General features: G+C 59.9%; 43 protein-coding genes. 20 read left to right on the top strand and 23 right to left on the bottom strand.

Annotated features, from left to right (window positions below):
• Positions 1-313: ArsR/SmtB family transcription factor (locus tag NKI39_RS27800; protein ID WP_352835845.1), on the bottom strand; the 313-nt coding region annotated here is incomplete at its 3' end.
• Positions 314-562: 249 nt separating this feature from the next.
• On the opposite strand from NKI39_RS27800, the gene NKI39_RS27805 reads away from it, so the two are divergent.
• From NKI39_RS27805 to NKI39_RS27820, 4 genes are read left to right on the top strand one after another with little or no spacing between them, the layout of a single operon-like run.
• Entirely contained in the window at positions 563-1,441 is an 879-nt protein-coding gene (locus tag NKI39_RS27805) for an ABC transporter permease (protein ID WP_352835848.1), read from the top strand.
• Positions 1,438-2,259 carry an ABC transporter permease gene (locus NKI39_RS27810; protein ID WP_352835850.1) on the top strand — a complete coding sequence of 274 codons (822 nt, stop codon included), beginning with the start codon at positions 1,438-1,440 and terminating at the stop codon, positions 2,257-2,259. Before NKI39_RS27805 ends, NKI39_RS27810 begins: the two co-directional genes overlap by 4 nt.
• Positions 2,260-2,281: 22 nt before the next feature.
• On the top strand, positions 2,282-3,424 hold the full coding sequence (locus NKI39_RS27815) for an extracellular solute-binding protein (RefSeq protein WP_352835853.1): 1,143 nt from the start codon (positions 2,282-2,284) through the stop codon (positions 3,422-3,424).
• Positions 3,417-4,592 (top strand): ABC transporter ATP-binding protein, encoded by a 1,176-nt coding sequence (locus NKI39_RS27820; protein ID WP_352835856.1) that lies wholly within the window; start codon positions 3,417-3,419, stop codon positions 4,590-4,592. The genes NKI39_RS27815 and NKI39_RS27820 overlap by 8 nt, the downstream gene beginning before the upstream one ends.
• Before the next feature lie 19 nt (positions 4,593-4,611).
• On the opposite strand, the gene NKI39_RS27825 is transcribed toward NKI39_RS27820, so the two are convergent.
• From NKI39_RS27825 to NKI39_RS27870, 10 genes are all read right to left on the bottom strand, one after another.
• Positions 4,612-5,589 carry a branched-chain amino acid ABC transporter permease gene (locus tag NKI39_RS27825; RefSeq protein ID WP_352835859.1) on the bottom strand — a complete coding sequence of 326 codons (978 nt, stop codon included), beginning with the start codon at positions 5,587-5,589 and terminating at the stop codon, positions 4,612-4,614.
• Between the two features lies 1 nt (position 5,590).
• Positions 5,591-6,478 (bottom strand): branched-chain amino acid ABC transporter permease, encoded by an 888-nt coding sequence (locus tag NKI39_RS27830; RefSeq protein ID WP_254819527.1) that lies wholly within the window; start codon positions 6,476-6,478, stop codon positions 5,591-5,593.
• 7 nt (positions 6,479-6,485) lie between these two features.
• A complete protein-coding gene (locus tag NKI39_RS27835; protein ID WP_352835861.1) occupies positions 6,486-7,196 on the bottom strand; it encodes an ABC transporter ATP-binding protein in 711 nt (236 codons plus the stop codon).
• Complete coding sequence (locus tag NKI39_RS27840; RefSeq protein ID WP_352472485.1) at positions 7,189-7,962, bottom strand: ABC transporter ATP-binding protein; 774 nt, start codon at positions 7,960-7,962, stop codon at positions 7,189-7,191. Before NKI39_RS27840 ends, NKI39_RS27835 begins: the two co-directional genes overlap by 8 nt.
• A gap of 11 nt (positions 7,963-7,973) precedes the next feature.
• Complete coding sequence (locus NKI39_RS27845; RefSeq protein ID WP_352835865.1) at positions 7,974-9,182, bottom strand: ABC transporter substrate-binding protein; 1,209 nt, start codon at positions 9,180-9,182, stop codon at positions 7,974-7,976.
• A gap of 311 nt (positions 9,183-9,493) precedes the next feature.
• Positions 9,494-10,486, bottom strand: a complete 993-nt coding sequence (locus NKI39_RS27850) for an ABC transporter ATP-binding protein (protein WP_352835867.1) — start codon at positions 10,484-10,486, stop codon at positions 9,494-9,496.
• Positions 10,483-11,508, bottom strand: coding sequence for an ABC transporter ATP-binding protein (locus NKI39_RS27855; RefSeq protein WP_352472482.1), 1,026 nt, complete (start codon positions 11,506-11,508; stop codon positions 10,483-10,485). Before NKI39_RS27855 ends, NKI39_RS27850 begins: the two co-directional genes overlap by 4 nt.
• Positions 11,498-12,472, bottom strand: coding sequence for an ABC transporter permease (locus tag NKI39_RS27860; protein WP_352541714.1), 975 nt, complete (start codon positions 12,470-12,472; stop codon positions 11,498-11,500). Before NKI39_RS27860 ends, NKI39_RS27855 begins: the two co-directional genes overlap by 11 nt.
• Positions 12,472-13,500 carry an ABC transporter permease gene (locus NKI39_RS27865; RefSeq protein ID WP_352449667.1) on the bottom strand — a complete coding sequence of 343 codons (1,029 nt, stop codon included), beginning with the start codon at positions 13,498-13,500 and terminating at the stop codon, positions 12,472-12,474. Before NKI39_RS27865 ends, NKI39_RS27860 begins: the two co-directional genes overlap by 1 nt.
• Positions 13,501-13,607: 107 nt before the next feature.
• Positions 13,608-15,281 carry an ABC transporter substrate-binding protein gene (locus NKI39_RS27870; protein ID WP_352541715.1) on the bottom strand — a complete coding sequence of 558 codons (1,674 nt, stop codon included), beginning with the start codon at positions 15,279-15,281 and terminating at the stop codon, positions 13,608-13,610.
• A gap of 299 nt (positions 15,282-15,580) precedes the next feature.
• Here NKI39_RS27870 and NKI39_RS27875 point away from each other — a divergent pair, with 299 nt between their 5' ends.
• From NKI39_RS27875 to NKI39_RS27910, 8 genes are all read left to right on the top strand, one after another.
• Positions 15,581-16,306 carry a LuxR family transcriptional regulator gene (locus NKI39_RS27875; RefSeq protein ID WP_245274646.1) on the top strand — a complete coding sequence of 242 codons (726 nt, stop codon included), beginning with the start codon at positions 15,581-15,583 and terminating at the stop codon, positions 16,304-16,306.
• A 173-nt stretch (positions 16,307-16,479) separates the two neighbouring features.
• Positions 16,480-17,379: a proline iminopeptidase-family hydrolase gene (locus NKI39_RS27880; RefSeq protein ID WP_352835870.1), complete on the top strand. Its 900-nt coding sequence runs from the start codon at positions 16,480-16,482 to the stop codon at positions 17,377-17,379.
• A gap of 486 nt (positions 17,380-17,865) precedes the next feature.
• Positions 17,866-18,114, top strand: coding sequence for a hypothetical protein (locus NKI39_RS27885; RefSeq protein ID WP_352835872.1), 249 nt, complete (start codon positions 17,866-17,868; stop codon positions 18,112-18,114).
• Positions 18,115-18,367: 253 nt separating this feature from the next.
• Entirely contained in the window at positions 18,368-21,106 is a 2,739-nt protein-coding gene (locus tag NKI39_RS27890; protein ID WP_502898619.1) for an AMP-binding protein, read from the top strand.
• Positions 21,103-22,086 carry an NAD(+) synthase gene (gene nadE / locus NKI39_RS27895; RefSeq protein WP_352472523.1) on the top strand — a complete coding sequence of 328 codons (984 nt, stop codon included), beginning with the start codon at positions 21,103-21,105 and terminating at the stop codon, positions 22,084-22,086. Before NKI39_RS27890 ends, nadE begins: the two co-directional genes overlap by 4 nt.
• A 3-nt stretch (positions 22,087-22,089) precedes the next feature.
• Positions 22,090-24,111, top strand: a complete 2,022-nt coding sequence (asnB, locus tag NKI39_RS27900) for an asparagine synthase (glutamine-hydrolyzing) (RefSeq protein ID WP_352835877.1) — start codon at positions 22,090-22,092, stop codon at positions 24,109-24,111.
• Positions 24,108-25,664 (top strand): class I adenylate-forming enzyme family protein, encoded by a 1,557-nt coding sequence (locus NKI39_RS27905; RefSeq protein WP_352835880.1) that lies wholly within the window; start codon positions 24,108-24,110, stop codon positions 25,662-25,664. Before asnB (NKI39_RS27900) ends, NKI39_RS27905 begins: the two co-directional genes overlap by 4 nt.
• 56 nt (positions 25,665-25,720) lie before the next feature.
• The gene (locus NKI39_RS27910) at positions 25,721-25,987 is read left to right on the top strand and encodes an acyl carrier protein (protein WP_023675628.1); all 267 of its coding nucleotides are present in this window, start codon (positions 25,721-25,723) and stop codon (positions 25,985-25,987) included.
• Between the two features lie 99 nt (positions 25,988-26,086).
• Here NKI39_RS27910 and NKI39_RS27915 read toward each other — a convergent pair whose 3' ends face one another.
• Positions 26,087-26,779, bottom strand: a complete 693-nt coding sequence (locus NKI39_RS27915; RefSeq protein ID WP_352472474.1) for a N5-glutamine methyltransferase family protein — start codon at positions 26,777-26,779, stop codon at positions 26,087-26,089.
• 399 nt (positions 26,780-27,178) lie between these two features.
• Here NKI39_RS27915 and NKI39_RS27920 point away from each other — a divergent pair, with 399 nt between their 5' ends.
• Both NKI39_RS27920 and NKI39_RS27925 read left to right on the top strand, forming a co-directional pair.
• Complete coding sequence (locus NKI39_RS27920; RefSeq protein ID WP_352472473.1) at positions 27,179-28,930, top strand: type I secretion system permease/ATPase; 1,752 nt, start codon at positions 27,179-27,181, stop codon at positions 28,928-28,930.
• Positions 28,931-29,169: 239 nt separating this feature from the next.
• Positions 29,170-30,468, top strand: a complete 1,299-nt coding sequence (locus NKI39_RS27925) for an HlyD family type I secretion periplasmic adaptor subunit (RefSeq protein WP_352472472.1) — start codon at positions 29,170-29,172, stop codon at positions 30,466-30,468.
• A 59-nt stretch (positions 30,469-30,527) separates the two neighbouring features.
• Here NKI39_RS27925 and NKI39_RS27930 read toward each other — a convergent pair whose 3' ends face one another.
• The 6 genes from NKI39_RS27930 to NKI39_RS27955 all read right to left on the bottom strand — a co-directional run bounded on the left by NKI39_RS27930 (position 30,528) and on the right by NKI39_RS27955 (position 36,707).
• Positions 30,528-31,790, bottom strand: coding sequence for a polysaccharide biosynthesis/export family protein (locus NKI39_RS27930; RefSeq protein ID WP_352835883.1), 1,263 nt, complete (start codon positions 31,788-31,790; stop codon positions 30,528-30,530).
• A complete protein-coding gene (locus NKI39_RS27935) occupies positions 31,777-33,048 on the bottom strand; it encodes a TolB-like translocation protein (RefSeq protein ID WP_352835885.1) in 1,272 nt (423 codons plus the stop codon). Before NKI39_RS27935 ends, NKI39_RS27930 begins: the two co-directional genes overlap by 14 nt.
• Entirely contained in the window at positions 33,045-34,049 is a 1,005-nt protein-coding gene (locus NKI39_RS27940; RefSeq protein ID WP_352472469.1) for an SDR family NAD(P)-dependent oxidoreductase, read from the bottom strand. Before NKI39_RS27940 ends, NKI39_RS27935 begins: the two co-directional genes overlap by 4 nt.
• 74 nt (positions 34,050-34,123) lie before the next feature.
• Entirely contained in the window at positions 34,124-34,798 is a 675-nt protein-coding gene (locus tag NKI39_RS27945; RefSeq protein WP_352541723.1) for a sugar transferase, read from the bottom strand.
• On the bottom strand, positions 34,795-35,931 hold the full coding sequence (locus NKI39_RS27950) for a DegT/DnrJ/EryC1/StrS family aminotransferase (RefSeq protein WP_352472522.1): 1,137 nt from the start codon (positions 35,929-35,931) through the stop codon (positions 34,795-34,797). Before NKI39_RS27950 ends, NKI39_RS27945 begins: the two co-directional genes overlap by 4 nt.
• A 53-nt stretch (positions 35,932-35,984) precedes the next feature.
• Positions 35,985-36,707 (bottom strand): nucleotidyltransferase family protein, encoded by a 723-nt coding sequence (locus NKI39_RS27955; protein WP_023675619.1) that lies wholly within the window; start codon positions 36,705-36,707, stop codon positions 35,985-35,987.
• A gap of 511 nt (positions 36,708-37,218) precedes the next feature.
• Between NKI39_RS27955 and NKI39_RS27960 the strand changes: the two genes are divergently transcribed.
• On the top strand, positions 37,219-37,896 hold the full coding sequence (locus NKI39_RS27960) for a LuxR C-terminal-related transcriptional regulator (protein ID WP_023675618.1): 678 nt from the start codon (positions 37,219-37,221) through the stop codon (positions 37,894-37,896).
• A gap of 183 nt (positions 37,897-38,079) precedes the next feature.
• Here the strand turns inward: NKI39_RS27960 and NKI39_RS27965 are convergent, their stop codons facing one another.
• On the bottom strand, positions 38,080-39,819 hold the full coding sequence (locus tag NKI39_RS27965; RefSeq protein ID WP_352821425.1) for a PAS domain S-box protein: 1,740 nt from the start codon (positions 39,817-39,819) through the stop codon (positions 38,080-38,082).
• Between the two features lie 286 nt (positions 39,820-40,105).
• Between NKI39_RS27965 and NKI39_RS27970 the strand changes: the two genes are divergently transcribed.
• The 5 genes from NKI39_RS27970 (at position 40,106) to NKI39_RS27990 (ending at position 46,105) form a co-directional block, all read left to right on the top strand.
• Positions 40,106-40,816: a helix-turn-helix transcriptional regulator gene (locus NKI39_RS27970; protein WP_352472466.1), complete on the top strand. Its 711-nt coding sequence runs from the start codon at positions 40,106-40,108 to the stop codon at positions 40,814-40,816.
• 279 nt (positions 40,817-41,095) lie between these two features.
• A complete protein-coding gene (locus NKI39_RS27975; protein ID WP_352472521.1) occupies positions 41,096-42,199 on the top strand; it encodes an NAD-dependent epimerase in 1,104 nt (367 codons plus the stop codon).
• Between the two features lie 460 nt (positions 42,200-42,659).
• Complete coding sequence (locus NKI39_RS27980) at positions 42,660-43,910, top strand: oligosaccharide flippase family protein (protein ID WP_352472465.1); 1,251 nt, start codon at positions 42,660-42,662, stop codon at positions 43,908-43,910.
• Positions 43,907-44,956 carry a glycosyltransferase family 2 protein gene (locus NKI39_RS27985; RefSeq protein WP_352472464.1) on the top strand — a complete coding sequence of 350 codons (1,050 nt, stop codon included), beginning with the start codon at positions 43,907-43,909 and terminating at the stop codon, positions 44,954-44,956. Before NKI39_RS27980 ends, NKI39_RS27985 begins: the two co-directional genes overlap by 4 nt.
• A gap of 99 nt (positions 44,957-45,055) precedes the next feature.
• Positions 45,056-46,105: a class I SAM-dependent methyltransferase gene (locus NKI39_RS27990; RefSeq protein WP_352472463.1), complete on the top strand. Its 1,050-nt coding sequence runs from the start codon at positions 45,056-45,058 to the stop codon at positions 46,103-46,105.
• 295 nt (positions 46,106-46,400) lie between these two features.
• On the opposite strand, the gene NKI39_RS27995 is transcribed toward NKI39_RS27990, so the two are convergent.
• The 4 genes from NKI39_RS27995 to NKI39_RS28010 are packed head-to-tail and all read right to left on the bottom strand — an operon-like array spanning position 46,401 to position 53,091.
• Positions 46,401-48,617, bottom strand: a complete 2,217-nt coding sequence (locus NKI39_RS27995; RefSeq protein ID WP_352472462.1) for a GumC family protein — start codon at positions 48,615-48,617, stop codon at positions 46,401-46,403.
• A 1-nt stretch (position 48,618) separates the two neighbouring features.
• Complete coding sequence (asnB, locus tag NKI39_RS28000) at positions 48,619-50,613, bottom strand: asparagine synthase (glutamine-hydrolyzing) (RefSeq protein ID WP_352501443.1); 1,995 nt, start codon at positions 50,611-50,613, stop codon at positions 48,619-48,621.
• 4 nt (positions 50,614-50,617) lie between these two features.
• Entirely contained in the window at positions 50,618-51,874 is a 1,257-nt protein-coding gene (locus NKI39_RS28005; RefSeq protein WP_352835890.1) for an O-antigen ligase family protein, read from the bottom strand.
• Positions 51,871-53,091, bottom strand: coding sequence for a glycosyltransferase (locus tag NKI39_RS28010; RefSeq protein WP_352835892.1), 1,221 nt, complete (start codon positions 53,089-53,091; stop codon positions 51,871-51,873). Before NKI39_RS28010 ends, NKI39_RS28005 begins: the two co-directional genes overlap by 4 nt.
• Between the last annotated feature and the right edge of the window lie 938 nt (positions 53,092-54,029).

The raw sequence follows: 54,029 nt of genomic DNA on the forward strand, positions 1-54,029 counted from the left end.
TCGCGTCGTTCTTGACCGCACGATATTCGCTCTTGAACACGACGAGCACTTCTTCCGCCGTCGGATAACAGATTTTCTGACTGCCTTTCTTCGCTTTCAGGTTCTCGGTGCGGATCAGCCCCGCATCCTCCAGCACCTGGATGTTGGTCGAGACGGTCGACTGCGGAAGCGACAGCACGGCGGCGATTTCGTTGACATTCATCGGCCCCTTCTCATGCAGCAGTTTCAGCATCGAGATCCGCGCCGAGGAGGCAAGCCCCTTGAGCACGGCAATGCCTTCCTCAGGTTCAATCACCAGAAAATTGCGACTCATAAAATTGCCCGGCCCATGTTAAATCCATATCCGAAATTACCCTGTATATCGGGATATCTGATTTAATCAATGTGCAGGCGGAACGCCGGGCAATTTGTTGAATCCGGCAGGGCGAGGGTCGCGCGGTGGCCCTGCACAGAATTTGTGCAGGAGCCATATGCAGAGTGGACACCTGAACGCCGATCGCCCAATCTAGTCCGGAGCCGAGCCCGGTGATGGCGGCTTGCACATAAAGCGGTTGGACGGGTCGTGACCAAAGGGTGGAAATTATACGATCAGCGACTGGCCTGGGTCCTCGTCGCGCCTGTGCTTTTACTGCTTACCCTGCTTCTGCTGCTGCCGATCGCGATGATGACGGTCTACACGTTTTTCACCTTCGTCACCGCGGGGGTGGAGTCGGCGGTGCTGACCTTCGACAACTGGAAGGAATTCCTCACCGACAGCTACTATCACGGTTTTCTTTGGAAGACCGTTCGCGTCGGCGCCATCACCGCTGTGATCTGCGCGATCCTTGGCTATTTCCCCGCCTATTTCATCTGGGCCACGACCTTCAGGCACAAATGGCTGTTGTTGCTGCTGCTCATCGTGCCGTTCTGGATCAGCTTCACCATCCGGACATTCTCGTGGATCCATATTCTCGGCGAACAGGGGCTGATCAACGTCGTGCTCATCAGGCTGGGGATTATCAACGAGCCGTTGCCGATGCTCTACACCGAGGGCGCCGTCATCATGGGGCTGCTGAATTTTCTGCTGCCCTATATGATCCTGAACGTCTATGTCAGCCTGGAAAGCATCGACCGCACGCTGATCGCCGCCGCCCGCTCGATGGGCTGTACCAGCGCGCAGGCGTTTCGCGAAGTGACCCTGCCGCTATCGATGCCGGGGCTGGGCGCCGGGCTGCTGCTCTGCTTCGTGCTGGCGGCCGGCTCCTATGTGACGCCGCAGCTGCTCGGTGGCAGCCGCGATGCGCTGTTCGGCAACTTGATCTACGACACCATCATGGGGCAGCTCAATTGGCCGATGGGCGCCACGCTTTCCATCGTCCTGTTCGTCCTGCTCGGCGCGGCCGCGGCCGCCTATAGCCGCTATATGGGCCTATCGCAGATCATGAAGGGCCTCAGTGCATGAGAGCGGATCATCCCGATCGCGAAGGCAGATGGGCGTGGCGGCTGACCGGCGCGATCACGGTGTGCGTCTACGTCTTCATGTTTGCGCCGATCCTCGCCACGGTCGTGCTTTCCTTCAATGCCTCGATGTTCGGCGGCTTTCCCCTCACCGGCTTCAGCCTGCGATGGTACGAAAAGCTGCTCACCAACGAGCCGGTTCTCGACGCCTTCCGGACATCGATGTGGATTGCCCTGGTGACGGCAACGGTGACGACGCTGCTCGGCATCATGGCGGCATTGGCGCTGGTGCGCTTCGAGTTCCGTGGCAAGCAGGCGATCAACACGCTTGTCATTCTTCCCGCGCTGGTCCCCGAAACGATACTCGGCGTCGGCCTGCTGGTCATGATCAAAGCCGTCGACCAGCCGCGCAGCATGACGCTGCTGGTGCTCGGCCACATTATGCTCACGCTCCCCTACGTGGTGCTGATCGTCCAGGCGCGCATGGTCGGCATAAAACGTTCCTATGAGGAGGCGGCGCTTTCGCTCGGGGCGCCGCGCGTGTCGACATTCCGCGAAATCACGCTGCCGCTGCTCATTCCCGCAGTGCTTGCCAGTGTTCTGCTCGCTTTCACCATTTCGTTCGACAACACCTCGGCCAGCCTGTTCTGGCGGCCGGCCGGCGTCGAGACCATGCCGACGCAAATCCTTTCGATGCTGAAGATCTCGATCAGCCCTGAGGTGAACGCGCTCGGAACCGTCATGATCCTTTTGACGGTCGGCATTCCCTTGGCAGGCGGGCTCATCCTGCAAAGCCTCACCTGGTTCAAGGCAGGCAAGTGAAAATGAAAATGGGAGAATGGAAATGAAACTGACAACCACCAAACGACTGGAACGGCTCAACGAACGCTATGCCAATGGTGACATCAGCCGGCGATCATTCCTGACGCTGACGGCGGCCGCTGCCGCCGCCACCGGGCTTTCCATGCCCTGGATGGGACGGGCGCTGGCCGCGGTTTCGGAAGTGCGCTTCGACGGATGGGGCGGCGTGGTGCAGGAGGCGATCGATAAGTACGCGTTCCAGCCTTATACCGCCAAGTCCAAGGTCAAGGTCGTCCAGGGCACCTTTGGCGACGAGAACGAGATCATCACCAAGATCAAGACGTCGAAACCAGGCGACTTCCAGATCGTCCATTCTTCCGGCGTCAACTACTACATCAAATACGTCAATGGCGGTTTCAATTCGGAGATCAACGAGGCAAACATTCCGAACATGGCGAATGTCCTGACCGCCATGATCGAGCCGTTCCGCAAGATCACGCCGAAGCTGTCGGCAGTGCCATATGATTACGGCACCACCGGCATCGCCTACAACAACAAGGTCATCTCGCCGGAGGAAGCCAAGGAAAAGGGCGCCAACCTGCTTACCGACACGAAATATGCCGGCAAGATCGGCGGCTATGCCGATATGACGACGCGCGTCTGGTATGCGGCACTGCAGACGAAACAGGACCCCAACAACATCCAGGACATGGATGCGGTCTGGGCCAAGGTTCGCGAGACCCGCGACCTGGCCAAGAAGTTCTGGAGTTCCGGCGCGGAACTCATGGACCTCCTGTCGCGAAACGAGATCGTTGTCACCGACGCCTGGTCAGGACGTGTCGCCGCCCTGCAGCAGCAGGGCCAGCCGATCGGCTATCTCGACCCTACCGGCTCATACGCGTGGATGGAGGACATGCTGGTCCTCAAGGGTTCGCCGATGGCCGAATGCGAGGAACTGATCAACTTCATGCTGGATCCTGCCACCTCGATCGCCGTCGCCGAGGGCCAGAACTATCCGCCATCGCTTGACCCCACCAAGGTGAAGCTGACCGACAAGATCGCGGCGCTTCCGGCCTTCGACCCGACTGGATCGATGAAATCGCTGACCTTCGCCGATCCGCTCTACTGGGCGAAGAACGAAGACGCCTGGACCAAGCAATGGGACAGGGTGTCGAAAGGTGCATGACGACAACAGCCACGACCAGCAGCCCCGGCCGGCTTCGGCCGGGGCTGATGGCGACCCGCTCGCCCAGAGCGAGCGGCAGCCGATAGGAAAGCCTGCGGTCGAGTTTCGCGACATCGATATTTTCTACGGCAAGTTCGCCGCTGTGCGCGATTTTTCACTGGCAATCCGCAAAGGTAGTTTCGTCACCTTGCTGGGGCCGTCCGGGTGCGGCAAAACGACGATCCTGCGCTCGATCGCGGGCCTGGTCGACATCTCCAGTGGCCAGATCTCGATCGGCGGAAAGCGGGTCGACGACATCCCGATCTATAAGCGCAACATTGGTCTGGTGTTCCAGAACTACGCGCTCTTTCCGCACAAGAACGTCTTCGACAACGTCGCATTCGGCCTGAAATACCGAAACGTGCCGAAACTGGAAATCGTGCGCCGGGTCAAGAAGGCGCTGGATATGGTGCGGCTGCCCGGCAGTGAGACAAAGCTGCCGTCACAGCTCTCGGGCGGCCAGCAGCAACGCATCGCACTGGCCCGCGCCATCGTCTTCGAGCCGGAAGTGCTGCTGCTGGACGAGCCCTTGTCGGCGCTCGACGCCAATATGCGCGAGGACATGCGCGTCGAGATCAAGAAAATCCAGAGGGAGACGGGCATCACTGCTATCTTCGTGACGCACGACCAGGAAGAAGCCTTGTCGATGTCCGACCACATCGTCGTGATGAACGCCGGCCTGATCGAGCAGATCGGCTCCCCCGCGCAGGTCTATGACCAGCCGGCCACCGCATTCGTCGCCAATTTCCTGGGCAAGGCCAACATGCTGCCCGGCAGCGTGACCGTGATGGACGGCAAGATGGCGACGATCGCGCTGGCCACCGGCCATATCGTAAAGGCGGCCGCGCCGAAGGCGCTCGAGACCGGCAGCGTGGTCACCGTCGTCGTTCGCCCGCAGAAGCTTACCGTCGGTACCGCCGGTGCTGCCAACAGGCTGGCGGGACGGATCGTCTCGACCTCCTATCTCGGCGGCAATGCGGTCTACGAGATCGACATCGGCGCCGGCACGCTGGTGCGCGCCAACACGTTGATCGACGGCCAGCCGCTGCGTGAAGGCGAAGCGGTCGATGTCTGCTTCGACCTGCTGGGCTGCGTGCTTCTCGACGCGCAAGGTGTACGCATCGCCTAGCGAGGCGGCGCTGACCCGTTCAGTCTTTCGCGTCACCCTTTGGCCCGAGAAATCGCGCATAGATCTCACCGACAATACCGCGCCGGAAAACCAGCACGCAGACCATGAAGGTCAGGCCCGTGGCGATGGTCACTGGAAAATTCGAGGTGGCGAGCGTGTTCTCCAGGCCGACGACCAGACTGGCGCCGATGATCGGCCCGACCATGGTGCCGATGCCGCCGAGGAGCGTCATCAGGATCACCTCGCCGGACATCTGCCAGGTGACGTCGGTGAGTGTGGCAAACTGGAAAACGATCGCCTTGAGCGCGCCGGCCAGCCCGGCCAATGTTGCCGACATGACGAAAGCCGCCAGCTTGTAGTTGGCGACGGAATAGCCAAGCGAAATGGCCCGGCTCTCGTTTTCCCGGATGGAACGCAGGATCATGCCGAAAGGCGAGTTGATGATGCGCCAGATGGCGAACACGCCGATCAGGAAGACCGCCAGCACGAAATAATAGATGTTCATCGAGACGTTCAGGTCGAGCATTCCAAGCAGCCTGCCGCGCGGCACGCCCTGGATGCCGTCCTCACCTCCGGTGAACGGCGCCTGCACGCAGAAGAAGAAGAACATCTGCGACAGCGCCAGCGTGATCATGGCGAAATAGATGCCTTGCCGGCGGATGGCAAAGAAGCCCATCACAACGCCGAGCAGCGCGGCACCTAGGACACCGAGCAGGATGCCCGCTTCCGGTGGCCAGCCCCAGACCTTGACCGCGTATGCGGTGAAATAGGCCGCCCCGCCGAAGAATGTCGCATGGCCGAAGGACAACAGCCCGGTGTAGCCGAGCAGAAGGTTGAACGCGCAGGCAAACAGCGCAAAGCACAGCATCTTCATCAGGAAGATCGGATAGACGAAGAAAGGCGCCACCAGCAGCGCCAGGATGCCGAGCCCGACCAGCGCCCATTCAAGCCGTGCCGAATTCTTGGCACGCGTCTCGCGAAGTGTCAGTTCGGCCATCTCAGGCATCCCTTCCGAACAGGCCGGCTGGCCGGACCAGAAGCACGATTGCCATGATGACGAAGACCACCAGATTGGAGGCTTCGGGATAGAAGACCTTAGTCAGGCCTTCGGCGAGGCCAAGCATGTAACCGGTGACGATCGCCCCGAGGATCGATCCCATGCCGCCGACCACGACGACGGCGAAGACGACGATGATGAGGTCAGATCCCATCAGCGGGCTCACCTGATAGATCGGCGCGGCGAGAACCCCTGCAAGTCCGGCAAGAGCGGCGCCGAGGCCGTAGGTGAGGGTCAGCAGCAACGGCACGTTGACGCCGAAAGCCTGCACCAGGCCGGGGTTCTCCGTCGCCGCGCGCAGATAGGAGCCCAGCCTGGTCTTCTCGATCAGCGCCCAGGTGCCGAAACAGACGATCATCGAGGCGACCACCACCCAGCCGCGATAATTGGGCAGGAACATGAAGCCGAGATTGGTTCCCCCGGAGAGCAGCGGCGGCACGGAATAAGGACTTCCCGATACGCCATAGTAGTAACGGAACACCCCTTCGAGCACGAGCGCGAGGCCAAAGGTGAAAAGCAGCCCGTAGAGCGGGTCGATGTCGTAAAGCCTCGACAGCGCCAGGCGCTCGACCACGACGCCGAAGCCGCCGACGATCAGCGGCGACAGGATCAGAGCCGGCCAGTAGCCGATGCCGAACCGGGTGAGAAGCAGGTAGCCGATGAAGGCGCCGAGCATATAGAGCGCGCCGTGAGCGAAATTGATGACGCGCAACAAGCCGAATATGACAGCCAGGCCCAGGCTCAACATTGCGTAGAACGAGCCGTTGATGAGGCCGACCAGCAATTGGCCGAGGAATGCCTGAACGGGTATTCCGAAGATCATCGTCATGGCGCCATCATACACCCAGCACTTCATGCAGCAGCGTCATGCGATCCGGCAGTTCGCCGACCGGAAAGCCCGCCACGACCTTGCCGAGCTCCATCAGGTAGAAACGGTCGGTGATGCGGCTGGCAAAGCGGAAATTCTGCTCGACCAGCAGGATCGTCATGCCGCGCTTTTTCATCGTCGCCAGCAGATCGCCGATGCGCTGCACAATGACCGGAGCCAGGCCCTCGGTCGGCTCATCGAGAAGCAGCATTTTCACGCCGGTTCTGAGCATGCGCGCGATCGCCAGCATCTGCTGCTCGCCGCCCGACAGCCTGGTGCCGGGGCTGTTGCGGCGCTCCTTCAGATTGGGGAAAAGATCGAATATTTCCTCCACGCTCATGCCGCCCTCGGCGACGATCGGCGGCAGAACCAGATTCTCGTCCACGGTCAGCGTCGCGAAGATGCCGCGTTCCTCCGGCACCAGGCCGATGCCTTGATGCGCGGTCCGGTGCAATGGCAGGCGCATGAGATCCTTGCCGTCGAAAAAAATCTGGCCGGTCCGCTGGCGGATCAGCCCGATAATGGCGCGCAATGTCGTGGTCTTGCCGACGCCGTTGCGGCCCAGCAACGTCACAGTTTCACCTGGAAAGACCTCAAGATCGACGCCGTGCAGCGCATGGCTCTCGCCATACCAGGCGTTGAGGCCGCGGACGGCGAGAAGCGGCGCGGCGTCACTCATCGGCGGTGCCCATATAGGCGATCCTCACCCGCTCGTCGCGGCTGACCGTGGAGTAGTCGCCGGCGGCAAGGATTTCACCGCGCTGCATGACGGTTATCCAGTCGCAAAGATCGGCTACAACAGTCAGATTGTGCTCGACCATCAGCACCGCACGCTCCCTGGCGACCGAGCGGATGATGTCGGAAACCGTGCGCACATCCTCGTGCCCCATGCCGGCCATCGGCTCGTCGAGCAGCAGCACTTTCGGGTCGAGCGCCAGCGTCGTGGCGATCTCGAGCACGCGTTTCCTGCCATAGGAGAGATCGGCGGCGGGCCTGTTCTTGGCATCGTCGAGGCCGACCGACCGCAAAAGCTCCTCGGCGCGCGGCGTCAATCGATCGAGCGCAGACAGCGAGCGCCAGAACTGAACGCTGAGCCCGCCCGGCCGCTGCAGCGCAACACGCACATTGTCGAGCACGCTGAGATGTGGAAACACCGCCGAGATCTGGAACGAGCGCACCAGGCCCATCCGCGCGACCTTGGCCGGCGAGGTGCGGGTGATGTCGTGGCCGAGCAGTTCGATCCTGCCGCTGGTCGGCGGCAGGAACTTGGTGAGCAGGTTGAAGACGGTGGTCTTGCCGGCGCCGTTGGGTCCGATCAGCGCGTGGATGTTGCCGTGGTAGAGGTCGAGATCGACATTCCTGACCGCAACAAAGCCGGCGAAGTCACGCCGCAGGCCGCGGGCGGAAAGCACCACCCGCGGCCGATCCGGTTCAGGCGGCGCCATCGGTCCGCCAATCACTCGCCTGCCATGGGACAGCCGCTCTCCTTGGGGCTCAGAAACGCCTCGTTACCGGGGATCGTGGCGAGCGGTTTGTAATAGTCCCACTCCTTGGTGCTCTCGCTCGGCGACTTGACCTGATAAAGATACATGTCGTGAACCATGTTGCCGTCTGCCTGCACTTTGCCGTTTGCCGTAAAGACATCGTTCACCGGCATCGCATGCAATTCCTTGGCGACCGCCTCGGTTCCATCGGTGCCGGCTTTGTCGATCGCCTTCAAATACTGGGTCACCGCAGAATAGGTGGCGGCCTGGATCATATTCGGCATGCGGTTGGTGCGCTTGAAGAAGCGCTGGGCGAACTCGCGACTCTTGTCGTCGCGATCCCAGTAGAAACCTTCGGTCAGCACCACGCCTTGCGCCGCCTCGAGACCGAGCCCATGCACCTCGGCCAGCGTGAACAGAAGTGCTGCAAGCCTCTGACCGCCCTGCACGATACCGAATTCGGCCGCTTGCTTGATCGAATTGGAGGTGTCGAGGCCGGCATTCGCCAGGCCGATAACCTTGGCGCCCGACGATTGCGCCTGCAGCAGGAAGGATGAATAGTCGGTCGAGCCGAGCGGGTAACGCACCTCGCCAGCCACCTTGCCGCCATGGCTCTCGACGAACTTTGCGGTCTGCTCCTTCAGCGAATAGCCGAATGCATAATCGACTGTGACGAAGAACCAGCTGTCGCCGCCTTGCTGGACGAGAGCGCCACCAGTCCCCACTGCCTGCGAATGCGTGTCGTAGGCCCAGTGGAAGCCATAGGGCGAGCACTGTTTACCGGTTAGCTCGGTGGTCGCGGCGCCGGTGACGATGTCAATTTTTTTCTTTTCCTTGGAAATTCCCTGGACGGCGAGCGCCACCGAGGAGGTGGTCAGTTCCATGATGGAATCGACCTGTTCGGTGTCATACCACTGCCGCGCAATGTTGGAGGCGATGTCCGGCTTGTTCTGGTGGTCGGCGCTGACGATCTCGATCGGCGAGCCTTGTACCTTGCCGCCGAAATCCTCGACCGCCATCTTGGCGGCCTCGACCGACCACTTGCCGCCGAAATCGGCATAGACGCCCGACTGGTCGTTGAGAATGCCGATCTTGATCTTGCCGTCGGAAATCTCGGCGGCTGCGGCAGGCATCGCGGTCGCTGCAAGAAGCGCGGCCGAGACCAGGTACGATATCTTCATTGGTGACTTCCTCCCTTATGGTCGACAACCGAGCAACATGTCGGCGGCAGCCTGCTGCAGCACGAAGAGTGGCCTCCCACATTCCGTCCTCGCCGGCGCAAAATCACGCAGCGCTGTACGGCCGCCGTCCTTCAAATCGTAGCATCGCTCGGCAACGCGAGAACAGTTACTTTAGTATTAGGCATCCGCGATGCCCGGCCGCCGAAGCGCAACATAGCGCCGGATCGTGCGGCGTCCAGATCGGCCTCTATTCTCGCCGAAGCAATGATTACGGCTGACGGTCCGGATATCGTTGAACGAGAATTCCCTCGTCAACCGCCGGCTGGATGATGGCAAGCAACCAGGCGGCCCTCGCCAATGCTTTGGAGAAGCGGGCGCTCGCTGCGGCAGATCGGGGTGGCAGCTGGGCAACGGGTGTGGAACCGGCACCCCGAGGGTGGGTTCATCGGGCTGGGCAGATCACCCTTGAGCACCAGCCGGCCGCGCCGCGCCCGGTCGATGCTGGGTATCGGCACGGCGGAACGCAGCGCCGCGGTGTAATGATGTCTGGGCGCCGCAAAGACCTCGTCGGTCGGCCCGCTCTCCACGATTGACCCCAGATACATCACCGCCACACGGCTCGAGATTTGACGCACCACGGAAAGATCGTGGGCGATGAACACATAGGTCAAGTTGAACTCCTCGCGCAGGTCGGCGAGCAGATTGACGATCTGCGCCTGGATCGACACGTCGAGCGCCGAGACCGGCTCGTCGGCCACGATCAGCCGTGGCCGCAGCGCCAGCGCGCGGGCGATGCCGATACGCTGGCGCTGGCCGCCGGAGAATTCGTGCGGGTAGCGCGATGCGTGCTGGGGCGACAAGTCGACCCGGCGCAGGAGCTCGGCCACGCGGTCCGCCATTTCCGATGCCGAGAGGCGTTCATGGATGCGGAACGGATCGGCCAGCAGATCGCCGACCCGCCGGCGCGGATTGAGCGAAGCGCTGGGATCCTGAAAGACCATCTGCATCTGCCGCCGCAACGGACGAAGCTGGCGCTGGGAGGCGTCGCTGATGTCGCGGCCCTCGAATTCCAGCGACCCCGAGCTGATTTCGGTCAGACGCACCAGACACCGGCCAAGCGTGGATTTGCCGCAACCGGACTCGCCGACGATGCCGAGGTTCTCCCCGGGCCAGATGTCGAGCGACACCCTATCAACCGCATGCACGGTCCGGCGCTGCGCCGGGAAGATCGAGCGGCCGACGCTATAGCGCTTCGACAGGTCGCCGGCACGAAGCAGCGGACGTTCGAGTGGCCTGGCATTCATCGTTGCATCTCCACCACGCCGCCAGGCCTCTGGGCAGCGAATTGTCTGCGCGTAGGCTCCGGCAACAGGCACGCGGCGCGATGGCTCTCGCCTTGCATGATCGGCAGTTGAACCAGACAGGCGTCGTGGCGAAAGGCGCAGCGGGGGCTGAAGGCGCAGCCTTTCGGCAGGTTGGAGAGCGACGGCGGAATTCCCGGAATGGCAGCGAGCCGGGCTGGACGTGGTCCCTCCATCGGCGGGATCGAGCCGAACAAGCCCCATGTGTAGGGATGCAGCGGCGCCCGGAACACGCTGCTCTTGCCGCCCTCCTCGACAAAGCGTCCACCATACATAACCAGTACCCGGTCCGCGACTTCGGCGACGACGCCAAGATCATGCGTGACCAGGATCACAGCGGAACCGAACTGGTCGCGCAATCGTCCGATCAGTTCGAGGATCTGCGCCTGCACGGTAACATCGAGGGCTGTAGTCGGTTCATCCGCGACGAGCAGCGCCGGGTTGCACGAGAGCGCCATGGCAATCACCGCGCGCTGGCGCATACCGCCGGAAAGCTGGTGCGGGTAGCTGTCGATGACCCGATCCGGATTTGCGATGCCGACCGCATCCAGCAATTGCACGGCCCTCGCCCGTGCCGCTTTCGCCGATACCTTTTCATGCGCGCGGACCTGCTCGCCGATCTGGTTGCCGATCGTATGCACCGGGGTGAGCGCGGACATCGGATCCTGGAAGATCATCGCGATTTGGCGGCCGCGGATGGCATCGAGCGCACGCCGCTTGAGCCCGATCAGCTCCTGTCCCATGAAACGGATGGAACCGGAGACGATAGCGTTGGGGCTGTCGATCAACCCCATAATGGCGAGCAAGGTCTGGCTTTTGCCCGAACCGGATTCGCCGACCACACCGACGATCTCGCGCTGCTCGACGGAGAACGAAACACCTCCCACCGCCCGCACCAGGCCTTCGTCGCTGCGGAAGGAGACAGTGAGGTCCTTGACCACCAGAAGGGGAGCATCAGCCGACATTGCGCGCCCTCGGGTCGATTATGACGAAGACGACGTCGACGACGAAGTTTGCCATCACCACGAAGAAGGCGGCGTAAATCACCGTGGCCAGGATCATCGGCAGATCGAGGGTCTGCAGCGCCTCATACGTCAGTTTTCCGACACCCTGCAATCCGAAGACCACTTCGGTCAACAGCGCGCCGCCGCCGACCAAGGCACCGAAATCGAGGCCGAACATGGTGACGAATGCGACCAAAGAGGTCCTGAGGCCATGATGCAGCAGCACCCGGCGTTCGCCGATCCCCTTGGCCCGGGCGGTGCGGATGAAATCCTCCTGCATCATTTCGATCAGGCTTGCCCGCAGCACCCGGCCGTAGAGGCCGACATAAAGGGTTGCCAGCGTGAACCACGGAATGACGAGCGCCTTGAACCAGCCCCAGGGATTCTCGGTCAGGGGGATGTAGCCGAGCGGAGGAACCCAGGAAAACAGCCAGTTGTCGTGCCAGCGGCTTTGCGTCAGCAGGTTGGCGACCTCGCCCAGCCAGAAGACCGGGATCGACACACCTACCAGGCTCAGGATCATCAGCGCGCGATCAATGAATGTACCGCGCGTTGCGCCTGCGATCACACCGACGATCAATCCGCCGAGCACCCACAGCACTGCCGCGCCGCCGACCAGCGACAGCGTCACGGGAATGGCGCTTATCACGGTCGGAATGACGCGCTGCCCGCGATTGACGAAGGAGGTGAGATCGCGGCTGACGAAAAGCCGGTTCATCATCAGCCCATATTGCACCGGCAATGGCCGGTCGAGACCGAAATCGTGGCGCACCTGGATCAGCGTCTCTTGCGAAGCATTGCGGCCAGCAATGCGCGCCGATGGATCAGCGCCAGGCGTCGCAAAGAAGATCAGGAAAGCGACGACGCTGATACCGAACATAACCAGCACCATCTGGCCAAGCCGGAAGCCGAGCGCGGCAACCACTAGACGCCCCTCGGCGAGGATTTCGGATCGAGCGCGTCGCGCACGCCGTCGCCCAGAATGTTTAGAGCCAGCACCGTGATCACAATGGCTAGCCCCGGCGCCAGTGCCACGACCGGCCGCGAATAGAGCAGGCCCTGGCCGTCCTGGATGATCGTGCCCCAGCTGGCATCCGGCGGCTGCACGCCGATCGACAGGAACGACAGCGAGGATTCCGTCATCATGTTGAGCGCCAGGATCAACGGCACGAAAACGATGATGCGGGTCACCACATTGGGCATGATGTCGCGCAAAAGGATGCGCCAGGGCGATGCGCCAAGGCCGATCGCAGCGGTGACGAATTCGGCATGCATTAAGGTCAGGACATGGCCGCGGATCGGCCGCGCCACATAGGGCACATAGACGATGCCGATGATGAAGACCGGTAGCCACAGGCTGCCGGAGCGGATTTCGAACGGACCGATCTGGATACTCTGCGCAATCAGCACGATCGACAATGAAATTGCCAACAGGAAAATCGGAAAAGCCCAGAGCACGTCGAGAATGCGCGACAGGCCGATGTCGACGATGCCGCCGAAGAAGCCGGAAACGACCCCAAGGAATGTCGCGAGGACAAGGCACAGCACGGCTGCAGCACCCGAGATCAACAGCGAATCCCGTCCGCCGTAAAGCAGCCGCGCCGCGACGTCACGGCCCTGGTTGTCGGCACCCAGCATATAGGGTCCGATGCGCCAGGTCGGCCCGACCGGCGTCATGCCGAGGCCAAGGCCTTCGGTGGAGGGCTGCAGCACCGGCTGGGTCACCCCATCGACGACGATCTCGCCATTGAGATTGGTCACAAATGGATCGGTGCCGGAGACGTACCGCGCATAAAGCGGCGCCGCGAGCGAGGCGATCACGATGACGACGAGCACGGCGAAGGCAGATATTGCCGAACGATCGCCTTTCAGCTTGCGCCATGCGGTGCGCCACGGGCCATCGGTGGCCCGGCGAACCGGGATGGCAGGCTGGTCCGCAATGACATTGACCATGAACAGGATTGCCTGGGAAAAATCGCGGCCTGGAAGATGCGCTGATCCGCCGGAAAAGGAAATGCGACGGAGAGCCAGCGGCACTCCGTCGCATTGGCTCCGGTCGGCTATTCCACCCAGGACTGGCTGACAATCCAGTAGAATTGCGGGCTGAAGGTGAAGTTCTTCAGCCTGGAAGAGATCACATCGACGCGCTTTGGCGTGAACAGGACAGCGACCGGAGCCTTGTCCGTCACAGCCTTGTCGATGGCGGTCCAGAGTGTCGCGCCCTTGGCCGGATCGGCGATGGTGGCTGCCTCTGCCTCGTCCATCGATGCGTCGATCGACTTGTCGCAGAACCCCGAAATATTGACCGAGGCGTCGGAGCCCGGCGTAAACGAGGCACAGCTGAACAAGACCTGCAGGAAATTCGATGGCGCCGGGTAATCCTGGAACCATTGCGAGATCGAAATCTGCACCTTGTTATTGGTGTTCTGGATGTAGGTGAACTGTATGTTCTGCGAGATCGGCTTGACCGACGTCTTGTAGCCAAGCTGGTTGAGCACATCCTGCAGGTAGACGCCGATCGCTTTGGAGACCGTGGTGTCCTCGGTGATGATCGTCACCTCCTGACCTGCGGTTCCCGATTCAGCGACCAATTGCTTGGCCTTGTCCATATCCGGTGCTGACCACTTCTCGCCCGGATTGGCGGTGAACGGGCAATAGGCCACAAATGACGGGAAGCCCGGTGGCAGGATCTGGCAGGCCGGTTGCGCCAGATTGCTGCCGCCGAACAGCTTGACCATCGCGGCGCGGTCGATCGCGAAGTTCACTGCCTGGCGAACGCGGATGTCGTTGAACGGCGCCAGATTGGTGTTCATCGGCGCGTACCACATCGCTGTCAGCGGATGAACCGTGACCTGCTTGGCATATTTGGTGCCGAGTTCGGCGAGACGGTCGGACGGCGGCGGGTCGAACATCCAGTCCGCCTGGCCGTTCTCGACAGCGGTCACCGCCGCCTCGTCGGTTAGGCCGAATTCGTAGTCGATCTCGTCCGGATATCCGGCCGGCTGCGCTTCCTTGCTCCATTCCTTGAAATGAGGGTTGCGCACAATCTTCATCAGCTTGTTGGGATCGTAACTGGCGATCATGTAGGGTCCGGTGCCCGGGATCGGATCGGTGCCGGCGTCCTTCAGCGGCGCGCTCGCCGGCAGGATCGACGCATGCGGAACAGCCAGCTTCTGCAGGAACTCGGCATCCGGCTGGACCAGGTTGAAGGTAATGTTTCCGGCGGCGTCGTCGACCGACAGGCCACCTTCGAGGGTACACGTCGCAGGCGTCTTCAAGCACGCATCCGCGCCGACGATGCCTTTGTAGAAGGTCCCGGCCGTCGGCCCGCTGATCTTGAAGATGCGTTGGAACGAAGCCACCACGTCCTTCGTGGTGACATCCGACCCATCCGCGAATTTGATGCCCTTGCGCAGCTTGAAGACGTAGGTCTTGCCGCCGTTCTCGACCTGCGGGAGGCTTTCCGCCAGGTCCGCGACGACTTCGAAGCCGGTCTTGTCCCCGGCCTTCTTGTAGGTCACCAGGCCATCGTAGAGGACATAATTGATCTGGAAATACTGCAGCGTGTAGTTGATGTGCGGATCGGCGGTGCCTGCCGCGGCATTGGCCAGCAGTCGGAGTGTGCCGCCTGGCTTGCCCTCGGTGGCCAGGGCACTGTTTGCCGGCGACATCATGGACACGCCGAGCAGAGCCAGGCAGGGCATCAACGCTGCAAATGCTTTTTGGGGTCGCATATTTGTTCCCTCATGGAGGCGTCTCGGCTTTTGCCGCGCTGAGCCCGGTCGATCGACCATTGCGCGGCTGAAACAGTCTGGGTTTGCGAACGGTGTCCGCTACTTGGCCCAATCGCAAAAGACTACGGCGAGCGAAGCCGGACGGGATAGCTATTAAGATAGATAGGGTCGGACAGGCTTATCCCCGCCTATTTGTTGAGCAGCCGGCCGACATGGCTATTTGACAAGCAATCATCAGCGGGTAAGCTTGCCCGATGCAAAGCCTTCCAGGCGATCTAGAGAGCCGGTTCCAAACCGGAATGAGCATCGACGCTGCCATGGCGGTGGCAACGGAGGTGCTGGAGCCTATCGGTTTCACCGCATTCATCTACGACTATACGCCCGTGCCGGTCAGTCACAAGGGCGAGCTTATCACGCCCTCGTTGATGGCTCTGCGCAACGTGCCGCGCGACATGCAGGATCTCTGGTGCAAGGGCGGATATTATCAGCTTGACCCGGTGCAGGAGGCCGCGCTCACCGTATCCAGACCGTTTCTCTGGTCGCACAGCGGCGTTCAGAGCACCGTCATGCAGCGCGTGCTCCAGTCCAAGCACGATCCTGTGGTCAGCTATTTGCTTGACACCAGGATGACCTGCGGCGTCACCGTACCCATTCGCCTTGCCGGCGGCGATCTCGCCACCTTCACTGCGATCCGTGCCGATCCGGAGGCCGGGTTCGAGCTCGAAGCCAGACCCTTGATCGCCGAGATCGGAGATCTGGGTCATCTGCTGCATGACTCCGCCTACGCCGGTTTCGACGCCGGAATCCGCACCTGCCAACATGTCCATCTGACGTCGCGCGAACGTCAGTGCCTGCGCCTGGCCGCTGCCGGACTGACGGCCAAGCAGGTTGCGCGTGAGATTGGCCGCGCGGTGCCTACCGCAACGCTGCACCTCAACGCGGCGACGCGAAAGCTTGGCGCGCGCAACCGCTTCCATGCCATCGCGCTCGCCGCCCATTACCGGCTGCTCGAACCGGAGCATTGAGGCTCGCGACCTGCGGGCGATCGGCCTTGCCTCGGGCGAACCCATAACCGGCGAACCTATAAATAGTGCTAGCTGTAAATGCGCTGGGCCGCTTAGTACCGTCGGCCGCAAACAAGGCTTGGGAGGGGTGCACCAAAGTGGCTCCTGCCGCGCCATGATGCGGAGCTTGGACTGTGACGGCACATGCGATCACCGAAGGATTTAGCGACTACAAGGGCTATCGCACCTGGTACCGTGTGACCGGGGACATCGGGTCGGGCAAGGTGCCCCTGGTCGTCGCTCATGGTGGACCGGGCTGCACCCACGACTATGTGGACTCATTCAAGGAGCTTGCCGGAACCGGGCGAGCCGTCATCCACTACGATCAGATCGGCAACGGCAAATCGACCCATCTGCCGGACAAGGGCGGCGACTTCTGGACCGTCGATTTCTTCCTGGGCGAACTCGATGCGTTGCTCGCCCATCTCAGCATTGCCGGCCATTATACCCTGCTCGGCCAGTCCTGGGGCGGCATACTCTCGGCCGAGCACGCCGTGCGCCGCCCTGAGGGGCTGAAGGCATTGATCCTGGCCAATTCGCTGGCCTCGATGGCGCTGTGGGTGGAAGGAGCCCGGCAATTGCGCGCCGAGTTGCCAGCCGATGTGCAAAGTGCGCTCGACCGGCACGAAGCGGCGGGAACCACCGATCAGCCCGAATATGTTGCGGCGACGAAGGCTTTCTACGACCGTCATGTCTGTCGCGTCGTTCCGATGCCGCCAGAGGTCGCCCGGACATTTGCGGCAATCGAGGAAGATCCGACCGTCTATCACACCATGAACGGTCCGAATGAGTTCCACGTCATCGGCACGATGCGGAACTGGACCATCGTTGACCGCCTGCATCGGATCGAGGCGCCGACCCTGGTTTTCCGCGGCTTCTACGACGAAGCGACCGAGGCCTGCGTCCAGCCCTTTCTGGATCTTATCCCGTGCGTTGAAGGCCTGGTCTTCCCGAATTCCAGCCACATGCCGCATGTGGAGGAAAAGCACGACTGCCTCAGCGCCGTCGGGCGCTTCCTGGCCAAATACGATTGACGTTCCAGCACCAGGCCATCTGTTCCAACGGATCGTCGACACGACGCAGTCGTCGTGAGGCAGGTTCAGAAAACCTCGAACCGTCCCATTTCTCCGCCGACGCACATTGCTATGCCTCGGTGATGGCGACGCCACGCTATGTGGATGTCTCGCAAAGGCCTGCAGGGTCGTCCGATGAGGCCAAATCACGGGCAGAATGCCAGATCACGGACAGCATAAAGGAGCCCATTCGAGCGCCTTTTCCATTGCCCGCGGAGGCGAAGGCCTAACGTTGCGGCGCAGATTGGCATGTCGCCGGCATGGCCGCAATCAGCCTGCCATCCCCTGAACTGGCATCCCGTCGCTGAAAAACCTGACGGATACGGAGGACCAAGTTGCCGGTGGGTACGGAAAGTATCGGACCCAAAGTTTCGCCAAGCAGTTGCAACCGAATTCATTAGCCGGCGTTAAAGTGCGGGTGATCTAGCGGGGCATGGGGAGGCTTTCATGCAGACGTATCTCGTCGAGCGTATGGACGGCGACGATGTTATCTCGGTGCGCGTTGTCAACGCGCCGAGTCCGTTCAGAGCCGCAGCTATGATGACGGGCGGGCGTGTTACCTTCCGAACGTGGGAAAAGGATTGGATCCGCGTGACCGACGAAAATCGGGGACAGATCTATGCCTATTGTTTCGTCCCCGGCAGCTATTCCGACACCGAAACATCGGCGGTATCGTCCGGAAGAACCACCGAATAGGCAATATGCCTGAATAGCGGCAATTCCATCTTCGACCCCACCTTGGTCTTCGAGCCCGCCTTGGCATGTGTCCGTGTCATGCGCACCACAACAGCCAGCGAGCCCGGCATGATTGGCTCTGCCGGCGGCTTGCGAAACAGGCGAAGTGACTAACCAAGCGTCATTGAGCGAAGATCGGGGCATCATCAGAATGATCGATGAAAAGATTGGGGCGGGGGGCGATAAGTGACCCTAATCTTAGCGTAGGCAACTCATGTCTTCGGCATATTTGGGATCAGAAGTCGCGGATCAGGATCTAGCGGTGGATTGTCAGACAACGACCTCGGATAATTGGTCAAGTGTCCCACAATACGCACTGGATCAGGGTGGTCCCGTACTGCGCCCATTTCAAAGATTGGGCGTCGATTTTACCAACATTGCGGCCTTCGATCACCTGAGAAATGTCGTCCGCCAGTACCCCGACAAGCTTGCAATCAGCGACGGCGCCAATCGTCTGACCTATTCCCAGCTCCTCCGGTCAGTCGAGACGCTGTCCCACCAGATCGCGGCGGCCGTCCCAGACGGACAGGCGATAGGGATTCTTCAGGCCAACTCGGCCTGGTATCCCATTGCCATGCTGGCAAGCATGACGGCTGGGCGGCCTTCGGTGCCACTCAACGCGCGAGATCCTAGCTCGCGTATCCTTGAAATCGTGGCCGGGGCGCGGCTCTCGGCTGTCCTGGGCGAGGGCAATGTCCGACCCGATGGTTTGCCTCACCTGGTCAATTGGATCGATGTGTCGACCAGTGCGGCCTCGCAGGCTGGGCAAGTGCCTCGTTCTTATTCCGTCTCGGTCGATGCGCCCGCCATCGTGCTTTATACGTCAGGGAGTACGGGCCGGCCCAAAGGCATCGTTAACAGCCAGCGCAGCTTGCTGTGCCGGGTCCAGCAATATGTCGATGCGTGCCACATCAACTCGGATGACGTTTTCCTGCCATTGACCGGACCGGCCACAATCGCCGGGTGCCGGGAGATTCTTGCTGCTCTTCTCACCGGCGCCACCTTGCATCTGGTCGAAGTCGAAGCGGTCGGCTTGCGCGCCGTTCAACGCCTGGTGCGATCCGAAGACGTGACAATCACCTATCTGGTGCCGGCACTGCTTCGCGCGCTTATGGCAGACGGACCTGCAGAAGCGTTCCATTCACTCAGAGTCGCCCGGATCGGTGGCGAGAAGGTGCCCTGGACCGACATCGCCCTGCTGCGCAAGGCCGTCTCCGATACGTGCCTTATCCAGATCGGTTATTCGTCAACCGAGACCACCGGCTCGCAATGGTTCCTGCCGCGAGACTGGCCAGAGCATGGAGATTCGGTTCCAGTTGGCTGGCTGCTGCCTGGAATCGCCTTCGCAATTGTCGACGAAGCGGGCCGCCGCGTTCAACCGGGCCGCAGCGGAGAGCTTCTGATCAGGAGCCCGTATGTCCTGCTTGGCCATTGGGAGGAGGGGGCGGTTGTGCCGGCAACATCAGACCCGCACGATCCAGGCCTTCGGATTTTCGCGACAGGTGACCTCGTTCGACTTGATGATCAAGGCCTACTGCACATCGTCGGTCGCAAGGGGCGCCAGGTAAAAATCAACGGTCGACGCGTCGAGCCAGCCGAACTCGAACGGGTGCTGCGTTGTGCACCCTCTGTCGCGGATGCCGTGGCAATCGTCACGGCCGCGAATGAGCTTGTCGCCTTTGCTATTCCTCGGCGCTCGGCCGAAGCGACCTTTTCGGACGAGCTTCGCCAGCTTGTCAGGACCAATCTGCCGCCGCCGCTGCGTCCCTTGCGGTTGCACACGATCGCCGAGATTCCGCGTCTGCCGAGCGGCAAAGTCGACATCACGACACTTGCAGAGATGGATCTTTCAGCCAGAGAGACAGCGGCGACCGCGCGTCCGCTCGAGCCGCAAGGCAAGCTGACCGCGCAGCAGGTCGTCCAGCGGGCATGGACCAGCATTCTCAATACGCGCGTAGCGGCAGGACGCTGGGATGACGCCGGAGGAGATTCGCTAAAGCTGCTGCACTGCGTCATGGAAATCGAAAGCGCCATCGGGCAGGAACTCGGCCTTGAGGCCTTCACCGTCGGGATGAGCCTGGAGCAAATGATCAAGGCGGTCGTGTCCGCCCAGGCAGGCGATCAAAGCGCGCGCGCCCAGAAGCACGACCCTCCCATTCTTTTTCTGTTCCCCGGGTCCGTCGGCTATGGCCCGAGCCTTGCTGCCTTTGCAGCAGCGATGGGCAAGGTGACCCGTGTTGCCCCGATCAGGTATCCGGCCCTGGCTATGATACTGCGCGGACAAGACAGCCTCGCCGATATGGCCGACGCCGCCGTCGACCAGATCCGCCGCGCCCAACCCTCGGGCCATGTACGACTTCTCGGCCATTCGCTCGGCGGCGCTGTTGCCTTCGAAGTTGCGGCGCGGCTGCTGGCAGCGGGGCGAACCGTAAAGTTCCTCGGCATCCTCGACACCAGCCTCGTCGGGGAGCGAAGCGCCCGCTGGGAGACGTTTACGCGCACAGTCAATCGAATCCGAACCAACCGCGTGTCCGCTTACCGGATGGCTTGCCGCGCCCTCGCGAAAGTTGCCGTGGCAATGAAGCGCGAGGCACAACTGGTCCAGTTTCTCGACCGCTTCGCTCAAGGACAGTTCAACGCGACGAGCTTTAGAACCAAACTAGAACTGCAAGAGGTTTTGCGCGCGCAAGCCTTCTTCCAGTGGGTGGCCGAGCCAAAGCCGGCTCTGCCGATCACAGGCACCCTGTTCCGCTGTGCTCGACCCGGAATGCCTCTGGCAATCGGCTGGGATAACGTCTTCGCCCATCTGGACGTGATTCCGATCGTCGGCAGCCACATCGATCTGGTTGTAGAGCCTCACCTTACCACCAATCGTCCCCTTATCGAGAAAGCGGTGGCGAAAACCTATTCGCCAATCGAGTCTCGCAAACTGGAGTACAAGCCATCGACCTGATCTCATCATTCGGCAAAGACGCCCTGGTGCTCGACGCTGGCGCGGAAGTCGATCGCATCGTCCAGATCTTGCGCCAGCAGGTCCTTGGCACGCTGCGACGTCGAGGCGTGGTTGTCGGCCTCTCAGGCGGCATCGACAGCTCCGTCGTTGCGGCGTTGTGTGTTCGCGCCTTTGGGAAAGGCAAGGTCCTCGGGATATTCATGCCGGAGCGCCATTCCTCCGGCGACTCACTGAGGCTCGGCCGCATTGTCGCCGCACACCTTGGTATCGAAACGATCCTGGAGGATATAACGCCGGCCCTGGAAGCGACCGGCGCCTATAGACGGCAGACCGAAGCAATCCAGACCGTCGTTCCCGAATATGGGGACGGCTGGAAATGCAAGCTGGTGCTCGCCTCGGTTCTCGAGAGCAACGGTCTCAACATCACGCGCCTCACGGTTCAGGACCCCGAGGGCAGGACCGACACAGTGCGCCTGCCGTCGGCAGCCTATCTGCAGATCGTCGCTGCAACCAACTACAAGCAGCGCCTGCGCAAGATGACCGAATACTACCATGCCGACCGCCTCAACTACGCGGTAGCGGGCACGCCGAACCGCCTGGAGTACGACCAGGGCTTCTTCGTCAAGCAGGGCGACGGAATTGCCGACCTGATGCCAATCGTCCACCTCTACAAGACCCAGGTCTACCAATTGGCCGAATATCTTGGGGTGGACGAAGAGGTCCGGCGCAGACCGCCCACCACGGACACCTTCTCGATGGCGCAGAGTCAGGAGGAGTTCTACTTCGCGCTTCCTTATTATCTGATGGATCTGTGCCTCTACGGCTTGAACCATGGGATCGCCGACGAAGACGTCGCTGAGGCAACCAGCCTCACGGTGATGCAGGTCCAGAAGGTTTTCAAGGATATCGACAGCAAGCGGCGCGCCGCACGTTATCTTCACGCGCGGCCGTTGGTGTCCTCTTCAATGGGCGAGGGCTAGGCGATGTGCGGCATCGCCGGAATTGTGTCGCTGAGCGCCGCAGCGGCGCCCCCTTCCCGGGATGCGCTGATACGCATGGCGGGGGCGCTGGCGCATCGCGGCCCGGACGAACGCGGCCTTTACCGGGACAGACGTGCGGGATTGGCGCATGCCCGCCTGTCCGTCATCGATCTCGCAAGCGGCCAGCAGCCACTCGCCGGCGCGGGCGACACAATGTGGATCGTCTTCAACGGCGAAATCTTCAATTACGTCGAGCTGCGACAAGATCTGGTTGCGCTCGGTTATTGCTTCCGCACACGCAGCGACACCGAGGTCATCGTCCATGCCTATCATGCGTGGGGCGAGGCCGCCTTCGAGCGAATGAATGGGCAGTGGGCAGTCGCCATCTGGGACTCCGTGGCAGCTCGTCTCGTCTTGTCTCGGGATCGGTTCGGCATTTGCCCGCTGCACTTTTGCGAGCATGGCGGGCGGCTTTACTTCGCCAGCGAGGTGAAGGCCATTTTCGCGGCCGATGCGGATATACCCCGCGCCTTCGATCCAGCCGGCATCGATCAGACTTTCACACTCTGGACTGTCGCGCCGCCACAAGGCGTGTTTGGAGGAGTAAGCGAACTCACGCCGGGGCATATCCGCATTTATGACAGCGGCGTCGTCCGGGAGCGGGCTTTTTGGAAGCCTGACTATCCAGAGGTTGACGGACCCGGCGATGATGAATTCACCGGCTCGCTTGATGACGCGGTGGAGGAAGTGCGCAGCGCCCTGGACGCCGCGACGGCGCTCAGGATAGTACGCGCCGACGTGCCGGTCGGCTGCTATTTGTCCGGCGGGCTCGACAGCTCGCTGGTCGCCACGCTGGGGAGACGCTTCGCGGGCGAGCGCTTCCAGACTTTCTCGCTGCGTTTTGCCGACGCCGAGTATGATGAGACGCATTTCCAGCGCCTGGTTGCCGGCGTGGCCGGCAGTGACCATCATGAGGTGGTTGTTTCGCGCAGCGATATCGCTGGCATCTTCCCTGAGGTGATCTACCACACCGAGCGGCCAATCCTCAGGACCGCGCCGGCGCCGCTGTTCCTGCTCTCGAGACTGGTGCGCCAGCATGGCATCAAGGTCGTGCTGACCGGCGAAGGGGCCGACGAAATGTTCGCCGGCTACGATTTGTTCCGCGAAGGCAAGGTCCGCCGCTTCTGGGGACGCCAGCCCGCCTCGACGCGACGCTCGCGGCTGCTGGAGCGCCTCTATCCCTATCTCAGCCGCTCGCCGGTACAGCAGCAGGCGATGGCACGCCAGTTCTTCGGGCGCGACATCCACGCCTGTGACGCGCCTGGTTTTGCGCATGGCACGCGCTGGCGAACCACAAGCGCCATCAAGCGGCTGTTTTCGGCAGACATGCGCGCCCAAACGGAGCGCCATAACGCCGTGTCCGAGCTGCTTGCCCGCCTGCCGCCGGAGTTTTCGCGATGGGGCTCTCTTGCGCAGGACCAGTATATCGAGATTCAGACGCTGATGTCGGGATACCTGCTTTCCTCACAAGGGGACAGAATGCTGATGGCTCATTCCGTCGAGGGGCGCTTCCCGTTCCTCGATCATGAACTCGTGAGACTCGCGAATTCGCTTCCGGCCGCCTACAAGCTGCGCGTGCTCGATGAAAAGCATGTGCTGAAGCGCGTAGCGCAACCGATCGTGCCGTCGGAAATCGTCACCCGCAAGAAGCAGCCTTACCGGGCTCCCAACGCGCTTTGCTTTGTCGCAGATGGCGCTCCGGCCTACATTCGCGAAGCACTTTCGGAGGCGGCGCTGCGCGAAGCGAACGTCTTCGATCCCAAGTCGGTTACCCGGCTCTTGAGCAAGTGCCAGGCCAGCGCCGGCGGCGGCGACCTGTCCAACTCCGACAATATGGCGCTGGTCGGAGTGCTGTCGACGCAGCTTCTCCATCGGCAATTTATCGCGAGCCGTCCAAGTGGGGCCCGCACGCTCAAGCTCAGCATCGATATCGACCGCGAACACCGCGAAGAGGTGCTCGCATGATGCATGGCGCCGTACCGCTCCTGCACGACTATCTCACCCACTCTGCCAGCCGGCTCGGCGAGAAGGTGGCCCTGGTGTGCGGCAATCAACGCGTCACTTATGGCGATCTCGATATGCGTTCGAACGCCATAGCGCACCATTTGACCGATGCCGGAATTGCGCGTGGCGATCGCGTGGTGGTCTTCGCCGACAACACTGTCGAGGCCGTCATTGCGTTCTGGGCGGTGCTAAAGGCCAACGCCGTGGTGTGCATCGTCAATCCGCTCACCAAAAGCGACAAGCTTGATTATCTGCTCAACGATTGCCGCCCGACGGCACTGATCACCGACAAACACCTGCACTCGATTTTCAGGGAGCCGGCGCGGAATTGCCCATCGTTGCGCCGCATGATCGTCTCCGGGCCGATCGAACACAGCGACCTGCAAGAATTGCCGCATGCTGTGCGCTGGGACGCTGCGGTCGCGGCAGCCGGCAGCACGCCGCCCTGGCGCCGCTGCATCGACATCGATCTCGCTGCGATCATTTATACGTCCGGCTCGACGGGCGAGCCCAAGGGCGTGATGCTGACGCATCGAAACATGATCGCCGCGTGCGCCTCGATTTCCTCATACCTGGCGCTTGCCGAAGACGAGGTGATCCTCAATGTCCTGCCGCTCGCCTTCGACTACGGTCTTTACCAGATGATCATGGCATTCGGCGCGGGCGCCCGGCTGGTGCTTGAGCGCTCATTCGCCTTCCCGGCGCAGATCCTTGGGCTGATCAAGCAAGAAAGGGTGACGGGTTTTCCCGGCGTACCGACCATCTTCGCCGCACTCGGGGAGCTCAGGTCTCTCAGGGATCAGGATTTTTCGAGTATTCGCTACGTCACGAACACTGCGGCCGCCCTGCCGCTCAAGCACATTCTCCTGCTGCAAGAGCTGTTTTCTGGCGCCCGCATCTATTCGATGTACGGCCTTACCGAATGCAAGCGCTGCACCTACCTGCCGCCGGAGGATCTGGAGCGAAAGCCGTCGAGCGTCGGGATCGCCATCCCCAATACGGAAATGTGGATTGTCGACGAGCATGACAGGCGGGTCGGCCCCGGCATCGTTGGTCAGCTCGTCATCCGCGGAGCGACGGTGATGAAGGGCTATTGGGGCAAACCGGAGGCGACAGCCAGGAAGCTCAAGCCCGGCCCGCTGCCGGGTGAGCAGGTCCTATACACCGGCGACTACTGCCGGATGGACGCCGAGGGCTACCTCTACTTCGTCGGTCGCGGCGACGAGATCATAAAATCGCGCGGAGAGAAGATAGCGCCGAAGGAGGTAGAAAACGTGTTGATGAACATTGCGGGCGTACGGGAAGCCGCGGTCATCGGCGTTCCGGACGAACTGCTCGGGCAAGCAGTGAAGGCATTTGTCGTGATGGAGCAGGGAAGCATGATCGGTGAAAAGCAGTTGCAGAAAGAGTGCCAGAGACGGCTGGAAAACTTCATGGTTCCGAAGTCCATCGTCATCGTACCCAGTCTGCCGATGACCGACACGGGTAAGCTCAAAAAAACGGCCCTGTCATGAGTCGGTACCAGGGCGAAGTTGATCAGCATTCATCTTTTGTACCGGAGGCGAAATAAATGTTATCTACCAAGGATAGAACCGATACCTGCAGCGAACAAATTCGCGCTTTCCTGGCCTCGAATTTCTATATAGCCGATCCCGAGAGCCTGGAGAGCGACACCTCGCTCCTCGACCAGGGCATCGTGGACTCGACGGGTGTGCTCGAGGTTATCGGCTTCATCGAGGAGACCTTCGGCATCACGGTCGAAGACAGCGAGCTGCTGCCGGAGAATCTCGATTCCATCGAGGGAATTGCGCAATACGTCATGCGCAAGAGAAACTGACGCAAGAGAAACTGATTTCCGAAATCTCGCGCAACTCTGTTTCAGCTTCCCGGCCGTTTCTAGCCGCGACAGCGCGTCTACCTGCCGCGGCTGCGATGCTTACGCCTGCGCCCTCGTATGTCCCACAACCACCCTGACCTCACCGGCCTGGTTGGTGACTGCCCGGATACTCTCATAGGCCTTGGAACGCTCGAGCAAACTCATGACCTGCCGGTCCTGGCCAAGCCCCACTTCGAAAAGGAGGATGCCTCCGCGCCGCAAATAGCGCGGCGCCTCCTTGAGCACCCGCATGTGGATGCTCAGGCCGTAGGGGCCGGCTGCGAATGCTTCACGCGGCTCGAGCTCGACCAGATGCGAACGGTCGCCCTCGAGCCGTTTTTCCGAAATGTAGGGCGGGTTGCAAACGATCACGTCGATAGTGCCGTCGAGCTCCAAGCCTGAGAAGGCGCTGAACAAGTCGCCCTGAAGCACCGTTACCCGGTCCTCGATTTTAAGATGGGTGACGTTGCGGCGCGCGACCTCCACGCATCCGTCGGTAAGATCGCTTGCCCACACGCGCGCGGTGGGAGCGTGGTGCGCGATGGCGCACGCCAGATTGCCCGCCCCACAGCACATGTCGACAACGCGAGGCACCGGCAGGTTCAGTTGGCTCAGGACATCGAGAGCGGCCTTGCCGAGCAGTTCCGTTTCCGGCCGAGGAACAAGCGCACCGGGCGAGACCAGCAACTGCAATCCCATGAAGGTGCTGCGCCCCCTGCCGTAGGCATCGGCAACATTGATCTCTTCGCTCACGACACTCGCCTCCCCGATTTAGCCGGCGTTGGTGGCCGACGTACCGATGAAGTGTATCTCAAAACCGTTTAACTCTCGATCGACAAAATCAAAACCCATCCGTCGCCAGACGCTTTGAAGCCTTGATGCTACAAAGATGATCATAAGCTTCTGCCGGGTGTCATGATTAGGAATATCTCCTTACCTGACCCGGTTATCCCCAGCCTGGCGAGCCAGTTGCCGAATTCTCAGCCTGGCGTCACGATTTTGCTACATTTTAATCAAAGAAGGCACGTATGTAAGCAATTCGTAATGTTCAGCAGCGGGGCGGGGCTGCTGCTTCCCGGAAGGTTAAAGTTTGTCCCTCATCGAAAGAATCGACGAGATTGCGCGGCAATTTCGCGTCAACGAGCGCACATCATGAAGTCGACCAAAGGGCGCTCGCTCGATCTCCGCTCCGCAATGTTCGGCTGTGTGCACGGCCTCGTCGGCGTAGGCGTTTTCTCGGCATTGATAAATATCCTCGCCTTGACCGGCTCCGTCTACATGCTCCAGGTCTATGACCGCGTGCTGCCTTCGCAGAGCGTGCCGACTCTTATCGGATTTACAGTCGGGATGCTGGGACTTTACGCGGCCTATGGGCTCCTCGATTTCGTGAGGCTTCGCCTGTTGGTCCGCATCGGCAGCCGCCTGCATAGAAATCTGCAGCAAAAAGCGTTCGCAGCCTCGCTTTCCCTGCCCCTCGTCGCCGGGCCGGATGCGAACCGGGTACACCCGCTTCGTGATCTGGACCAGCTACGTGGCTTTCTTTCCGGGCTCGGGCCGACAGTCTTGTTCGACGCTCCCTGGATACCATTTTATATGGTGGTCATCTATCTGCTGCACCCCGCGCTTGGCGTGCTGGCAACGCTCGGCGCATGTGCCGTTGTGTTTTTGACGGTGGTTGCCGAGATCATCGGCCGCAAACCAGCGGCTCGTGCATCTGAGACACTCGTAGCGCAGCGGCTTCTGGCCGACTCCGGCCGCCGCAACGCAGAGGTTGTTCAGGCGATGGGCCTTTCCGCCCCGCTTAGCCGGCGCTGGAACGAGGTCAGTCATCTTTATCTGAAGAACCAGGAACGGCTCTCCGACGTCGTCGGCGCAGCAAGCTCACTGTCGAAGACGCTCCGAATGGCCCTGCAATCATGTGTGCTGGGGCTTGGTGCCTACCTTGTGATCGGAGGCGAGGCCTCGCCCGGCGTGATCATTGCATCGTCCATATTGCTGGGCCGCTCGCTGGCACCGGTCGATGTGGCGATCGCAAACTGGAGAGGGTTTCTGGCAACCCGCAAAAGCTATTCCGAGCTGGCGGCAGCCCTGGATGCTTTTGATAGCCAGCAAGAGCCAATGGAACTGCCCGGCCCGAAGGCTGAGCTTGCGGTCGAGGAATTGACCGTCGCGCCACCAAGCCTGCAGAAGCCCACCATCTTCAATGTAAGCTTCCGCTTGGCGAGAGGCGCAGGGTTGGCGGTCGTCGGCCCGAGCGGCTCCGGCAAGACCACGCTCGTGCGCGCTTTGGTCGGCGCATGGAAGCCGCTTCGTGGCACGGTAAGATTGGACGGCGCCTCGCTCGATCAGTGGAACTCAGAACTGCTCGGCATTCATATTGGCTACCTGCCGCAGGACGTTGAGCTGTTCGACGGGACGATCGCCGACAACATTTCGAGGTTCGGCGGTAAAAGCGACGCAAAAGGCGTGCTGGCAGCTGCCAAGGCCGCGGGCGTGGACAAGATGATCATGCGTCTTCCGCAGGGTTTTCAAACACGCATCGGAGAAGGCGGCGCGGCCCTTTCGGCTGGGCAGAGGCAGCTCGTCGGGCTTGCCAGGGCACTTTACGGCGATCCATTCCTCGTCGTTCTTGACGAACCAAATTCCAATCTGGATGCAGACGGTGATGCTGCTTTGGCCGGCGCAATCCTGGCAGTGCGTCGGCGCGGCGGTATCGTGATCGTCGTTGCGCATCGCCCCTCCGCTCTCGTCAACATCGATCAGGTACTCGTCCTGTCGAACGGGATGCTCCATTCGTTCGGCTCGCGCGAAGACGTTCTGGCAAATGTGGTCCGGCCCTTCCCGCGCCCGGACAAGCCAAACATTGTCGTTCCGCTGCAGCACGGTGCAAGCGGGCATGCGTGAGGTATTGCTTAGTGTCTAACGTGACCATGTCGTCATATGCTGCGGTTGGCGGCGAAGGCCCGCCGACCGGGCAGAAGCCGCAGCCGGATGGGATTCGAGCCAATCTACCCTGGGGTACTCTGGTCCGGAGCCTAGCAGCACATTGTCGTTCCGCCGCACAAGGGTGCAGCCGGGCATATGCGAGGTATCGCTCTGCTGTTGCCGTGTCATACGTCGCAGCCGGTGGCGAAGGCCGTTCGTTGGAGACGAAGCCAGAGCCGGATGGCATCCGGGCCAATCTGCTCTTGGGCCTGGCAACCAGCTTGCTGTTGATCTTTGGCGGCGGGCTCTGGTTGGGATTGACCAAGATTGCCGGCGCGGTGATTGCGCCCGCAACCGTGGTGGTCGAAAGCAACATTAAAAAAGTCCAGCATCAAACCGGCGGCACCATCGGCGGAATCTTCGCTCAGGACGGCGATCATGTGAAGGCCGGCGATGTGTTGGTCAGGCTGGACAACACATTGACCCGAGCAAACCTGCAGATAGTCACCGAGGACCTCAATCGCGCCACCATTCGTCTGGCCCGACTGGAGGCCGAGCGCCAGGGTCTGCCGGAAATGCAGACCCCGCCCGACCTTCGCGCTCAAATGGGCGACCCGCAAGTGGCGGCACTTGTCAGTGGCGAGCGTGCCTTGTTTGAAAGCCGTGCTGCGGCGCTGGCTGGCCAGAAGGCACAATTACAAAGCCGCGCGAAGCAGCTGGAACGTCAGATCGATGGCCTCAAATCGCAGCAGTCTGCAACGGACGAGTCTCTGGATCTGCTGACCAAGAACCTTGCGGATGTCGAATCTCTCTACGCAAAGAAGTTGGTGTCCAAGGAGAGGTTGAGCAATGTCAGCCTGGACAAGACCCGGGCTCGCGGCGAATCGGGACGCCTTGTCGCAGCGATAGCAGAGGTCCAAGCTCACATCAGTGAAACGGACCTGCAGGTGCTTCAGCTCGACGAACAAATGCGGAGCGACGTGACCAACGAACTTCGCGAAACGGAAGCCAAGCAGACCGAGCTCAGTGAGCGCAAGGTGGTGGCCGAAGACGAACTCAGCAGGACAGACATTCGTGCCCCGCAATCGGGCACAGTACAAGAATCCTCGGTCCATACCGTAGGAGGCGTGATTGGCGCGGGAGAGGTGCTCATGATGATTGTGCCCGATTCCGACAACCTTGTCGTCGACGCTTCCATTCCTCCGTCGCGTATCGACGAGATTCATCCCGGACAGCAGGTGTCGATCCGCTTTCCAGCGTTCGACGCCGGCACCACACCTGCTTGCGAAGGCTCGGTCAAGCGCGTCTCAGCGGATCTGATCAAGGATCAGCAACGCCAGCTTTCCTTTTTTTCGGCGCGCATCGACGTCGAGAATGAAGCGACGTGCCTGACAGGAGAGAAAATACTCAAACCGGGCATGCCCGCCGAAGTCCACATAAGAACCGACGAGCGCAGTGTCTGGTCCTACTTGATGAAGCCCCTCACCGACCAGTTTTCCAGAGCTTTCAGGCAGTAAAGCGGTTGCCCACACTCAACCGACAGTGCGGCGGCCGATTGGATCGGGGCGCAGCCGATCTATCGGGTCGCCGCATTTTCGAGAGCGCTGCTGAATCTGACCTCGATCGTGTCTCCCGGCATGACCTCGGTGTCTTCTTGGGCAAGCTGTTTTCGCCATTCTTCGCCGACCTTGCGAATGATCGTGACCTCGGCCTGGATCGTTTCGCCGGCAACCGGCAACGGCAGAGCGGCCGCTCCCGTGGGCTGCAACTTCTGGCTGGCGGCGCGAAGTCTTGCGCTAACGTCGGCAAGACGCACGTTGGTATCCTTCAACTCAGTCAGCAGACCCATCCTTCTTTGGTTGACATTGCGTTCGTGCTGTCTGGTAAAATCGTCCTGCTGACGTCGTGCTCTCATAAGCTCAACCGACGTTTCGAGTGCTCGGCTGGAAGAAAGAACCAAAGCGCGCCGGACATCGGCAAGCCGGGTATTGGTTAGATTTCCGGACTCAAACGCTTTCCTTACGCGCGCCAGCTCGTCTTCGTCCGCCTTCACTCCATCCGCTTCGGCCTGCTCGCGCTTGAGCAGGGTCTCGGTTTGTGCAGCAGCATCCTTGCCACTTTTTTCGAGAAAGCCCTGCTCTTGCCGGAAGTTGTCCAACGAGAGCTTCAGCCCTTCCGCTTCAGCCTGCGCGATCGCCGACGCAAAACTTGCCGGCAAGGGAGATCCTTGTGGTGGCTGCATGTCGAAAGTCGGTTTGTCCTGAAGTTCGGCGCGGATGCGGGCGCTATGAAAATAATCTCTCGTATATTCCCCCCAAAGCGACTCGTAATCGCGCCGCAGATCCACCGGATCCGGGCCAACCTGGTTTGCCCGGGACCGCAAAAGGCTGAAACCGCCTGACACGGCAATCGCCTGCCGCACGGTCATCAGCGGGCGGTAGGCCTGCTGTCCGGGAGTGAGCACGTCGCCGGTCACATAGATCGGCCTGTACTCCGCAACCACGGCGGTCACGTCTGTCGGCTTGATGACGATCATTTGCTCCCGCCCATCAGGCAGACGCTGGTGGAATATCTTGGTCGGCAAGATCGTCTGCATGCGCGTTTGCAGTTCAGCCGGAGTTAAGCCCCCCACCGAAACCATCCCGACTTCGGGAAGCGCGATCGTGCCGTCCATCTGGACCACCGCACGTTGCGTTCGCTCCGGGATGGAGGCAATTCCAATCTCGACGGTGTCGCCGGCAGAAAGTCGATAGGCGACCCGCGGTTCCGCTGCAGCAGCCGTATTCATGGCAGCCAGCATACCGAACACGACAAGAAGCATTCGATCAACGAGGACCATTGGCGGCAATCTCCTTCTGGTTCGACCGCGGCTCTTCCGGCCAATCGAGACGGGTGACGAATTCGTAGACCGGCCCGCCAGGCACGCCCCAGTTGCTCGACCAGATTACCTGCGAGCCGTCGGGGGATGGCGAGGCATGGGTCTCGCTCCAGTAATCGGACGGGACGTTGTGAGTTTGCGTGATGCGTCGAACCTCCCCGCTGCCGTCGAGGCGAAGCGCGATCACCTCTCGCGCATATGGCGCCCAGTCGGGATTGGCAGATATCTCTTCCGGCTTGCCGCCATAGCTTACGAACACCCAACCGCGCCTGTCCAATGCCCGCAGGGATGCATGCTCGGCTTCGCCAAACTTCATAAGTGAGGTGACCTTTCCGTCGCCCAGCCTCCTTTTGATGACGTGATATTTGTCAGGGTCGGACTTGCTGATGCCCACGAAAACTTCGCTGCCGTCGTTATCCACCGTCATATCGCCATGGCCGGGGCGATGATGGTCAGTCCACCTCTGCCGCAACGTCCCGTCGACGGAGAAAATAGCCCGCTGCTCTGTGTCCTCGTTCACATTCTGAAAGCACAGGATGTTCGCACCGAGCGGGGAGATCGAGCAGGCGCTGACGGTTCCGGCAAGCTGAGCAAGATCGATGTCCGGAAATTTCCGGCGCTGCTTGAGATCATAGGCAAATACAACCATCGCGCCATCCCCACGGATTGCGCGCACTGCTATGCGATCGCCGTCACGGCTGGGATTGCCTTTGGACGGCCCGAACTGAAGATCACGATAATTCGGTGAAACGAACAGGACGTCTTCGCGATTGGTCCGCGGCGCCCAGGTCGAAATTTTCCGGTCCTGAACGCAGATCATCAGATCGGCATTTTGCGGATGCCATTCGCATTCAGCCGATCGAGCACGACGGAAGAGCGGGACATAGGTCTGCCCGTCGAAAAAGCACATGCCATTGCAGCCGTTGGTGATGACGAGGAGAGTCTGGTCCGAATTCCAGGCCTGGGCGCTGGAATAACGGTGGCTGCAGAATTTTTTCTCGCATACGACTCCATTCCCAAGGGCCCCAGGCTTGGTAATGCGCATGAAAATTGTCCCGAAGGCTGGGTCGGTCGCGGGTTGGAGATAATCGGGCAAGTCCATCGTCACTGGCGCAACAAATTGTCTCGACGCGCTGCTTTGCCGACTGCCTGCCACGGTCAAATCCAACGACAAGGCAGCCGCAATCAACAGAGCCAATCCTCCCGGGCGAAAGCTCATGTCATGTAGCCCATCTCGTGTCGCACCCGGCCTTCGCTGAGGCGCCCTTGCCACCATCCGATGGTCCGCTCCAGGCCTTCGCGCAGGCTGGTCTGGGCACGCCATCCAGTCTTGCTTTCGAGGAGCGAAGAATCGGCCAGCAAGGCACGCACCTCGGAATTCTGCGGCCGCAGGCGGCGCTCGTCCCGGTGGATTGGTTTCTTGCAGCCACTCAACTCGATCACCAGATCCAATATGTCCGAGATCGTCACGGCGCGCTGGCTTCCGGCATTGTAGGCATGGCCAAATTCGAGCTCGGCGGAACCTGCGGTCAAAAACGCCGCCGCGGTGTCTTCCACGAAAGTAAGATCGCGGATCGGGCTTGTGTCTCCCACCATGATCGCCGGGCATTTCTTGTCGAGAGCCTGGCGTATAATGGTCGGTACTATGGCCCGCTCACTCTGGCGCGGGCCGTACGTATTGAAGGGCCGCATGATAACCACAGGGATGTCGAACGATCTGGCGTAGGACTCCGCCATCATGTCCGCGCCGATCTTGGATGCCGAATATGGTGACTGTCCCTGCAACGGGTGCGATTCGCTGATAGGCATTGTCAGCGCGGTGCCATAAACCTCGCTTGTCGAGGTGTGCACCACACGCTCCGTATCCCATTGGCGCGCCGCTTCGAGGACGTTGACCGTGCCCAGGATGTTCGTTTCTACATAGGACTGGGCCGCGGCGTACGAATATGGGATAGCTATCAGTGCGGCGAGATGAAACACGACCGCCTGGCCACGCACGATCCGGTTAAGGAAGGCGCTGTCACGAACATCGCCGCGGATGAGGTTCAACTGGCTTCGAATGGTGTCCGGCAAATCGTCCAGCCAGCCGTGGCTGTCGAAGGAATTGTAGAGAGCCAGCGCAGTGACGTCCGCGCCGCTACGGACGAGTGCTTCGGTGAGATGCGACCCGATGAATCCGTCGGCACCGGTAACCAGAACTTTCCTGCCCTTGTATGCCATGACCCAAGCGTTCCCCCTATGACGTGAGGCACTGACTTTGCAAATCCACGAGAGTGCGGGTGTTCCACCTGCTCTCAAGTTCCGATCGGCGACGGCGAAACCACCCCAAGCACCGCCAGCAAGCCGCGCACCATCCACACAACATCGGACCCGATCGTGCGCTGCGGATAATAGGAAAGGTCGAGCCTGGCTTTGGCAGGAAACAGAACCTGGCGATAGAACAGTAGCGGGTCCATCGATCGCGGATAGAAACGGGCTTCATGCCGGAAGAGAACCTGGGCTGGACCCAGCAAGCCTGGCTTGTATTGTAAAATGTCTTCGAAGCCCCCGCGAAAACAATCGGCGAAGGCAAGGCTCTCCGGGCGTGGCCCGATGATTGCCATCTCGCCTCTGAAGACGTTCCAAAGCTGTGGCAGTTCGTCGAACTTGGTGACCGCGAGGAACCGTCCTATCGGTGTCATGCGGCTGTCATCGGCCATGGTCAGAGCCAAGCCACCGGGGTCACATTGCACGCTGAACTTGCGAAACTTGTACATGCGGAATGGGCGAGCACCGGCCCCGACGCGGGTCTGTGCGAAGAAGATGGGCCGACCGCCTTCCAGCAGCAGCGCCACGGCAATCAGCAGCATCAGCGGGGCGAAGACGATCGCCGCGGCTGCAGCAATGACGAGATCGATTGCTCGTCTCGCAGACCCATGGGCGGCGCTCGAGCCGTTAGGCCTGTGAATGGCTAGGTCCAGGGCATTCATGCGGCTGTTCCTGTCTGAGCGCAGTTATTGACCGCTGCGGCAAGAGCGACCACCACCGTTTCGACCAAAGGTGCGGTGATCTGCGGATGCAGCGGTACAGTCAGTTCGCGCTGGGCGAAATCTTCAGTGCGCGGTAAGTGAGTACCGGGAATGAGCTCACGATAGAGCGTCATCTGGTGCACCGGCGGGTAGTGGATAGTGGTTTGTATCCCTTGCCCGCGCAGTGCGTCGATGACGTCTTGCCTGTCGGCGTAACGTGGCAAAAGGATAGGCATGATGTGGTAGGCCGACGTCCGCGGCTCGTGGAACGGGATGGTCACGGCTGGGCAATGCTTCGCTATGAGACGACGATACAGCATGACCAGGATACGCCTGATCTCATTCCACTCCTGCAGATTTTGCAGCTGGACCAGTCCGATCGCAGCCCGCAATTCGTCCATGCGATAGTTGAATCCGAGCATGGTGACATCATACTGAGGGGTGCGGCTGTTCAGCCTTTGACGTGTCCCGGTGGTCATCCCATGTCCACGCGCCTGGCGGATTGTCTCGAGCAGACCGGCATCCCTGGCGATCACAGCCCCGCCTTCCGCCGTGGTCATGTTCTTGTTGCCGTAGAAGCTGAAGGCGGCCGCGGCACCAAATGTCCCCACCTCCTTCAAGCCCGGCGCATGCGCGGCGTCCTCGACGATGTGTAGCCCCCGGGCACGGGCGAACCTCTGCCATTGTTCCCGATCGGCGAGGTAGCCGGCGAAATGAACGAGAATGATTGCCTTGGTGCGGGCCGTGCATTTCGCTTCGGCTTCCACGATCGACATCAGCGGCACGTCGGCTGACTCGATGTCGACGAAAACCGGCGTCGCACCGACATAGAGGACCGCATTTGCGGTCGCCACGAACGTCAAGGATGGCACCAGCACCTCGTCGCCCGGTCCGATGCCAAGTGCGTGCAAAATGAGATGAAGCGCTGCGGTGCAAGAACTGACCGCGACGCAATCCTCCGCATCATGAACGTCGGCAAAAGCTTGTTCGAAGGCTCGTACCTGCTCCCCCATGGTCAGCCAGCCGCTGTCGATGACCCTGGTCAAAGCAGTCTTCTCCGGCACACCCAAGATCGGGGCACTGACCAAGAGCATCACAACCTCCTAGACTGATAACTGTGGGAACCGGGCTCGTGACTTCATCATCATCATGCAGCCGTCGCAGTGACCTCGATCGAGGCCGACTGGTCTTCCCAGGAAATGGTCTGTGCGTTCTGAAAATCGTCGACGCGCCCGATATCGAGCCAGAGACCCTCATGCTTGTACACGTGCACGGTTGTGCCGTTCTGCATCATCTGCAGCATCAGGTCGTCGAACCCAAAGGGTATGCCGGATGGGATAAACTGCAGAACATCCGGGTTCATGCAGTAAATTCCCATGCTGACCAGATGCGAAAGCGTCGGCTTCTCGCGAAAGACCTGCACGGTATTGTCGACTTCGTCGATGACGCCGAAATCCATCTTGATCAGGCGACAGGCTGTTGCGATTGTCACTGGATCGGTGTGCTTACGGTGCGCTGCTACAAATCGACTGAGGCTTAGATCCGTGAGGACATCGCCATTGAGAACGATGAATGGCTCCGTCAGTTCATCCCTGATCAAAGACAGTGGCCCGATGGTGCCAAGCGGCTCCATCTCCTGCGTATATCGAATTTTCAGGTTCCACTGCGAGCCATCTCCACACACGGTGCGGATCAAGTGGCCGAGATACCCGGTTGTAATATAAACTTCCTGAATGCCGTTGCGTCGCAACCATTTCAGAAGCATCTCGAGAACCGGCCGTGCGCCGATCGGCATGAGCGGCTTCGGCAAGACCGAAGTGAAGGGGCGGAGGCGTGTTCCCATTCCTCCACATTGAATAACCGCTTTCATCCTGGTCCTCCCTTGTTCATTCGGCCTGAACGCCATCGTCACGGGCCGGCTATCCTGCCCTGGTCAGCACCCGGGAAACGCGTTCTTGTCCCCTCAGAAGAACCGGTGAGATTTCCCGTAGAAGACCGGTGAGATTACTCCACTGTCCCCTGATCCGGACATTGCATCTGGATGGTATGTGGCCGTCAGGGTGGATGTCGTCGTGCATTCGAATGGTAACAATTCAGCCGTTTTGCTGTTCTATATCTTTAGGCCTATAGCACTGCTGAACGACCGGCCGGTCTGTCAGCTGTCCAAAAGGTCAGAACGTATGTTCGACGACGTTCGGCGGGTTTCGCTCACAAGGGGCAAAAAAAGAGGAGCGTTTCCCGTCATTTAAGATTATATTAGAAATCTGGCGTTTGCGGTGTTGGGGGTGCCGCAGCGTCGGCTGGATGAATCGACGAGTGGATGGCCACGATTTTCAGGCCATTACCGTTCAATCCATTCAGATAGGCGTTGGGGTAGTTCAATGTATCGAATCGTCATCGCCGACGATCACGGCTTGTATCGTCGCGGCTTGCGATTGGCACTGACCGCAGGCATTCCAGGTGTGGAGATCTTTGAAGCGTCCTGTTTCGACGCGGTGCTCAGTTTGCTGGCAGAGCAGTCGTTCGTGGATCTTGCGATCCTGGATCTGAATATGCCGGGCCTGTTCAATCAAGAAGTGCTCGGCGGGATCCTGTCTGCCTATCCGGACACGCGATTTGCGATCGTTTCCGGAAACGATTCACGCTCGGAAATACTCACAGCTCTGTCGATCGGGCTTCACGGCTACATCGTAAAATCGCAGACCGACGAAGAGGTTGTTTTGGCCGTCAATGAAATCCTCTCCGGCCGCATCTATGTTCCTGCGCTTCTGTCACGCCCGGGAGCGACGCAAACAACCCACGCGCATACCCATTCCGACGACAAAGGCCCACAGAGGCGTACCGCTGGCGTCAACCTTGGCAGGCTGACTTCGAGGCAAAAGGAAGTCCTCAAGCTGATGGCGGAAGGCTATTCAAACAAGGAAATTGCGCGCGATCTGGAAATCGCGGAGGCGACCACGAAAATCCACGCTGCTGCGGTTCTGCGTGAATTGGGGGTACGCAATCGGACCGAGGCTGCCGTTATGCTGAAGACTTGGCTTTCGAGACATGCCAGCTAGAGCGCCGCGCGTCCTTTTGGACGTGCAAACGGCGTCGCAAGACTCCTCATGCATTTTACTGCATATCCCAAAGCCGCGGCGCAGCTTTGGGCCGACGACATTCTTGGAAGGAACCCTGCGCATCTCAAAGGCCGCTCAGCGCGACCCGCCTTTAGATATCTGCTTTGCGATTGGAGCACTGCACTACAATCCGATTTCCTTGCGTGACAGCCGCAGCGAATACCGTAACCCTTGGTCCGATATTTCCAGCCTGGGAGAGTGACCGACAAGCGGCGCTCCATCCACTCCGATTATCATGGAACCGAAGCCATGACGGACTACGCTCGAGGTCCGCCGCCGCCCCGATTCCACCCACTCGAACCCGATCTCGCTGCCTGTGTCTTCAGGTGCGAACGTCCAGCTTACGTCGATCCGGCCTTTTGGATCGCCAAGCGCTCCATACTTCATGGAATTGGTGGCAAGCTCGTGAACGATCATCGCAAAACTCTCGGCGGCGCCTCCCGACATCGTCACGGAAGGACCGCCGACCGATATGGCGCGTGTTCCCATATATGGTTGCAATTCTTGCGCAACGAGATCGTTTAGCGTCCCCGATACGCTGCCGTTGCGTGAAAGAAGCAGATGGGTTGCCTCAAGCGCGCGTATCCGGTCGATCAGCATTTCCTTGTATTTGGCAACATTGTTTCCAGGAGCATCGACCATTTTCACGAGCGCCGTGATCACCGCGAAAACGTTGCCGAATCTGTGACGCTGTTCGAGCATAATGCGCTCCCGCTTCTTTGCCGCGGCGCGCAGCAGCGTGGTTTGTCGTCTCTCGCTCAGGTCGGCGGCCACCCCAAGCCGTTGTCCACCATCATCATGTCTTTCCTCCCTTCCGCGCAGGGCAACCCAGCGGATATGTCCGTCCGGTCGGCGGACGCGTATCTCGACATCGTAATTCGTGACCGATGGTGCGGCCTTTCTCGATGCCGCCAGCTTTGGCCAGTCCGCCGGATGAACGACAGCTGACAGCTCCTCCAAACTGCGGCTATTGGCCTGGGCCAGGCCGAGAATGTCCCAGAACGTGTCCGAGCCCGTGACTACCCCGTCTTTAAGGTCTATGCGCCACGTGGCCAAGCGTCCAGCAGACAGAGCGAGGTCCAGCCATTCCTTCTGGGCCCGAAGCGCTTCGTGAACAGCGCGTCGTTCCGAAATATCGTCGACCACCACGAAGATGCTCTCCGAGAGGCCACCCTCGGGCACGGACGAAGAAAGCGTTAGCCTGGCCCAGAATGCCGTACCGTCCTTTCGTGACAGACGCACCTCCGAAACGAACGAAGAAATGTCATTGCCCAGCCTCGCCAGCAATTGCGCCAAGGTATCCCGGTCGTTCGGATGGGCGAGCGTATCAAGCTGTAATTGGGCAAGCTCCTCCTCCCTGTACCCGGTCATCTCACAAAGGCGTCTGTTGGACTGCAGCAACTCACCTTTCTTGTTGGTGTTCGCGAATCCCATGGCAGCACGTTCGAAGGCCCAACGATAGCGGCTTTCGGTCGCCTCGACGGCAGCGAGCCTGGCCTCCGCGACTTCCAGCAACTCACGCAAGTCCTGCCGCAGACGATGGAAGGTCATGGCAATCACGCCACCCGAAACCAGAAGCAGGATTGCGCGTGCCCAGTCTCCACTTGAAATCTGATCGTGTCCTCGTGCCCACAGCCCGACAGCAACCATCAGAATGGTCGCAGCGAGCGCAGGTACGCGGTCTTCGAGATAAGCGATAATAATAATAGCCGGAATAAATTCCAGAAAACTTGCGCCTTGCCCAATATAGGCTGACGATTTTATTTCAAATATCAGTGTGGCAGCTAACACCGATGCAGACGCAATATGAGTTAGCAATCTGCCCGACGGGTTCGAATTCGACCTGCGCGACTGCGAGCTCATGGACACAGACTACAACCTTCTGACTAGCCCGTCGAGACTAGAGCAAAAAACGTACAGCTTAGTACCACTGCCGGATTGCCATACCGCTATCATAGCGCGCATTTTATCGGACGCAGCGGGGCCTAAGAGCTGCCTTAGAACTGTCGGATCATATTAAGTTTTCAAGGTGATGATGAACGTATTATCCGTCAGCGCATAGAAGACTATAATCCAGCTACACATAGAAGACTACATGAATCCCGAATACTTATTTCGGGCGTGTGAAACTTTGGGTTAGGGGTAGAAAATGAATCTGATCGATAGACAGGTCGATGCTTCTTCGAACAATCGGTATATTGTTACGAGGACCAAGTATGATTTTGAAGCGCGGAATACGCGGCCCTCTTCTGGTCACCTTCCCGATCGCGCATCGGATCCATTGGGCGCAAGGTTCGGCGAACCAAAAGGCCGCAGTCTGGAATCCATAACCGGCGTGCTTGATCGCATTGGCTGTGGCTATCTCGTGTTGAATCGCGAAAGAAAAGTAGTCGAGTGGAACGCAGCCGCCCAAACCACGCTTGAGCGCCAGGGCGAAGCGGCCGACACGGCGAGCGGACTTACGGCCGCCCTAAGGCGGCTGATCGCGAATGTTCCGGGCCAATTCCTGCCGGGCTCATTGTCTTGGGTGGTGATCCGCAGCAGGGGCGACCGACCGGTGATACTGAACGAGAACGGCGTTATCGCTCCCGACGGAACAAGCATTGTGGCGCTGCTGGATCGCGACAACAGGTCGGGGCCAAATCCTCGGACGCTGCAAAGAATGTTTGGCTTGACGAGCGCAGAAACGCACCTCGCCTTGCGCTTGGCCCAGGGCGACGCACCTTTGGAGATCGCTCGCAGCTGGCGTCTCAGCCGCACCACGATCCGTTCCCAGCTTGCCTCGCTGTTCGCCAAGACCGAAACAAAACGCCAGGCGGAACTGGTGGCCCTTCTTGGGCGTATTTCGGTCCTGCCGTAAGGGCCGCGCAGTTGTTGGGGTCTAGTTGGCGGCATCCACATGCGACGGGGCTTGGTCGACCGGTGCTGGAGGCCGTTCCAACCTAGCTTGGCAGGTCACGTTGCGCAGCGCGTGGCCGGCGCCTGCTCACCTGTGCCGACGCCGACGCCCCGGCACATAACATCCCGGCACAATTGGCCGGGATCTCGGAATAGGCAATTCGACACTGTCGAGTGACGTCGAAGGGGCAAAAAATTGGATCATGATTTAAACGGTGGTTCCGTTCTTTCTGCGGAAAATATGGAAACCGCCCGATCCCGGTCAGACCGCGCCGTGAAGGAACTCGTCCCGATAGGACCGATCGTCGTCACCGGTGCTGCAGGCTTCATTGGTTTTCACGTCGCCTTGCGGCTTTTGCGTCTGGGTGCCGAAGTCATCGGCGTCGACAATTTCACCCCCTACTACGATCCACGACTCAAGGAAGCGCGGTTTGCACGTCTCTGTGCCGAGCCGGGCTTCACTTCGATGCGAATTGATCTGGCGGATGCCGCCCGCGTTCAGTTGCTGTTTTCAGAATTTCGCCCCTCACACTTTGTCCATCTCGCGGCTCAGGCCGGCGTGCGTCATTCACTTGCTGACCCGCATTGCTATGTGCAATCGAACATAGTGGCGTTTCTCAACGTCCTTGAGGGCTGCCGGCACTTCGGCGTTAGTCATCTCGTCTACGCTTCGTCGAGCTCCGTCTACGGCTCAAATCGAACCACACCGTTTTCTGAGCATCACGGCGCAGACCATCCTGTCAGTCTGTACGCCGCAACCAAGCGTTCAAACGAATTCATGGCGCATTCATACAGTCATTTATTCTGCTTGCCCGTGACCGGACTGCGCTTCTTCACCGTTTATGGCCCCTGGGGCAGGCCCGACATGGCAGTCTACATGTTCACGCGTTTGATTATCGAGGGGAAACCAATCGAAGTAGCCAATGCCGGCCGCGTGTGGCGAGACTTCACCTATATCGACGACGTCGCTGAGGGGGTGGTTCGAGCACTCGCTGCACCGCCGCGACCCGACCCGGGTTGGGATTTTCTTACCGCAGATCCCGCCACAAGTTCTGCACCGTACCGCGTCTATAATATTGGCAACGACCGGCCGGAGGAGATTAACCGGCTGATTTCGCTCATCGAGACCGCCCTTGGCTGCCGGGCGATTCGCGTGGAAGTGCCTCTACCACCGGGCGACGTTCTGGAGACTCGCGCCGACGTGAGTGATCTTCGTAACGCTGTCGGCTTCGCCCCGGCGACAACGCTCGAGGACGGAGTGCAACGCTTTGTCGAATGGTACCGGGACTTTCATGGAACGAACATCGCAGCCAGCACACAGCAACAAACGTTAATGCATGTGTAAGCCCACCGTGTAATCCGCGCCTTGTCGGAGCGACGAATCCACGCGTCGGCCATCCTTGTCGCGGCTGCTGGTCTGGTCAAAAGATCCAGTTGGTACCGCATAACGTGACGACGACATTCCCGAGCATCGATGCCCGCGCGATCCCCGCAGAAATCAGTTCATCGCGGGCAAGTCCAACGAGCGGTCTCAATTTCAGAGCTGCAGTTGTGCCCCGCCCGGAGCACAAAGAATTCGCTACATCGCCGCTCCGCCGAACGATGTCATTCAGATGGATGATGGTGACGTTCAGGCCCCATCGTAAGCTCCGGTCAACCGCATTTTGCCTCCTCGGAATCGCGAGCTCATGTCCCAAAGCTACTTTCTGAGATCCAGGACGGTTCCTACGGTCGAGAAAATAATCACCCGTGTTCCTCCAAGCCCGATCGGCAGTATTCTGCGCGCGGCAGGAGGCGTTTCGGCCATGGCGATTGCCGGTCAGTTGACTCTCGTCGCCGCTATTCCCGTTTTGGCCCGGCTCTATTCCCCGGCAGATTTCGGGATCTTCACGATTTATCTTTCGATCGTAAACATCCTCGGCGCGATCGCAGCACTGCGTTTCGAGGCCTCTCTCTATGGTGTCAAGGACAATGCGCGGGCGTATGTGACTGTTAAGCTCATTCTCCTGGCTGTGTCGGTGACGAGTGTCCTCGCCTTTGCGGCAGGATTGCTGTGGGCGAGCATCGCTCCAGCGCGGGTCGGCCACCTCGCCTGGCTCGTTCCACTTGGGATGGCGGGCGCAGGTCTCGTCGAAGCCATGAACTGCTGGAGCCTGCGCGCAGGCCTGCTACGAGACTTCGCCCTCGGCCGGCTGATCTTGCCGGCGACCATGGCCCTGCTGCAATTGATTTTTGGGCTCGCCCATTTCGGAGGTGAGTCGATGGTACATGCCCATATCCTGAGCCAATTCATTTTTATCGGACTCCTCGGCTCTCGGATTCTGAGCTGGAAGGACTTACACGGCGTCGCCCGAGCGCCGTGGCGTACCGTCTTTGCCGTCGCCAGGCGAGAATACAAGTTTCCGTTATTTGACATTCCCTCAGCTCTCGCGAGTTTCGCCATTATCAATCTTCCCGCAATACTTGTTGGTTCGCTGTTTGGCGCCGCTTTTGCGGGTTACCTGGGAGTGGCAGCGCGGCTGGTGACTGCGCCGGTCACGCTGATCGCCACCCCGCTCAGCAATGTTTTTGTCTCCGAGGCGAACAAAAACAGTGATCGCAGACATCTGCTCGGCACCGCACGCGGCCTCTTGATGCTTTCAGCCTGCCTCACTGCATTGCCAATATTGGCGCTTGGCCTGGCTGCACCATATATTGTCGTCCCCCTGCTGGGCCCGCCCTGGGTTCCCGCCGCAGACATTATGACCGCGCTGGCGTTCATGGGGGCTGCGCAGGCGTTGGCGACGCCGCTTCAAGATGTCCCAGCTCTCCTGCGCCGGCAGGAGCTACGGCTTCTCGTCGACGGCGCGCGGACGGCGCTGGTGTTTGGTCCGCTTCTTGCCGGTGCTGAGGCAGGTTGGGAACCACTCAAGGTCATTTATCTGATGGCGGCCGGCGGCGGCGTCGGGTTTGCACTGAAAACGGCGGCCTCTCTGTATATTTTGAGCCATGCCATTAAACCAGCGGGAGCTGCCATACCAAAACAAGGTCATCATCTCGAGGGAAAAGCACCATGAAACAATCGCAGCTTGATCAGCTCCAAACGACCGCTGTGGTTGACCAACATCATCGCGCTGATGCTTCGCGACTGCGCCCTTTCATTTCAGTTGCAATCCCAACCTTTCGCCGACCGGACACGATCCGCCGGGCAATGGATAGCATTCTGAGTCAGAATTTTTCCAGTTGGGAGTTGGTCGTCAGCGACGACGAGGGCCGGGACGGACCGACTTGGGCAATCGTGGCCGAGTATGCGCGGACCGAGCCTCGCATCCGAATTGTCGAAAACTGCCGGGGCCGCGGTCAGGTAGAGAATACCAACAATGCCATGCTCGCTTGCGCCGGAAAATGGATCAAGCTGCTCCATGACGATGACTGGCTCGCCCCGGGCGCACTCAAGACCTTTGCCGAGGTTTCCACCAAGCATCCCTCAGCTGCATTCATGACCTGTGCAGCCAATATAATTGAGGACGATCGGATGAAATTCCGATTGCCACCGCAGGGGCGGCAACGAATTTCCGTCTACTCAAGCCAGCAATGCCTGACGGACCTCTATCTGGTCCGCACGACGCGGAGCCTTGGGATCATCCCATCGACGCTTTTGATCAACCGCGACGTCATTCACGCGGGTTGCCTGATGCGCGCCCATAATTCAATCCCAGCTGGAGTCGACCAGCTGTTCTTTGTCGATCTGGCCTGCCACGGAGACATGGTCGCGATAAACGATGGCTTGATCTTCTACGACGCGACGAACCACCCGAGCATCACTACAACCAAGAGTTTCGATGAGGTCGATCAGGTAACGCTTGCCGTCAAAGAGCTTAACTGGAACCTCATCGAGGATCGTAAACATCTTCCCTGCCCTGAGACTCTGTTACGGGCGCTGCGGGTTGCTCGTCTTCCCAGCAGATTCCACCAGCAACCCTGGCGGGCGACGATCCGAGATGCGATGCAAATTCTTCGCCCGTCAGTTATGAAAATAGCGAGCCAGCACATTCTTACTTACGTGTTCGCGATCCGCCCGAGACTGGGTCGATTGCGTAGCCTGAGACGATTTAGCTTCTGAGCATGGCGGCATCGTCGAGCGCGACGGCGGGCGGGCTGGGGCGCATCATATACCGTCGAAGGCGGCTTTCCTTCGGTCTGGCCTTTAGGGGTAAGCGAGATGACCATTTGTCCGGCGTGTGCCAGTGTATCAACCGCGAAATTGTTCGAAGTGACAGCAGATGAGGCCTCTCGACATTTCATCAATCCGCGTCAGGACCCCGATCGCTCTCGAAAATTAACAAGCCACCTGTCGGATCTCTGGGGCAGCAACACATGCGATATCCGCAAATGCGCAGATTGCGGATTCGGTTTTGCAGATCCCTTCGTCGCTGGCGGCGTTGAATTTTATAACTTAGCCTGGGCGTACCCTTCCTATCCGACCATGAAATGGGAATATTCAAGGACTATCGAAGAGCTCGCGGGCCTGAAGACTGGCGGAAAAACTGCCCTCGAAGTGGGGTCTGGGTTCGGATATTTTCTCGATCGCATCAAGAATAAATTCTTCCATGTTTCCGACATCTCTGCGGTCGACTACAACGAAACGGCGAGGTCTGTACTGGCGTCGAAAGGCTTTAAGACCTATTCAGGCGATTTTCGGATGGACAGCTTCGATTCTATGAAAGAGTCCTTCGACTTTATTTTCATGTTTCAAGTCTTCGAGCATATGGACCAAGTGGACGACGTTTTTGCTCGATTGAAATATCTTTTGAAGGCGCAAGGATCTGCCTTTATCGCCGTGCCAAATGAAAACAGAACTTACTACATGGAGTCCCATGGCTCGCTCATAGACATGCCACCAAACCACATCGGCCGATGGACGAAAGAAGCCTTCGATGCCATATGTCAGCGGCACGGCTTGCAATTGAGCAAGTGCGAGCGGGAGCCGTTCAATCTCGCCAAATTCCTGAAACAAGACATCGTCCACAGCTTTTTCCGAAAGGGAGAGAAACCAGGTAGCGTGAGTGAGTTCGTGCGCGCCCTGCCGCGAAGCAAAGCGCAACGGATTGCGCAAGGTTTGACTGCCCTTGCGATTTCACCATCGCGGTTGCCGGCATGGGCATACGCGGTCAGGAATGCATCGACGATGGGGGGGAGCGCACTCTGGGCAAAGATCGACAAAGTCTCGTCACCTGCGCTACGGATTCATCGCCAAGCCAAGCAGCGATGAGCGGGTCCGCGTGAAGGGTGATTTCGACACCACTAGGCGCGCGGTGAACGCCAAGCAGACGAAGGACGGCGTCAGGCGCGTTGCCTCAGATGGGGTCCGGAATTCATGAATGCCCGTCCGGCGGCTCCTGGCCGTAGGTTCCGTTGTGACACTTCGGACCCACGCTCCGGATGGATCTCTCCGCGACAACCCCAGCTACTGCCGGATGGCCCGCGCCCAGCAGCCGATCGGCGCAGCGCCTAGCGCGGTGATTTTCAACCAAGCGGGAAGTGCGCAACAACAAGAGCCGCGCTCGTCATGTCCTCTCCAGCAAGAGGTCAGCGCTGTCCCCGAACCGGTAACCAGCGTGCTTCCTGAGATTAACCTTCGTGAGAACGCTTGCGACGGGGACCGAAGCTGGTGCATCGCCCGCAAGCAGGTCCAGAACGCCTCGCGCGATGCTGCGTCGCGTTTTCGCCCAGCGAACGGCGAAAAGAACCACGTCACCCCAGCCTGTCAGGAGCCTGGCCTCTGGTCCCTCAAGCCCCAGCGGTCCATTTATGATGACGACCCGATAGATCGAGTGCAGTTCATCTTTGAAAGGGGAGCCGTCGACACTGGACAGCAAGGGCAGCAGATCCTCCGACGGTGCGAGCGCCATGAAGTCGATCCCGATCGCCGACATTCCTGCTATCGCATCGTGCAGTGCACAACGGTCACTCACATAGTCTCCGAAAAAATTGTGCGGCTTACGTGCGCTGAATTCCTTCACAAACTCGCCCGTAAGGCGGTGGTCCGTGCGGTCCAGATCAATGAAGAGTACTCGCCCTCCAAGTCTGGTGGCCGCCAAGGCCATGCTCCATGCGAGCTCGGTCTTGCCATCATCCTCACCGCAGGATGTTATCAAGATTATGTTCGAGTAATCCCTTGCCTGTTGGGGCGCCGCGGCGACAAGCAGGGACGTCACGGCGCGGCTGTATCTGCACCCCTGCTGGCCTGAAACCAGCTGCTGCAGTCGCTTCGCGTGCGTTGTGGGAGCCTGGGGTATTAGCCCGAGGCACGGAACCTTGAGCGCTGCTTCAGCTTCGGCCTCTCCGCGCAAAGTGCGATCGAAGCGTTGGCGGACAAGTATGAAAATCCCTCCAATCAGGCCAAACACGACCATGCCAGGCGGAATAAGAAAAATTGGCGAAAGAGTCGTTGGATTGGTAGGGGGCCACGCCGCTGAGAGAAGCCTGACTCCGGGGGATGGACTTGCAATACGCCGCATCAAGTCCTGTTGCCGGGTCAAAAGGTCGTTGTAGCGCTGCGTCAGGATGCTGACCTGCGGCTCGAGAGCACGCAGTCCGGAAAGCCGGCCGGCTGTATCGGCCACAACCGCATCTAGGACATCCTTACGCTTTTGCAGCGCCGCAATCTGGGAGCGATAGATGTTTGCCTCAGCAGCGACGCGGGCGATTTCTTGTTCGATCTCACGATCGATCGCATTTGTGACATTCTCATCTGCCGTGCCGTTGGCCTGGCCTGCCAAGAGATCGGCCAGCAAGGGTGATCCGATGGCTTCGGCTACCGAGGCAACGGGCGCGCCCCCCTTTCGCAAGTCCTGAATGTGTTGGAGTCGGGATTCCGTTGCGGAGAGGTCCGCTTTCGACAAGGAAATTTGCTGAGTGAGTTCGGCTGTCTCCTTGGCAGCATTGTCCGCCGCACCTTGATCGACCGCGCCATGGCTCAACCGATATCTCTCCAGACGATCGGTCGCTTCTGCCAGACTGCTTTGTATAGTCGGCAGCCCGGAGACTATCGAGTCGAGTTCCAGCCTGTCCGACGCTTGGCTTTTCCTTGCCAGATCGCCAATATACACTTCGACGAACGTGTTGGCGATCAGAGCGGCTCGCGCCGGATCGTGATCGGTGAAGCCGACACTGATAACTCTCGATCGCAGCTCCTGGCCGATCCTCATACCTTCACGCAGCACCTTGAGTTCAGCCGCATCTGGCGCCGCCGGCGTGCTTCGCGGCCAAATTTTGGCCAGCAAATCGGCTGGAACCGAGCGCAAATTCAGCGGCTCGACGCCAACAGGCTTCGGAGGATGGTTTCCGGTTCGAGCACCAGCCTGTTTAGCACCATTGGCAGCATCCGTTTTGCGCAGCGCTGCCACTACGCTTCGCAGGTGGCTTTGCGATGAGAGCATGGTGATATGGTCGTCAATGCTGGAATCCAGCTGATCCTGAGCAGAGATCAAGCCGCCGGCAGGGGCTGCTCTACTAGGTGCGTCGACGATTACCTGCGTGGTGGCCTCGTATAGGGCAGGCCGTGCAAGCCCTCCAAGCGCGGCCAAGACACCGCCTGCGACGACCATGGCCAGGAGGAACCACTTTTTTCTTGAGAGGGTAACGAGGAGCTGATGGAGCGGGGTTTGCGTGTCCATCTGCTCACGTAACGGCCGTTTCATGCGCGGAGTGATTTCGCGCGCAGGCAAGTGCATTTCGGTAACGTGCGGAAGGTGGATGCGGCTAACTATGGACCCTTCCATCTTAATCTCCTGTAAGTTCGGGCACGCGAGAACCCGTTGCTGGCGGCGATGGCCGCCTTGCCTCGTTGTGCCAGGCCTGGAACATCAAAGCCGGCCACAATTCGCGAGAATGGTCGTGCCTGCCATCGACGTGACCGCGCCAGCACGCATCCACCTTCGCAAGGTCGAAAATTCCGTCTCCGGAGATGCGCATATCGGCGACAAGATCGTTTGCCCAACTGAGCAGCGGGCCCCTCAGCCAGACTGCTATAGGAACATCGAAACCTTGCTTTGGCCGCTCGATCAGTCGCTGCGGAACGTACCGGCGCAACAGCTGACGAAGGATCCACTTACCTTTGCCATTACGAACCTTGGTATTCGTCGGCAGGCGCCAGGCGAATTCGACAACCCGATGATCGAGTAGCGGGCACCGCCCCTCGAGGCTGTTGGCCATGCTGGCGCGGTCCAGCTTCACCAATATATCGCCGGGCAGGTAGCCGTCCATATCGTCATACAAAAGACGGGACAGCAGCCCATCAAGCCGGTGCTCGACGTGGATTGATGAGGGGGGCTGGTGCAGGCTGAGGTTCTCGGTCGACGATCTCGTCAGTCGCCGAAACAACTCGTCCTCATCGGCTGCAGCGAGTAGCTGAGCGAGGCGATCCAGCCGGTCGCCCCGCAGCGCATGCCGTGCACCCTCCGAAAGCGGCAGCTTCCCGACGAGATCGTGACGGGCTGCACGGGCCAGTAACCCAGTGCCTGCCGCGAGCGCCCGACGCAGTGCCGACGGCAGAGTATGCTGTCGTCGCAGGCGGGCAGCCATGAAGTGGCGGGCGTAGCCGGCGAAGCATTCGTCGCCACCGTCACCCGACAGAGCCACCGTAACGTGCCGGCGGGCGAGCCGCGCCACCAGCAGAGTTGGTATCTGCGATTCGTCAGCGAAAGGCTCGTCCCAGATCTGCGGCAATTCTGGAATGACTTCGCGCGCTACGGCAGCCGAAAGGTGGAGTTCGGTATGGTCGGTGCCCAGATGCCGCGCGACTTCCGCCGCGTGGGGAGCCTCATCGAACCCGCCCTCTCCGAAAGCGATCGTGAACGTGCGCACCGGCTTGTCCGATTGAGCCTGCATCAGGGCTACAACCGTCGAGCTGTCTATTCCGCCCGACAGGAAGGCCCCGAGCGGAACGTCAGCGATCATGCGCTCCCGAACGGCAAGTCGAAGCAGGCCATCCAGTTCAGTGGTAAGTTCTTCGTCACTGCCGACGACCTGCTCCGCCCGCCCTTTGGCGGCGGTTTCGGCTAGCGACCACCAGTATCGAATACGATGCGCTAGCGAGGCGGCACTTCGCGACGCGGCGAAGTCAGCTGCCGTCACCGACAGGACCGAACCCGGCGGTAATTTGAACACGCCTCGCCAGATGCAGCTGTCATCCGGTACCCATCCGTTCGAAAGCATCGCCGCGGCCGCATTGATATCGAGCTCCTGACAAAAACCTGGAAAACGGGTGATCGCCTTCAACTCAGAGGCAAAAACAAGCGCATCACGTGTTGAGGCGACATAAAGCGGCTTTTTGCCCATTCGGTCGCGGGCGAGATGGAGCGTCCTCGTCTTCAGATCCCATAGTCCTAGCGCGAACATGCCGGCGAAGCGTGTGAGTGCTTTTTCGAGGCCCCAATTCTCAATAGCGGCAAGCATGACCTCGGTATCGCTGGTGCCCCTGAAATGACGACCTGTACTTTCCAGTTCGCAGCGCAGATCGCGGAAATTGTATATTTCGCCGTTAAACGTAATGACGTATCTGCCGCTTTCGGAATGCATTGGCTGGCAGCCCGCCTCCGACAGATCAACAATGGCCAAACGCCTGTGACCGAAGGCAAGCCCGGCTTCGCTATGTATCCAGAATGCCTCGCCATCCGGTCCGCGGTGACGAAGCGCGGCCGTCATTTGCTCTATTGCCTTGAGCGGCTTCGTGTCGGCTGAATCGGGGGCAAGAAGAATTCCGGCAATACCACACATGCCATTAACCCGGATTGTTGGAGATTGCAGAAACTGCTTTCGGAGCACCGGCGACAAGGCAGATGGTCAGCGCAAACCACACGATCGGGTGACGGATGATCAGGTGCGGCATTCCGAAAATAGCGATTGACACCACGAGCGCTAACAGCGCGTCGAGCTTCGCACGCCATACCGACACGATGGCGGCGCTGACGATCCAGACCAGCGCCAGAACCGCAATAAGTCCACCTTGAGTGTACAGATCGAGGATCGTGTTGTGAGCCTCGAAGGGTCGTTCCAAAAATTGCGATTCGAACACTGATGGGCGCTCGAGATGCGGACCTGGACCAAGGCCCAACGACCCGGATTCCGCGCCCTTCTCTATTGCTTCGTCCCAGAGATGCACGCGGAGTGCGGCGGTTTCGGCAGTGGCCTCGCCGCCCTTGTCCTTGGTCAGGCCCTTGGCGAAGTTTTCGAGGACGCTCGCCTCCGTCACGGCGTAGGGGGTTATCGCGATCGCCAACGGAAGGATACCGACGAGCAACAGGAGGACGGCTTGCCGTGAAAAGCTGCCCCTATTGCCACTGGTCTTGAGCCATGTCCTGATCCGCAGCCCGAAGAACGTCAGGCAGGTCAGGATGCTGGTATACAAATAGGTATCGCTCTTTGTCAGCCTCCCGACATAGAAGGTTAGGAACAAGCTGGCGATCCCAAGAGACCTGCCCCATCGATTGCTGGTGGTGGTCGCAAGATGCAAGGCTAGCGGGCCAAAGATTGCGCAGTAGAGCGCGAGCTGGTTTGGATTGTGCGACCAGCCGCGAAAGCGGTCCCAGTACCAGGGATCGACGCCAGCTCGGGGGATCCAGCCCCAGCCTTGTCCCAGCTGAATGGCAAGGGCCATATTCGCGATACCCACGACCCACCAGCCAGTACGACGGAGATGGCGGTCGGCCTCGGGTTCTGCAGCGGCAAGGCAGGTGACGCTGACCAACAGCAGGTAGGCCATCGTATCGTGCATCAGGCCCGTCAGATATAGAACTGTGGTCAGATAGCCGACAACGGTGCCGACCCCCAGAGCCAGCGCCATAATCGTCCAGTAGCTTGCAAGGAGTGTCAGCGCCGGCCTGGTCTCCAGGCGACCGCCGGCAAGGACGCGCGCGATCGACAGCATGATCCAAAGCACGAGGAACAGTTCGCCAATCCCCAAGGGCGACCCAGGAATGTCGAGTTGCTCCGCATAGGTCGTTGCGAGCCCGCAGGCCAGGATCGCGTCCCGGATCATCGGCGCACATCCAATCTACCGCTGACAGCATCGTCTCTAATTAAGATCGGATACGCCGGTCGGGCGAGGCCACCGTGGGATTTGGCGCCAAGGATATTTTCGTACAGATCGCAATACTGAGCGACCACCCGCGGCAGCGCGAACTGCTCACGGACGAGTTCGACAGAACGACCGCCCATGATTTTTCCGTGACTGCGGTCGGACAGGATGTCGACTATTCGAGATGCAAGGCCATCGGCGTCGTAAGGTTGGACTAGGTAGCCGTTCCATCCATCCTCGACCACCTCATTGCAGCCGGGCATCTTTGAGGCGACTATGGGCAATCCCGCCAGCCCTGCCTCGAGCAGGACGCGCGGGATTCCTTCTCGATATTGTGTGGGGAAGGCGAACACGTCGGCCATGCCAAGAAGGGCTGGAACATCGCGTCGTGGGCCTAGCGCGATAATATGAGGAGCGTGTCTATCGATTTCCGACTTGTCGACTGCAAATGGACCTTCGGACTCCCAAGGGCCGACAAGCACGAAACGCGCATTAGGCCTTTTAGAAAGGACGCGGGGGACTGCTTGGAGCAGCGTCGGGATGCCCTTCTGGCGGGTTAGCCGGCCCACAAAAATTACGATCTCTGCTGACTGGAGCCCGAGTTCCTGGCGCATTTTCGCCGCCGGCGGAGCAAGATGCCTCGCCATAGCGAACGCATCGACATCGATGCCAGAACTGCGGATCACTCTTCCGCTGCCAGGTTCAATCAATCGAAAGCGCTTGAAGAAAGCCTCATCGTCCCGATTCTGAAATACCGTCGCTGCCGTCCAGAAGGAGGCAAGCCATTGTAGTCCGCAAAAAATTGGACGTAAGGCCAGAGCCCGCGGTTCCAACGATGAGAATGTCCAGCCCAGGCCGTTGATCGTGCGCACGACCGGGACCGTTCCGCGCACCGAAATGGGTGTCAGCAGGTTAGGCTTGGTATCGAAGCTTTGGACGATGTCAGGCCGGAGTTCCGCAAGCAATTTCCGAATCGCTCTTACAGCGGTCCACTCGCCAGTGCCGCTGGCAAATCGGTCGAAACCGTAGCGACGATGCGGAATGCCATGCCGCAAAAACGCAGCCTCATCGCCGGTTGAAACTGCCGTGACCCGGAAGCCGCTTTCGCGCAGGGACATTAGGAACGGAATTCTCAGGGCGTGATCTTCGCCTCCGACACAAACGAGATGCGGATTCATCCCGAAGCTCCCGTCCGTGCGCCGTGTTCCGGTCGCGTGAAGTAACTGCCTTTCGCATCTGCTTTCATGGTTTTGCTTCGTTACTTCTGTGCGCGTGAAAGGATACGGTAGGAGGAGGCTTGCATACTGTCCTCGTCTGTTTGAATGAGGCAAACTGCATGGGGATCACGGCCTTACGGGTATCGCGAACCACCTCGACGGCATCTGGTGGTGCATAGGAACGGGTACGCGGATGAATTGCGCCTCGAACACTAGGGGTTCGGCCAAGCCGGACTTGCAACTGATAAGGCAACCGAAGAAAGCGCTTCCCACAGTCGTGCGTTGTACGGCTGCTCTACGCTGGGCGCGTCGGATTCCTAAGCGCCCGGTCCGGGTTCGCGCCTCAGCTTGTCCCGCTTGTGCTACCAGGCATGATAGTCGACCCCTCAGCCACAACTCCTGGCGCAACCTGCCTCCTTGCGACCAGCGGATAAGCCGATTCGACCGTACCGATGCCGGCAACCTGATCTGCCGACCGATTTCACGCGACGAACGCGGGGACGCCTACGAATTATCCACAACTAATTGGTTGCGGGAGTGAGACTGTGGAGGGGTCTGGCTCTTAGGTGAACGTCTGTCTGATCTCTCAATGCGCGGGTGAACAGTTAGATAGAAACATAGTTTACAAGTTTATTTCAGCGATCTGCAAGATACGCTCTAGATATTAAACTATCTGTCTTTCAATCTGACCAGATGGGCTAGATAAACACGGCCCTTTGATGGGATCATATTCTTGTTACTTATTTATTATGTCCATGGAAGTTACTCCTTCCGTGCAGCATTCCTATTGGCGATCAACCATTCTATCAGAGCCTGCAGGTATGTGATTTGGCGCTAATATACACCCTCTAGTAGGCAGACATCCGCGGGGCGCTATCGAATCAAAATGAGGGATTATG

It is taken from the genome of Mesorhizobium sp. M0664 (assembly GCF_040320565.1).
Taxonomy (GTDB): Bacteria; Pseudomonadota; Alphaproteobacteria; order Rhizobiales; family Rhizobiaceae; genus Mesorhizobium.

Excerpts from the sequence above, each read along its gene's own strand:
- NKI39_RS27810 (WP_352835850.1), top strand. The coding sequence starts at position 1,438 with ATGAGAGCGGATCATCCCGATCGCGAAGGCAGATGGGCGTGGCGGCTG.
- NKI39_RS27815 (WP_352835853.1), top strand. The coding sequence starts at position 2,282 with ATGAAACTGACAACCACCAAACGACTGGAACGGCTCAACGAACGCTAT.
- NKI39_RS27825 (WP_352835859.1), bottom strand. The coding sequence starts at position 5,589 with ATGGCCGAACTGACACTTCGCGAGACGCGTGCCAAGAATTCGGCACGG.
- NKI39_RS27830 (WP_254819527.1), bottom strand. The coding sequence starts at position 6,478 with ATGACGATGATCTTCGGAATACCCGTTCAGGCATTCCTCGGCCAATTG.
- NKI39_RS27835 (WP_352835861.1), bottom strand. The coding sequence starts at position 7,196 with ATGAGTGACGCCGCGCCGCTTCTCGCCGTCCGCGGCCTCAACGCCTGG.
- NKI39_RS27840 (WP_352472485.1), bottom strand. The coding sequence starts at position 7,962 with ATGGCGCCGCCTGAACCGGATCGGCCGCGGGTGGTGCTTTCCGCCCGC.
- NKI39_RS27845 (WP_352835865.1), bottom strand. The coding sequence starts at position 9,182 with ATGAAGATATCGTACCTGGTCTCGGCCGCGCTTCTTGCAGCGACCGCG.
- NKI39_RS27850 (WP_352835867.1), bottom strand. The coding sequence starts at position 10,486 with ATGAATGCCAGGCCACTCGAACGTCCGCTGCTTCGTGCCGGCGACCTG.
- NKI39_RS27855 (WP_352472482.1), bottom strand. The coding sequence starts at position 11,508 with ATGTCGGCTGATGCTCCCCTTCTGGTGGTCAAGGACCTCACTGTCTCC.
- NKI39_RS27865 (WP_352449667.1), bottom strand. The coding sequence starts at position 13,500 with ATGGTCAATGTCATTGCGGACCAGCCTGCCATCCCGGTTCGCCGGGCC.
- NKI39_RS27870 (WP_352541715.1), bottom strand. The coding sequence starts at position 15,281 with ATGCGACCCCAAAAAGCATTTGCAGCGTTGATGCCCTGCCTGGCTCTG.
- NKI39_RS27875 (WP_245274646.1), top strand. The coding sequence starts at position 15,581 with ATGAGCATCGACGCTGCCATGGCGGTGGCAACGGAGGTGCTGGAGCCT.
- NKI39_RS27885 (WP_352835872.1), top strand. The coding sequence starts at position 17,866 with ATGCAGACGTATCTCGTCGAGCGTATGGACGGCGACGATGTTATCTCG.
- NKI39_RS27890 (WP_502898619.1), top strand. The coding sequence starts at position 18,368 with ATGTCTTCGGCATATTTGGGATCAGAAGTCGCGGATCAGGATCTAGCG.
- asnB (WP_352835877.1), top strand. The coding sequence starts at position 22,090 with ATGTGCGGCATCGCCGGAATTGTGTCGCTGAGCGCCGCAGCGGCGCCC.
- NKI39_RS27905 (WP_352835880.1), top strand. The coding sequence starts at position 24,108 with ATGATGCATGGCGCCGTACCGCTCCTGCACGACTATCTCACCCACTCT.
- NKI39_RS27910 (WP_023675628.1), top strand. The coding sequence starts at position 25,721 with ATGTTATCTACCAAGGATAGAACCGATACCTGCAGCGAACAAATTCGC.
- NKI39_RS27920 (WP_352472473.1), top strand. The coding sequence starts at position 27,179 with ATGAAGTCGACCAAAGGGCGCTCGCTCGATCTCCGCTCCGCAATGTTC.
- NKI39_RS27930 (WP_352835883.1), bottom strand. The coding sequence starts at position 31,790 with ATGGTCCTCGTTGATCGAATGCTTCTTGTCGTGTTCGGTATGCTGGCT.
- NKI39_RS27935 (WP_352835885.1), bottom strand. The coding sequence starts at position 33,048 with ATGAGCTTTCGCCCGGGAGGATTGGCTCTGTTGATTGCGGCTGCCTTG.
- NKI39_RS27940 (WP_352472469.1), bottom strand. The coding sequence starts at position 34,049 with ATGGCATACAAGGGCAGGAAAGTTCTGGTTACCGGTGCCGACGGATTC.
- NKI39_RS27945 (WP_352541723.1), bottom strand. The coding sequence starts at position 34,798 with ATGAATGCCCTGGACCTAGCCATTCACAGGCCTAACGGCTCGAGCGCC.
- NKI39_RS27950 (WP_352472522.1), bottom strand. The coding sequence starts at position 35,931 with ATGCTCTTGGTCAGTGCCCCGATCTTGGGTGTGCCGGAGAAGACTGCT.
- NKI39_RS27955 (WP_023675619.1), bottom strand. The coding sequence starts at position 36,707 with ATGAAAGCGGTTATTCAATGTGGAGGAATGGGAACACGCCTCCGCCCC.
- NKI39_RS27960 (WP_023675618.1), top strand. The coding sequence starts at position 37,219 with ATGTATCGAATCGTCATCGCCGACGATCACGGCTTGTATCGTCGCGGC.
- NKI39_RS27965 (WP_352821425.1), bottom strand. The coding sequence starts at position 39,819 with ATGAGCTCGCAGTCGCGCAGGTCGAATTCGAACCCGTCGGGCAGATTG.
- NKI39_RS27970 (WP_352472466.1), top strand. The coding sequence starts at position 40,106 with ATGAATCTGATCGATAGACAGGTCGATGCTTCTTCGAACAATCGGTAT.
- NKI39_RS27975 (WP_352472521.1), top strand. The coding sequence starts at position 41,096 with ATGGAAACCGCCCGATCCCGGTCAGACCGCGCCGTGAAGGAACTCGTC.
- NKI39_RS27980 (WP_352472465.1), top strand. The coding sequence starts at position 42,660 with ATGGCGATTGCCGGTCAGTTGACTCTCGTCGCCGCTATTCCCGTTTTG.
- NKI39_RS27985 (WP_352472464.1), top strand. The coding sequence starts at position 43,907 with ATGAAACAATCGCAGCTTGATCAGCTCCAAACGACCGCTGTGGTTGAC.
- NKI39_RS27990 (WP_352472463.1), top strand. The coding sequence starts at position 45,056 with ATGACCATTTGTCCGGCGTGTGCCAGTGTATCAACCGCGAAATTGTTC.
- NKI39_RS27995 (WP_352472462.1), bottom strand. The coding sequence starts at position 48,617 with ATGGAAGGGTCCATAGTTAGCCGCATCCACCTTCCGCACGTTACCGAA.
- asnB (WP_352501443.1), bottom strand. The coding sequence starts at position 50,613 with ATGTGTGGTATTGCCGGAATTCTTCTTGCCCCCGATTCAGCCGACACG.
- NKI39_RS28005 (WP_352835890.1), bottom strand. The coding sequence starts at position 51,874 with ATGATCCGGGACGCGATCCTGGCCTGCGGGCTCGCAACGACCTATGCG.
- NKI39_RS28010 (WP_352835892.1), bottom strand. The coding sequence starts at position 53,091 with ATGAATCCGCATCTCGTTTGTGTCGGAGGCGAAGATCACGCCCTGAGA.